Here is a 57,671-nt window from a genome sequence, read left to right on the forward strand (position 1 = left end):
TTTAAAAGAAGAAATAAAAAGAAGAATTCATATATAGTAAGCATTTTTGTCTTGCATTATTAGTTTAATTAAAAAAAGTAGATGTTGCGCAATTATTTATTTTGCTTTTGCAACGTCTACTTTTTTTTTATATGCTATTTTAAATCATAGTTTTGCTTGATAATAATAGTGGTATATACTTATAATTTGGTTTTTACTATATTCACAATTTGATTAACAATTTTATCCAAATCCATATTACCATTAATAACATAATCTGAATTTGGTAAAATAGTATTAAGCATTTCTTCATATGCAATTCTTGCATATTTTAAATAAACACTCATTTCTTCTCTGATTTCGTGTCCAGTAGCATTGCTCATATCACGTAACACACGTCTCGCCATTGCTATATCTAAAGGAGTATCAATAAAAATAGCACAGTCTATAAGTGGTTTAATCAAATCATTCTTATATGCAAATGGGTAATCCAATAAAATATATTGAACTTCATTATCTTCCTTAAGTTTCAAAATGTCCTTTTTTAGTGGTTCTAATTTCCACACATTATAATTTGCTCCATCTATTACCCATTGATGAAAATTATCAACTTCACCTTCAAAATCATAATCGTCAAAATGAAGTGATTTAGCATTTTTGAATTTTAGTTTAAGCTCATTTATTGTGGTTGTTTTACCACCTGCAGTAACGCCTGACACAGCGATTACCACTGCTTTCTTCATCACAATCACCTTCTCAAATATAAATAATTCTTAGTTCAATATTTCATAAGATAGTGAAGCAACTTAGTTATTTTATCTAACAGAGCCTAAATCATCTATAACTTTTTTAATTATTGCAGGTGCTTTTCTACATTTTTCTGATGAAACTGCACATATTGCAAATCTAATACCTTTTTTAAGTGATACTAAGAATAAATTGTACTTAGTTAACTCATTCATAACTTTTTTTGGTTCTGGATGAGCTATTGTTATAAAGAAACCATCCCTATATGGTAAAGTTTTAAGCCCAATTTTTTTGGCTTCTTCAACAAATATTTTAGCTCTTTCTTGAAGCATTTTTTTATTTGTTACTACTTCATTTTGGTAAGCAGTTAATTTTTCTGGATCTGCATAAATAGTTGACATAGTTTCCATAGCACCTCTAGTACCATTTGACCAGTTAGCACGTCCAGAGTGCATACAAGAATATTGGAATTCAATAACTAAATCTTCATTAGAAGAAATTCCTATAGCAGCTCCTGAACGCATTCCGTACATTGTATATCCTTTTGACATACTGTAACCTATAATTACAAACAAGTTTTCAGGTAAATTAGAGAATTTTTTAAAGAATTTTCTTCTTTCTTGTCCTTGACCTGCATAATCTATATATGCTGTATCTACTAATAATATTACTCTGTTATCAGTATTCTTAGCTGCATTTTTTAAAATATTTAATATTTCATCCCATTCTTCATCAGAAACACTATATCCTGTTGGGTTGTGAGCGGGAGTGTTTAATATTGTTACAACTCTTCCTTGTTTTGCCATTAAAGCTTCAAAGTGTTCTTTGAATGAAACAATGTTAAAGTTTCCTTCTTCATTGAACATAGTGAAACATTCAACTTTTCTACCTATTTCTTCAGAAATAGTGTTGTATGGTGACCAAAACCAATCTGCTATCAATATTGTGTCACCTTCGTTTGTGTAATTGCAAATACCATGTTTAATACTGCCTGTACCACCTGGAGTTGCAATTGCTCTTATGTATGCATTAGGCTTGTAATCTCCAAAACAAGCTTTTTCAACGGATTTTAAATAGTCAGGTGTTCCGGCTAAAGGAGCATAAGCTGCTATTTTTTCATTTGGAAGTCCTTTTAATGTAGAGTATACAGAATTCATACAAAGTAGATTTCCGTTATCATCATACAAAGCTCCAAGTGTTGCGTCTATAACATTTTCTTTTCCATGTTCAGCAATAGCTTTTTTAGCTTTTCCTGATATTTCAAATATAGGGTCATTAGCTATTGGCCATCTAGCATGGTCAGCTACCATATTAATACTCATATTATCACCTCATAGTGTTATTTTTTAAATATCAATTAGATATTAACATACAGGTATTGAAATGTCAATCAATGTAAGATCTAAACAAAATATACAAAAATCAAAATTGATAGAACAGAATTGTTGGAATTCTAACTATATATAAGCGTATACAATAAATCAGCTTATTATTAAAGGTAGAAGTATGCAAAGTTATAATAAATTAAATAAAAATAGGTAATTACCTAAAAATATAAGCAAACAAATATTTAGCTGTGGTAAAAAAATAATAGTATATATAAAAAACAAAAGACATTATATTAATATTATAAATTGTACTTATAATATTAAAAAAATTGTTGACAACTATAATAGTTTGTAGTATTATATAAAAGTCGTAAAAATGACCCACCAAAATAAACATGGTCCATTAGCTCAGCCGGCAGAGCACCTGACTTTTAATCAGGGTGTCCCGCGTTCGAATCGCGGATGGATCACCAAGCAAACAACATTTGACGCTCTATGTGACGTTGATTGTTGTTTTTTTTTATGACACTAACCCCGTTTTTGAAAAAAACGGCTGGTAGGTCAGATGCAGCGTTACCAAAGGAGAATAATTTTTCATATTAAAAACAAGCTAAACCTTTCGACAATTGTAGTTTCACTCAGAAAAGTAAAAGTGCAAACTCGCTAACGCTCAGACAAGCACTTAAAACACTTTTCTAAGTTCAACCAATTGAAGCGAATGGAACGTTAATGGTTTTTAATATTAGAAAAATCATTCTTTTGTATAAAAATGAAGCGAACAAGTAAATTTGTGTAAAAGTCGCATAATCAAACTTTGGAGGTAAAAATGTACAAGCTAATAGCAGTTGATTTAGATGATACTTTATTAAAAGATGATTTGACAATAAGTGATAATAATAAGAAGGCAATAAAAAAAGCAATAGATAAGGGTGTGATTTTTACTTTAGCAACTGGTAGAGTAACAAAATCAGCAGTAAATATTGCTAAAGAACTGAATTTACAGGTACCGATAATTACTTTTCAAGGAGCAACAATACATAATCATATGACTTCTAAAAATATTATTGAAGAGTATTTAATGGTAGAAGATGTATATAAAATTATTGATTTTGCACAATTAAATAATATTCATTGTAATTTATATGACAATAGCTGTATATATGTTGCAAAAGAAAATAAATGGTCGGATTATTACAGAACACTATCAAAAGGTTCTAATTTGAAGGCTGTTGGTAATCTTTTGGATTCAGGCTTGAAGTCAACACCTAAAATGATATTGATAGATGAAGTTGAAAACATAGAAAAAATAAGACATGAGGTTGAAAAGTTAAATATAGAAAATATAAACATATTTACATCTAAACCAAATTTTTTGGAAATAACATTAGCAAATGCTTCTAAGGGACATGCTTTAGAAAGATATGCAAAAATGTTTAACATAAAAAAAGAAGAAGTCATTGCAATAGGTGATAGCTTTAATGATTTAACAATGATTGGGTATGCAGGTCTTGGGGTATGTATGGAAAACGGTAAAGAAGATATAAAGGACATTTCTGATTATATAACTTTAAGCAATGAAAATGATGGAGTTGCAAATGTTATAGAAAAATTTATATTTTAAAAATATATTGAAGAAAATGTATAGTGCTGCTTTATATCGTAACTAACAATTATTATTATAAAAAACAAATATGAGATGATTTGACCGTATATTTATATTAATTTAAATAATTTAAATAATTTGTTGTTTTTTGTATTGTAAAATGTTAAATTATTGTGTAGAATTATTGTGTAAAATTATTGTGGTAAATTTATGAATATTAATTATAAATTTAGTTAAAATGAATTTGTTACTATAATGAAAAAATCTATTTAAAAAATAGTAAAAATAAATAAAATATGGAGGAGTATATGTTAAAAGAATATACTAATAAATATACACCTATAGCTGATTTGTCAATTATAGGAATGAACGGAGTTGAGGAAATAACTGATGCGATAGATCGTTATTTATTAAATTGGCGTTCAGAAGAGGCTAAATCAAGAAATATAGACACATTTAAAATTAAAACTAAGTGTCCTAGATTTGGAACTGGCGAAGGAAAAGGTATTATATTTGAATCTGTAAGAGGAAATGACATCTTTATTATATCAGATGTTTTCAACTATGGTGTTACATACAAAATGTATGGTAAAGAAACTATGATGAGTCCGGACGATCATTTCCAAGATCTTAAAAGAATTATTGCTGCTATTGGTGGTAAAGCTAGGAGAATTACAGTTATAATGCCAATGCTTTATGAAGGAAGACAGCATGGTAGACAAATGAGAGAATCGCTTGATTGTTCTTTAGCATTACAAGAATTAGTTCATATGGGAGTAGAAAATATTATTTCTTTTGACGTACATGATCCTAAAATACAAAATGCAATACCATTAAGTGGATTTGAAAATTTCCATCCAACATATCAAATGATTAAGTCTTTTGTTAGTACAGAAAAAGATTTTGAAAGTATCAAAGATAACTTAATTATAGTATCTCCTGATGCTGGCGGGATGGGTAGATGTATATATTATTCTTCTGTTATGGGTGTTGATTTAGGTATGTTTTATAAAAGAAGAGATTATACAAGAGTAGTAAAAGGTAAAAATCCTGTTTTGAGCCACGAATTTTTAGGAACAGACTTAAAAGATAAAAATGTTATAATTATAGATGATATGATTTCTTCAGGTGATTCAATGATTGATGCTGCTACAAAGCTTAAAGAAAGAGGCGCAAAGAAAGTATTTGTGTTTGCAGCATTTGGCTTATTCAATGAGGGACTTGATAGATTTGATAAAGCTCAAAAGGACGGTATAATAGAAAGAGTTTATACTACAAATTTAATTTATAGAACACCGGAATTAAAAACACGTTCTTGGTATCATGAAGTTGATATGTCTAAATATGTTGCAAGTATCATAGATGTATTAAATTCGGATAAATCATTAAGTGAGTTATTAGATCCAGTACAAAAAATAAAAGCTATTTTATCAAACAGTGTAGACGAAGATTAATATTAATTAAAAATAAAATAATACATTTTAATGTGCTCTTTTTATAGTTTATAGTTTTAAAATCAGGCTATTATTATAAAAAGAGCTTTTTAAAATTTCAAAATTCGAATGGATGAATTATGAATATAAATATAATAAATTTAAAATACATAATTTAATTGAAATAATTATGATTTAAATAAATTTAGTATTATTAAAATTATTTTTTGATAAAATATAAATTATATATATAATTTAGCCTTATAAAGATAATTGAATCAGCCATATCACCGTTTTTTATTATATAAAAACACAAATGGAAAAAATTACACAAAGTTATTGAAGTGGTCTTATTTATTGAAAATACATCTTGAAAAAATACAATAAAGATGTATAATAAATAAGGATTCAATTTATAATAAAAATAGAATAATAATGTATTATAATATTAATTTAAGGAAGGTATTAAAAAATGAAATACTCAAACAGAATTAATGAAATGCAATTATCCCCAATAAGAAAGTTAGTTCCGATTGCAGAGTCAGCAAAAAAACAAGGCAAGAAGGTATATCATCTAAATATAGGTCAACCTGATATAGAAACTCCAAAAGAGTTTTTTGAAGCAATAAAAAATTATGACCAAAAAGTTTTGGCATATGCTTTTTCACAAGGTTTACCAGTCTTGATAGATAGCTTCATAAAATATTATAAATCATTTGGTGTTGAGTATGATAAGGATGAAATACTAATTACAAATGGTGGTAGTGAAGCAATTCAATTTACATTAGTAGCTACATGTGATAACGGGGATGAAATATTGGTACCAGAGCCATTCTATACTAATTATAATAGTTTCGGCAAATACGCAGGAGTTAAAGTTGTTCCAATAACAACAAAAGCTGAGAACGGATTTAAACTTCCATCTAAGGAAGAAATCGTTTCAAAAATAACAAATAAAACAAAAGCTATAATGTTGTCTAATCCTGGAAATCCAACAGGTGCAATTTATTCCAAAGAACAAGTTGAAATGGTTAAGCAGATAGCTATTGAAAATAACTTGTATATTATAGCGGATGAAGTATATAGAGAGTTCGTTTATGATGGCATGGATTATGTAAGTTTTTCTCAGTTAGAAGGAATTGATGATAGATTAATTCTAACAGATAGTATATCAAAAAGATATAGTGCATGTGGTGCGAGAATTGGTTGTATAGTGTGCAAAAACAAAGAGTTAATGGGACAAATAATGAAGCTTTGTCAAGCAAGACTATGTGTTCCAACAATTGAACAGGTTGGAGCTGCAGCTTTAGTAGATGTATCACCTGAATATATGAAAAATGCAATTGCAGAATACCAACTAAGACGTGACGTCGTATATAGTGCACTTGAAAAAATGGATGGTGTAATATGTGAACAGCCTAAAGGAGCATTTTATATTATAGCTAAATTGCCTATTAAGAATGCTGAAAACTTTGTAAAATGGATGCTAACAGATTTTGATGTTGATGGTAAAACAGTTATGATGGCACCGGCGGAAGGCTTCTATGCTACTAAAGGATTAGGTGTAGATGAAGTTAGATTGTCATATGTACTTAAGAAGGAAGATTTAGAAGATGCAATGATGATATTGGCTAAAGGTCTTGAAACATATAGAAAGATAGAAAAATAATAAGTTTAAATTATTAATTAAAATAGATATTAGAGATGTTAAATACTAATTGGTAGTATTTGCATCTCTTTTTTTATATATTAGGAAATGTAGATTGCAAAGTATGGAACATCTCTGCTTTCAAAGTATAGAATATTTATTTAGTAAGCTCATTAACTGCGTTTTCTGCAAACTTGTCAATTACATATAAATACTTTTCAATATCCTCAGAAGATATTGATTTTGTAATTAGTCGAAAATAGTCATTTTGTGCTTTGTGAAGAATTTCAATTGTCGAATTTGCTTTATCTGTTATACTTAAATACTGAAATCTTCTATCTTTCTTGTTAGTTTTTATACATAATAGACCTTTGTTAATAAGTGGTTCAATAGCTTTTGATACACATGATTTTGATAAACCACGATGAATAACTATGTCCCTAGCAGTTTTGTATTGCGGATTATTGGCAATAAAAATTAATACATCAGCTTCTGGTTTCGATAAACCAGCATTTGCAGCAGCTTTTGTAAATACATTATTATAGAGGCTATTTAATTTACTAGTTGTAAAAGCGTGTTTTTTCATAAAATTTATGTTATCCATTATTTTCTCCTAAAATAAAAGTAGTTTACTATTCAACTGTTTCATTGTATACTATTATATAATTGAGAATTAAATATGTCAATTCTTATAAACAACATATAAAATTATAACATAAAGGAGAGCATAAATGTATCAAAATAAGACAGAATCATTGGGGAAAGAAAAAGTTGGAAAATTGTTATTTAACTTGGCACTTCCAGCAATAGTTGCACAGCTTATAAACTTACTTTACAATTTAGTTGACCGTATGTATATTGGTCATATAGCAGAGGTAGGAAAATTGGCATTAACTGGAACGGGCGTTTGCTTACCGTTAATTATGATTATTACAGCTTTTGCTTCGTTGGTTAGCATAGGTGGAGCATCAAGAGCATCTATTTTTCTTGGTAAAAATGATAAAGATAATGCTGAAAAAACATTGGGAAATTGTAGTTCCCTTCTTGTAATTATATCATTAATTTTAACATTTCTATTTATAATGTTTGCAGAGAAAATATTATTAGTATTTGGTGCAAGTGAAAATACAATAGAATATGCATTATCATATATGCGTATTTATAGTATTGGAACAATATTTGTTCAATTAACTCTTGGATTAAATGCGTTTATAACAGCACAGGGTTTTGCTAAAATGAGCATGTATACAGTTTTAATTGGAGCAATATGCAATATTATTTTAGATCCAATTCTAATATATGGTCTTAATATGGGAGTTTCGGGTGCTGCGTTAGCAACAATTACTTCCCAAGCTATATCAGCTATCTGGGTTATTAAGTTTTTAACAGGCAAAAAAACTAACTTAAGAATAAAAAAAGAGTATTTAAAGATATCGTCAAAAATAATATTGCCGTGTTTAACTCTTGGACTATCTCCATTTATTATGCAATCAACAGAAAGTTTAATTGCAGTATGCTTCAATCAGTCTCTTTTAAGGTATGGAGGGGATATTGCAGTAGGTGCTATGACAATATTAACAAGTGTAACGCAATTTTCAATGTTGCCGCTTATGGGCTTAACCCAAGGAGCACAGCCGATAACAAGTTACAATTTTGGTGCTAAAAATACTGATAGGGTTAAGAAAGCATTCAAACTGCTGTTAGTATCATCTATTGTTTATTCAACTACACTTTGGATTGGAATTATGCTAGCACCGCAAGTATTCGTAAAAATATTTAACAATGATCCAGTGTTAGTAGAATTTACAGTACATGCACTACGAGTATATATGGCTGTTTCATGTATATTTGGAATTCAAATTGCTTGCCAGCAAACATTTATTGCTATTGGTAATGCTAAAAGTTCAATTTTCCTAGCTTTGTTTAGAAAAATAATAGTATTGATACCACTAATTTATATTATGCCATTAATTATGGAGAATAAAACGACTGCAGTATTTATGGCAGAGCCATTTGCTGATTTTATTGCTGTTACAGTGACATCAATTTTGTTTATAATTCAGTTTAGAAAATCCTTGAAAAATATAAGTAGAAGCTAACGAGTTAACAAAATCTAATTAAAAAATACCAGCCTAAGTAACAATGAATTGTTACTAGTCTGGTATTTTTAATTATTAGTTCCTTTTTCTAGTTGTTATGTAAATTTACTGTTTCAAATATTTTTACGAGCATATCAACAGTGCCAACATTATAATTTGCAAATGAATATAGTGCTACATTGTCTTTAACTGCTGTTATAAATGGTAATCTTAAATCCCCAATACACATGTTATATCTAAATTCTTCCCATTCCTTATTGAAAATACTTTGGTTGTAACTTGCTAAGCCATTTTCTAAAACTTTTAGTATAGTTTCATTTTTATCATTACAGTTACTAAACAAAATTACTTTAATATCAAATTGTTTTAAACGTTGCTCATTTTCTAAAAGCTCATTCAAAAAATGTTCAGTAGGTTCAGATTCGTTTTCTATATAGGCAAGTATTGTTCTACTATTTGTTATGTCAAGATTTTTAGGAATAGGGACACTTTTAAGCTTCTGCTTTGTATTATTTATAGGTGAATTTAGACTTACATGATTGGTATCATTATGAGTCAGATTGATAAATTTGATACTACCAATATTTGAGCCATCTATTTGTCTAGCAGATTGCGAAACAGCATATAATCCGCTAGACAGTGAATAATTAGTTTCATAATTTGAAATTGTATCAAATTTAAGTTGACTAAAATACCCATCTTCTAGTTTGCAAATGGTAAAATTAACTCCATTTGTTAGCTGTTCAGCAGAAGTATTAGTGATAACTAAAGATGATTTACTTAAATTTTCTTGTATTATTTTTTTAAAATAATCACCATCAAAATATTCCATACTGCCATCACTTGAATTTAGCCTTGCTGGTATTCCCAAAGCCCTGCATATTTGTACAACATGAATAGGTAAACTATTCTTAGTGACAATATTATACTTTAATACAGCTTTTATATCCCCTATAAGTCCTACATAATTATAGCTATCCATAAATGTACATTTACTTATTAAGTAATTATATACTTGTATAGGTGAATTTATTTTCTTATCTTTAAAAAATGCTCTTATAAATGCTCTTTGAACATACAGTGGTTCGTTTCCTACTCTAAGAGGTAAAATATATTTTAAAAATATGTTGCTACTAAATTTGTCTTTATAGACATATGATAACGACATATCCATTAATACTTCATATGTAATATCTGTAAAGTCTTTTTGTGTTAATGTGTCTAAGATATTGTTTTTAATCTGTGTAGTTAAACTAGTACAGTTTAAAAATTTTTCTAGTTCTTCACTGTTTAATTGTGCTAGATTTATGTATTTATTAGTGCTATGATTTGACGAATTATGCAAAGATTCTCTTTTTAAAAGCAAATTTTTGAGCCTTTTTATGTGATTATCTGATACTATATCATTTACGCTAGAGAATGTTCCTTCAAATGGAATCAGGTTAAATTCAAGTGAATTAGGACATTTTGATAAATCCAATATTAATTCTATATCATTTTCATTTAATGCTTTTATATCATATTTGTTTTTAACTGATGAAAAGAATAAATACTCTCCCATGCCTACTTCAAATTCGACAATTCCTTTATCATTTGCTGTCTTTTCTAGTATCAATGATGGTATGCAATAGTTTATGGTATACATACCAACTTTAGCGTATGAAGCAACATTAGTGCCGTCAAGAACTTTAATTGTTACCTTTTTTGTATGTATATATATATCAGTTGACGTTTTAGTAGTGAAAATATGATTTTCATCTGAGTTTAAACTACAATTATTAAAGCCAAAAACCCTATGTCTTATTATTCCAGCACGAGAAGCTGCATTGTTGAACCATCCTATGTTTAGTTTTTCCTCTGGCTCGCATGCTCCTAAAAATTCCCACTTGTTGCCTGTAAAAATTTCAACCCATGCGTGATTATCATCGCAATGAGCCCAAAATGGACTATAACATTGTCTTGACGGAATGCCAATACTTCTAAGAGCACTAACTAACAATACACTTTCTTCACCACAACGACCAAATCCGGATTTAATAGTTGTCAATGCATTTTGAGTTCTATCATCTGCTTGATGATATGTAGCCTTTGAGTAACACCAATAATTAGTATTTATAGCTGTATTAACTATGCTCTTTTCATCAATTTCATTTTCAAGTTCTTTATAAAGTAAGGGACTATATAATTTGAAATCTTCATCATTTATACGATAAGGTAGTATATAATCAAAAATTATGTTTAGTGGCAAACTTTTACAATATTCTATACTATTTACAACATTATAGATATGATTTACATGAGATACTAAATCTTTCAGATTGATAGATATTATAGCAGTAGCCGACATTTGAGTTATTGCCTTTTTATAATAAAATTGCAATTCTGGCACAAGATTATCGACAATTTCTAATATATCATTTTTTCTTTTTTCAAACATTGAAATATAATTTATAAAATTTTGATCTGTTACATCAATTATTTTATCTTGTATCATATAGTTCTCCTTAATATTTTAATACTTATTATACACCTTTGGATAAATATGTCAACTAAAAATATTTTATACTATTTATTGTTGCATTTGGATGTTATAATATTTACGTTACAATTAAATAAAAAGATTATACATATAAGTTATACTGGGAGGAAAAAATGAAAATTGAGGTTTGCTGTGGCTCGTATATTGATGCTCTGGAGGCTTATAAAGGTGGAGCAGATAGAGTTGAGCTATGTTCTGACTTGTTCTTTGGTGGATTAACACCATCATTAGGAGCTTTTTTGATGACAAGAGAAAACACTAAACTGGAAATAGCTGTTATGATTAGACCACGTGAAGGTGGGTTTTGCTACAACGATGATGAGTTTGAGTTAATGCTACGAGATGCAGAAATATTTATACAAAATGGTGCTGATGCAATAGTTTTTGGATTTTTGAAAGAGGATAAAACTATAGACTATGATAAGTGTGAAAAGTTTTGTAGTGTAGTAAATGGTAGATGTAAAACAGTATTTCATAAAGCATTTGATGTTTCAAAATCACCACTTATAGAATCAGCAATAAAACTTAAACAAATAGGTATAACAAGAATTTTGACAGCAGGCAAAGAGAAAACTGCTTTAGAGGGCTCAAATAATATAAAAAAAATAATCGAGATAGGTGGAATAGAAATTTTACCCGCTGGAAATATTAGAATACATAATATAAAAGAACTACATGATAAAATTAATTGTACTTGGGTTCACACCTCAGCTTTTGAAAAATCTATAGATTATTCAGCAAATCATGATAGTATACATTTTACAAGTACAACCCTACCATTGCAAGGAGAATATAAAAAGGCAAATTCAAAGATTATTAAAGAGATTGTTGAATATGGGGGAAATTTGTAGATGAAAGTATTAACATTCGATATAGGTGGAACTTTAATTAAGTTTGCAGTATATGATAAAGAAAAAGGTTTGATAGATTTCAAGGAATTTGAATATCCTAAAAAGGGTAGAGATGGCATTTTAGAGATTATTTCAAGTCAAGCAGATATATATGAGTTTGATTGCATTGGAATTTGTACAGCAGGTTTAGTTGATGAAAAAAAGGGTAGTATTATATTTAGTAGCAGTGCTATATGCGATTATACAGGTACTAAATTAAAAGAAATATTTGAAGAAAAGTATAAAAAACCTGTATGGGTTACAAATGATGTAAATGCTGCAGCACTTTGCGAAGCGCACTTTGGAGCTGGTAGAGGATACAATGATTTCATATGTCTGACTTATGGAACAGGAGTTGGAGGAGCAATAGTTATAAACAAACAAGTTTATACTGGTAGCAATGGCCTAGCAGGAGAAATAGGGCACATAGTAACTCATCCAAATGGGAAAAAATGTGCATGTGGTGCATATGGTTGTTACAATGAGCATGCTTGTACAAGGACTTTGGTTGAAAGTTGTATGAAGATAAATATAAATTATGACAATGGTAAAAAAGTTTTTGAAGCTTTCAACAATGGTAATTCACAAGTCAAGAAAGAAATTGACGAGTGGATAGATGAGGTAGTTTATGGTTTGATAACCGTAACACACATTTTTAATCCTCCAGCAATAATTCTTGGCGGTGGGATAATGAAGGAAGAATATATAATAAATGAAATTAATACTAGGCTGAAAGAAAAAGTAATGCTTGGATATAGAAATGTTAAGGTAATTAGTGCCTCGTTTGCTAATAAGGCAGGCTTGATGGGAGCAGTACAATTTGCTTTGGAGAGAGTAGAAAATGATATTTAAGAATGGAATAGTTTTTTCAAGAGAAGGATTTAACGCAATTGATTTTGAGATTAAAAATGGTGTAATATCAAAGTTAGAACACGATATAGATGTTAAGGACTATATAGATTTAGAGGATAAACTTGTAATACCAGGTCTTGTTGATATACATACACATGGATGTATCGGGTATGATTTTGGTGATGCTACTAAAGAGCAAATGCAACAAATGGCAAGTTGGTATATAAAAAATGGAACAACGAGTCTTTTACCAACCATTGTTACATTAGATAAGACATTATATAAACAACAAATAGTTAATATTGTTGACAATTACAGTGAAAAATCACCTTTTATGGGGATAAACTTAGAAGGACCATTCATAAGTAAAATAAAAAAGGGATCTCACAATGAAAAAAATATAATTGAAATCGATATGCAATTAGTGGAGAATTTGTGGCAAGATTCTCAAGATTCCATAAAGTTAATGACAGTAGCACCTGAAAAAAGCAATTTTGATAAGCTAATGGAGTATTCAAAAGATAAATTCAAGCTATCATTGGGACATACAGCTTGTGATTTGCAAACTGCTAAAAATGCCATAGAAATTGGAGCAACTCATATTACACATATATTTAATGCTATGAACCAAATGCATCATAGAGAGCCATCATTGGTTGGAGCAGCTCTGAAATATCCAATTACAAAAGAACTAATATGTGATGGGCTCCACATTGATGATGTAATTCTTGAAATGATGTTTAAAAACTATAGTGAAGAATTAGTTATAATATCAGATTCATTAGCATCATGTGGGCTTGGTGATGGTAACTATAGTCTAGGAAAGTTGGATGTAGTGGTTAAAGAAAATAAAGCTACTCTTAGAGATGGTACTATTGCTGGATCGAATAATACTATGTTTGATAATATAAAGCATTTAGTTGACATAGGAATAAATATAAGAGATGCAATCAATAGTGCTACCATTTTACCAGCAAAAGCTGTTGGTATTGATGATAAAGTAGGAATTTTAGATATAGGCTATAGAGCTGATTTTTTAATATGTAACAAAAACTTTAAATTGTTAGAAGTATATAAAAATGGAGAAAAACAATAAAAATATAAGCAAGTTGCTACACAACTCCGATAGGAGTAGAACTTTCTTAGTATATAAAAAAATAACTACATCTTTTCAAATAGAATCGCTAAATGAAAAGACGTAGTTTAATGTATTTTAATCTTCTTTATTTTTTTTAACTTTTTTATCTACGTTCTCATCATTCTCGTTATTTTCATCTTCTATAATTTTATTAACGAGTGCTTGAACTTTTGTGATTCTATGTTCTTCAACACTTAAAACTTTAAAATCTACATTTTCAACTGATATAACTGGATGTTCATTATCATTAGGTATTCTACCTAATACGCCTGTTATGTATCCGCTTATAGTGTCATAATCATATTCCTCTTCATCAGGGAATGTGATATTAAATAATCTTTCTATTTTGTCTAGAGCAAACATACCATCAATTTTATATAAATTATCAGAAATTAATGTAATCTCTTCTTCTTCATCGTCATATTCATCTTGAATATTGCCAACTATAGATTCAAGTAAATCTTCCATAGTTACTATACCAGATGTTCCACCATATTCATCAACGATGATAGCCATTTGTATTTTAGTTTTTTGAAACTCTTGAAATAAATCTTTGCAACGGTTAGTTTCAGGAATATATAGTGCGGAACGCATGTAATCAGAAACTTTAAAATTTTCAACCGAGCTTTCTAATACAAGATTTAGTAAATCCTTAACATACAAAATACCAACGATGTTGTCTAAGTCATCATCAAAAACTGGTATTCTAGAATATCCTTCGCTTTGTGCTACATTGATTATTTCGCTTAGCGGTGTATTAATTTCTAAAGCAGTTATTTCTGTTCTATGTGTCATAATTTCGTCTACAATTCTATCATCAAAATCGAAGACATTATGTATCATATCTTTTTCACTTTGTTCGATAGCACCATTCTCATTACCCGCATCAATCATCATACGGATTTCTTCTTCAGTTACATCCCCATTCTTTTCGTTAGGGTCCATTCCCAATAATCGTAAAACACCATTAGTTGATGCTGATAACAAAGCTACCATTGGTCTTTCAAATTTGTATATGATAGAAAGTGCTTTAGCAGATTTGAAAGAAATGCGTTCATAGTTTTTAAGTGCAAGTCTCTTTGGTACAAGTTCTCCTAAAACCAATGTGAAATACGATAGTATAATAGTAATTACGATAAGTGAAATCGTTTTTAGTAAAGTTGCATTAATATTATAATCTCTAAAGAAATATATAATATGTTCTACAAAAGTATCTGCAGCTATAGCTGATGCTAGAAATCCTGAAATTGTAACTCCAACCTGTATAGTTGCTAAAAATTTTGATGGTTCAATTACCATGTTCAATAAAAGCTTAGCTCTTTTATCTCCAGAGGTTGCCATCTTTTTAATTTTGCTATCATTTAATGAAATTACTGCTATTTCGCACATTGCGAAAAATGCATTTGTAAAAATAAGAAAGAGTAGTAGGATAATATAGACCCATATCCCGTCCGGTTCCATAGTTTTAAATCTCCTTTGTTTTAAAGATTATACGAAAAAAAAACATTGTACAAAAAATAGTATATTATGTAAAATTATCTTTGTCAAGCAAATATAATTTTAGCAGCTAATTGTAGGTATATTTAAATAGTTTTTATAGTTTTATTATAAAGCATGAAAAATAACCAAATACTAACTACCAATGCTACTATCTCCGAAATAGGGAAAGCATACCATACATAGTTAATACCTAACTTTGACAAAAAAAATGCGGATGGTAAAATTATAACTAGCTGTCTTAGTATTGAAATGTATAAGCTTTTTCTTCCATGTCCAACAGCCTGAAAAAATGTAGAAAATACAATTCCACCTGCGGCACAAATAAAACATATAGAGATAATTCTCAAAGCTGGTATACCTATTTCTAGTATTTCATTTGTCGCATTAAACAACATCAATAGTTTATTTGGTATGCTCATAAACAAAATAGTTCCAAAAAGCATAATAATAGAAGCAATTGCAATTCCAATTTTTAAAGCTGAAATAAGCCTATTTTTGTTTTTTGCACCGAAATTGTATCCCATAATAGGCATAACACCTTGTGTTAATCCAAATACTGGCATAAATATAAACGATTGTAATTTATAGTAAACACCTAAAACATCTACTGCTGCATCTGAAAATGCAATTAATATAGAATTAAGTCCTATAACAAGTAGTGAAGCTATTGCTTGCATAATCATTGATGGAAAACCAACGGCATATATATCTTTTATAGTTTTAATGTTAAATTTAAAATTTCTAAAAGATATTTTAACTTCATGTTTCTTTTTCAAAACGATATATAGAGAAAAAATCATAGCTATAATTTGTCCTGTAATAGTAGCAATTGCAGCGCCTTTGATTCCTAATTTGGGGAATCCAAATAAGCCAAAAATCATAATAGGGTCTAAAATTATATTTGTGATAGCTCCTGTTAACTGAAATAGCATCGGATAAATCATATTGCCAGTAGCTTGTAAAGTTTTTTCAAGATTTATTTGCACAAATGAACCAATTGAAAAAGTTGTTATTATAATTATATAGTTATATCCCATATCTACAATGGTTTTATCATCTGTGAATGAAGTGAAAAATAATTTAGTAAATAGTATTCCAAGTATAGCAAATATTAAACCATTAAATATACCTAATATAATTCCATGTGTAGCGGCACTATTAGCTTCATCTTGTTTCTTTTCCCCTAATCTTCTGGAAACCAAAGAATTTATACCTATACCTGTACCAACTGCAACCGCAATGATAAGTATTTGAATAGGAAAAGCTAGGGAAACTGCTGTAAGTGCATTTTCCCCAAGCTTAGCAACAAACATACTATCAACAATATTGTATAAAGATTGAATTAGCATAGAAAACATTGCGGGTAATGACATTGATATAATTAGTTTTAACATAGGTGTAGTACCCATTTTATTCTGCGAGTTGTTTTGCATTATTTTCTCCTTAGTTCGTAAAAAAACATTTGTATAATATATGTATTATAGCAAGAATATTAAAAAAATCAAGCAAATGTTAATATTTAATATCATAGACTCTATGGTATTCTTTAGTTTCTAGATTTTTAACAGTTTTAGATTTATTTCTATTAAGTAATCTAACTATATTATATACATTAATCCAAATTTCATTGTTGCTTTCTTTTTGGGATTCATCAAATATTAATTCTATACCAAAATGCAAGTGAGATTTAGTTATGTTATTGGTGTTTTCAGTATTGCTGTAACCAGTTCTACCCATGTAGCCGATAACATCACCAGCCTTAACGGTATCTCCCACTTTTAGTGCTTTTTTAAAAGGAAAGTTCTTTCTAAGATGTGCGTAGTAATAATATCTTTTGTTATCAAAGCTTCTTATTCCTATTCGCCACCCTCCATATCTGTTCCATCCCAAAGCTTCGATGATTCCTCCTTCAACTGCAATTATAGGTGTTCCAACCTGACCCATCAAATCATTACCAAGATGAACTCTCTTGTAGCCATATGTTCTAGAAACACCAAAATCATCATAATGCCAATACTCGTAACCTTTTGCAATTGGAGAAAAAGCAATAAGTCCATATTTCTTAACCCACTCGGTTTCTTCTTCAGTGTCTTTTTTTTGTTGCTCAATTTCATATTCTCCAACAAATCCATCAAGTACCGCAGTATAAGCTTCTAAATAATAATCGTAGTATTTCATGCCTTCAGTTAATTTTTCCATGGATTCTCCATCGGTCAATTTTTTTACAAGTTTATCTAAATGAGAACGTTTATATCTTTTATATTCACCGCCATACTTTGCGCCCAAATACGCAATTAATTCTATCCAATTAATTGGTTTTTCTGTATTATGAAATTTTATATCATATTTTAATGCACAATCTAAAAGAGAATATGGAACATTAAATTCGACATATTTTATGAATTTTTTTTCTGTTGTTGAAACTGAATAAATTTTATTGTTTTGATATATTAATATAGAAGAAATAGCTAAAGCTATAATTAATATTAATATTATTAAATTTCTTATTTTTATTTTTAATATCATAATACCACATACCACCCATAAGTTATAATAATATATGTTATGATTTCAGCTAGTAAAATATGTTGACAAAAAACAATTTGATATTTTTTTGTTTTTTTTGTATAATTAGTTAGTATGACTTTTAATAAAACGAAATTTAAAATTTTTATAAATACATTTAGATAAATTGGAGGAATAAATATGGGTATACGAGCAGATGTAGGCATAGATCTTGGCACAGCTAGTGTGTTAGTTTATATAAGAGGCAAAGGAATTGTTATGCAAGAACCTTCTGTTGTCGCAATAGACAAAAACACAAATAGAATTTTGGAAGTAGGAGAAGAAGCTAGAAAAATGCTTGGTAGAACTCCTGGCAATATAGTAGCTATAAGACCATTGAGAGATGGTGTTATTTCTGATTTTGACATAACAGAAAAAATGTTAAAGTATTTTATTAAAAAGGCTATAGGATCATCTTTTATTAGACCCAGAGTAATTATATGTGTTCCTAGTGGAGTTACAGAAGTTGAAAAAAGAGCGGTATTAGATGCAAGCAACAATGCAGGAGCAAAGAGAACTTTTTTGATAGAAGAGCCTGTTGCCGCAGCTATAGGAGCCGGACTTGATATTTCCAAACCTGCTGGACACATGATTATTGATATTGGTGGTGGAACTACAGATATTGCTGTAATTTCATTAGGGGGAATAGTTGTTAGCAAATCAATTAAAATAGCTGGAGATAAGTGCGATGAAGCTATAGTTAGATATATAAGAAAGAAATATAATGTTATGGTTGGAACTAGAAGTGCTGAAGATTTAAAAATTAGTATAGGTACAGCTTTTCCTGTAGAAGAAGAAAAGACTATGGAAGTTAGAGGTAGGAACTTAGTTACTGGTTTACCTAAAAACATAACAATTTCTTCATCTGATATGTTGGAAGCTATGGAAGAAACAGTTACGAGCATAGCTGATGCTGTTCATTCTGTATTTGAAAAAACTCCTCCTGAGTTAGCTTCAGATATAAGTGAAAGGGGTATAGTTATGACTGGTGGAGGATGTCTAATTGATGGATTAGATAAATTAATTGCAAAAAGAACTGGTGTTATCACACACATAGCTGATGATGCTGTTTCTTGTGTAGCAAAGGGAACCGGAAAATCTTTAGAAAATTTAGATTCATTAAGTGATTCATTATTAACAGATGATATAAGAAAAGATTATAGGCGAGTATAATAAAAGGATGTGTTTGTATGAATATAAAAAAAGCGGTAATACCTGCTGCTGGATTTGGCACTAGATTTTTGCCTGCAACAAAATCTGTTCCTAAGGAAATGATGCCAATAGTAGATAAACCGGCTATTCAGTATGTTATTGAGGAAGCTGTAGAGGCTGGAATAGAAGATATATTGATAATTACAAGTAGACATAAAAAATCCATAGAAGATTATTTTGATAACGAGGTAGAATTAGACATACTACTTGATTCAAAAAACAAACATGAAGTAGTAGAAAAACTAAAAGAGATAACGAATTTAGCTAATATACATTTTATTAGACAAAAAGAAGCTAAGGGCTTAGGTCATGCTATTTGGTTAGCCAAGACTTTTATTGGCAACGAACCATTCGCAGTAATCTTACCTGATGATTTGATTTACTCGGATACTCCTTGCTTAAAACAAATGATTGATCAATTTAATAAATATCAAAGTACAATACTTGGTGTTCAAAGAGTTGATGAAGATAAAGTTAATAAGTACGGAATTATTTCAGGAAAACAATTATCTGAAAAAATATTTGAGGTTGATAATCTTGTAGAAAAACCAAATGTAGAAAATGCTCCATCTAATGTTGCAATAGTTGGCAGATATATAATCACACCAGAAATTTTTGATATTCTAGAAAACTTACAGGTTGGTGTTGGTGGAGAAATACAACTAACAGATGGTTTGTTAAAGTTGTTGAAAAATCAAAGCTTATATGCATATTTGTTTGATGGTAAAAGATATGATACAGGCAATACAAAAGGATATCTTGAAGCTGTTGTCGATTATGCTTTAAAAAGAGAAGATATAAGAGAAGATTTTTTGATGAATTTAAAATCAGTTATAAAATAGAGGAAATATTATGAATTTTTTAGAACAGTTTAGATTATGGTTAGAAGGAAGCTTTGCTGACGATAAAATCAAAGAAGAATTACGACAAATTGAAGATAATACAAATGAAATAGAGGATAGGTTTTATAAAAACTTAGAGTTTGGTACTGCAGGGTTAAGAGGAGTTATAGGAGCAGGTACCAATAGAATGAATATACTTACGGTTGGAAGAGCAACACAGGGATTGGCAAATTATTTAATAAAAGAGTATATTAACGATATAAGCGTTGTAATTGCATATGACTCTAGATTAATGTCTAAAGAATTTGCTAAGACAGCAGCAGATGTACTAATTTCTAATGGTATAAAGGCTTATCTATTTGATGAAATTAAAAGCACACCACAATTATCTTATGCTGTTAGGTATTTAAAGTGTCAAGCTGGTATTGTAATTACAGCTAGTCATAATCCATGCCAGTATAATGGCTACAAAGTTTATAACAGTAACGGTGGACAAATAATTGAAAGTGAAGCTAATAAAATAACTGAAGAAATTGCAAATCTAAATTACGAGCAAATTAAATTTACACAAAATATTGATAATTCAAATATAATAACAGTAGACAAGGAAATTGATGATAGTTATATAAAACTTGTAAAAGAATTAAGTTTATGTAAAGATGTTGATAATAATATAAAAATAATATACACTCCATTGCATGGAACAGGAAATATTCCAGTAAGAAGAGTATTAGATGAAATAGGATATAAAAATGTTTTTGTTGTAAAAGAACAAGAAAAACCAGACTCAAAATTTAGCACAGTCAAATATCCTAATCCAGAAGATATTGATGCATTCAAACTTGGTATCAAATTAGCAAAAGAGAATGATGCTGATATTATACTTGCTACAGACCCTGATTGTGATAGAGTAGGCGTTGTCGTAAAAGATAATAATACACATGAATATTCTGCATTAACTGGTAATCAAGTTGGGGCACTTTTAGTTGATTATATATTAAAAATAAAAAGCTTAAACAATGAATTGCTTGATAATTCTATCATTATAAATTCAATTGTAACTAGTGATTTAGGATGTAAAATTGCAAAGAGTTATGATGTTCAAACGTGTAAAACTCTAACGGGGTTTAAGTATATAGCAGATAAAATAAATGAATTAGAATTAAGCAATCCAAATACCTTTATATTTGGATATGAAGAAAGCTATGGTTATTTATATGGTGATTTTGTTAGAGATAAGGATGCGGTTATTGCATCAATGCTAATTGCTGAAATGAGTGCCTACTATAAGAAGAGGGGTAAAACATTAATAGATGTTTTAAACAGTTTATACGAAAGACATGGAATCTTTATAGATGAAGTTGTATCATTTACTGTTGAAGGTGTATCTGGACATAATAAAATTTCTAAAATTATTGAATATTTTAGAGATAATAAGCCAAATATAATAAATGGTAATAGTATAACGAATCTATTTGATTATAAATTAGGTATACATTATGATTTGATAACAGGAGATTTTGATAAGTTACAATTGCCTAAATCAAATGTTTTGAAATTCTGTTTTGAGGATGAATCATGGTTTGTTATAAGGCCATCTGGTACTGAACCAAAAATAAAAGTATACTTTTCGTTGAATGGAAAATCTGAACAGGAAACAAGAGAAAGACTTAATAATGTAAAAACTGAAGTTTTCGCAATTATGAATTGCATAGTTTAGAGTTTGCAACCAGCGTCAAATAAAAGAAAGGTAGGTTATAAGTATGAATATATTTACAACCCATGCCAAAAAGGTAGTTACATTAACATTAATTTTTATGATGTTGTTTACAACATTAGGGTATGGCAATGACTATGAATATAATGAGGAAGAAATAGAGGCTTTAATAGACAAGGTTTGTTTAGAAAGAGGTGTACCATCTGTATTTGTTAAAGCAATTGCCACTTTAGAATCAGGAATGCAACAGTTTAACAAGGATGGAACACCAAAAATATCTTCAAGAAACAACATTGGACTCATGCAAGTAGGCAATTACAAGAATATGTTTGATGCAGAAAAATTAAAATACGATATTGAATATAACATAAATGCTGGTATCGATGTTCTTCTTATTAAGTGGAACGCAAGTGTTTTAAATAAAAGTGTATCAAGTATAGGCAATATGGATCCAAACGTGTTGGAAAATTGGTATTTTGCTTTGTGGGCTTACAATGGATGGATTTCAAGAAATAATCCAAATTATAATTCAAAAGCGTATCAAAATAGAATATACAAAATATGTGATGAAGAGTATGAACAACCTATAAATAATATTGAACTTTCATGTTTACCTTCATATGGGAATCCAAGTAGAGGGTTAAATATTGAAACTCCATCTCAAGTTAGTTATGCCAACACTTTTCAGTTTGAAAAAGATGATATCATTGTTATAAATAGTATAATAGACGATAAATATTTGTGTGATGAGCCAGACGGACAATATCTTTTAAGCGTTAGTAGTGGACAGATAGCAAAAGTAACAGAAGGTCCGATACTTCAAGACGGAAACTATTGGTACAAAATTCTCATTAATGATAATACAAGTGGTTGGATAGAAAGAAATTGGATTAAAAAAATAGGTGATGCCGATTACGGGATTTATCCGTTTGAAGATATTATATATCATTGGTCAGCAGAACCAGTGATGAAACTTTTTAACAAAGGGATAATAAATGGAAAACTTGATAATAAGTTTCATCCTGATGAGAATTTGTCTAGAGAAGAATTTTGCGTTTTATTAACAAAAGTTTTACAATTAGAAAGTTCGAATTTTGTACAAGATGATTTGAGATTTGAAGATAAAGATAGTATTTGTGCTTGGGCAGCTCCAAGCATAGTTGCTTTAGATAAGGAAAAAATATTAAATCTTTATGCTGACAAAATGAATGCTGAACTAGACATAACTCGTGGAGAAATAACTTATATCATAGCAAAACATCTAATCAATTTAGAAAAAATAAAATTTGACTTAGATTATGATGATATGGATGAAGAAAGAGAGTTTAATATTAGCGAAGCCTTTAATTTGGAAGAAATAGAATTGTCTTTTAAGGATATAGAAAATCTAGAGCAGTGGCAAGTAGATAATATTAAAATTTTGTATAGCAATGGTTTAATTAGCGGGGCTACAGAAAATGAATTTGAATATTCCGGAAAAGTAAGTAGAGGTGCAACTGCATCAGTAATGTCAAAATTATTTGATTTATTAAATAATTAAAAAAAGGCTCTTTGTCAGTCGAATGTGCGAGATAATAAAATCTTGTTTTGGCGTGGCAAAGGGCTATTTTTATTGCGATTTTTGTTTAGATTTAAATAAATACATTTTTCTATCTGCTCTATTAAATGTATTATACAAATTTTTATCTAGGTAACTGTCATAAAATGCGCATCCGTATGCTACACTAGGACGTATAGTCATGAATCTTTCTTTATCAAAGTTATCATATAATTTATTAATTAAAGTATCTGCTTCTTGGAGACTTGTCTCTATTAAAATAACAACAAATTCGTCGCCACCTATTCTAAATATATGTTCTGGTTTTTCAAAAGTAGTCATAATACAATTAGCACATAGTTGAATGTATTTATCACCGAAACTGTGCCCATAATGGTCATTTATTGATTTTAATCTATTCAAATCAAATACAAAAACAGCTGTTTTACTAGGTCCTAGTTGTATTTTAGATAAATTATTTAGAGCTTTTTCAAACGCATAACGATTTTTAAAGTTTGTAAGATTATCCGTAAATGCTATGGATTTTAATGTATTGTTATGTTGTATTATTGTATTTACATTCGTAAATTTTGATAAAAATGTAGTAAAATAGGAGAAAAAACAATACAATATGACATAAAGTATAAAGTATTTATATAATAAGGATACCTTAACATTTATATTGCAATTAATAATGCTTGTAAAATACAAAATTAATAAAGAAATAAATAAAAATAACGGTATAATAATAAATTTATTACCATTTTTATATTCTTTGTAAAATATAGATAAAGATATTAAAAAATCAATTATTAATATAATTCTGTAAAAACTCAAAAAAGAAGGTAGAGGTAAAATTCTAGTAATCATACTAAGCAATGCTACAACATTAAAAATTGCGTTACCTACAATTGAATATAAAATAAACTTTTTTTGAATTTTAACAAGATCATAAAATATAAGTAAAATTAAAAGTGGCATAAGATATAAAGCCATATGTTTTATGTTAGAGACTGTTTGTGGATTGAAAAATACACTCATTATTATTTGATTGAAGCATAAATAAATACCTAGTATTATGGTGAAAAAACTAAAAAACTTTATAAAACGACTTGAATTTTGCTTATTCATAGTATATATAAAAAGATAAATTTCAATAAGGCCAATAACAATAAAAACGATTCCCATAATTAGATTGCTTATAGATAAACATAATAATTTTGGTACAACAGTATTAGTATTACATAAATAAATATTTTCTATGTTATTTGCATATGTTGAAAAAGGTGAAGACAAGGATATTTTTAAGTAGCTACCTTTATATTTTTTATTTAAAGGCACAATGTGTAGTGATATACCTGGATTTTTTGAAAAAGTATCTGATTTATAAATTACGCTATCATTTATAGATACTGTTAAATACTGATGATTACTTTTTATGATAAGGACCGGATTTGCAATACTTTCATCATATTTTCTTTTTAAGTTAATTGTAGTGTTAGCCTTTATTTTTTTTATATCAGATAAATTTTTAGCATAGGCATAGCTTTTATTATCATTAAGACTATATGACCAATTTGAGTTTAAAATCACTGAATTATCATTCATATATGGATGAGAAAATACATGAATTATATAAGTAATAAAAATTATTGTTAAAATAAGTCCGACAATAAAGTATTTAAGCAATTTATTTGATTCTTTGCTTTTACTCATTTGATTTCCTCACTAAATTTAATTTATAAATTAATAATATCATAAAAAAGTGTATAATACAACATTATAATACATAAATGTATAAATAATACATAAAAACCCCTTGAATTAATCAAGGGGTAAGAAATAAGTTTTTGCTAATTTTTATAGTATGTTTCATCACTTGTAAGATATAATTCAAAAGTATCATCATACTGAATATATCTAATACCACTGTTTATAATTGAGTGTTCATTAGAGTCTTTCCATACAATAAAAACTTTATTATTAATTGATGTTTCTTCAATTATATTGTTGATAGCAGTACGCTCTCTAATATCGACAATACTATTAATGTTTTTATTTAATGATAAAACAATATTTTTACCATTGTAGTTTGAAAGTGATTTCAAACTATCCCATAATGAAACATTTTTATAACCAATAGTTCCATTTGTTATATCGACATTAAGGTAAATAGGATTTTCTATTGTTAGATTATCCACATTTTCAAGGGTAATAGCACCGTTTTTAATCGTAAGTTTTTGTTCATATGATTTCATGCTATCAACATTAAATTTATCAGTAAATACCGATTCTTTTCTAAGCTTTAAGTTTTTATCATTAGGTTTATATAATGCTCTTAAACTATCTATATAAATTTCGCCGCAATCTTTTCTAGTTTCATTTATTTCAGCTATATATACATTCTTAACTGTTACAGGATAGGATATATCTGCTGGAAGCTTTGCAGTTACATATTTCCAACCTTCCCAATCGATTTCTTCCGCGAAATCAATTTTATGAGTATTGCCCTTTGAATCCTGTACTCTTGTTCTTAACCAGTGTTTGCTATTGTCACCATATACCCACATGCCAAGTGCTAATGGTTTATCTTTTATAACTAATCCATCTGAGTTATTGTCAAAGTTTACAAATGCAATACTTTGGTCTGTCATATTGGTAAAGTCATAAGAAAGCTTTACAGAACCATACATTTCTTTATAAAAATGGCTAGATGCTTCTATTCCACCATTAGATTTAATAGGATATGTTGAAAATGTTAAGTCATTTGTATTTTCAAAGCTAAATATTGTGTTAGCTTTGTAGCCAACTTTTACAATTATATTACTAATAGCATCACCACAAATTGCTGTTATTGCACCTGTATTAGTCGTATCATTTGCAGTAAATACTCCATTTTCAATTTTACCAACTGCATTCCGTATATAGAAATCAATACTATTAGGAGATATATAGGCTGAGTTCCCATCTTTATCAACACCTAAAATATTATTTAGCAGGTATGTTTCACCACTATTAAGCATGATAGAATTATCTTCGAAGCTTAAGGTAACAGGCTTATCTAAAACATTAATTTCAGCAGTAGACACTAAATCGCCAACACGTGCTGTTATTGTAGCTACTCCAGGATTAGATGGTATAAATTTATTATCAACTATTTTACCTTGAGAACTGTCAACACTGTACTCTACTTTTTGATTTTCTAAACTAACTTCAGAGTAGTATTTATTAAAAGCTTTTAGGTCTAGTGAAACTTCTGTATTGTTAAATATTTTATCATGTTCTAAAACAAGCTCTATACTAGCAGTAATATTATCATTTGGCGCAATGCTGAAAATACCCAAACCTGATGCAATTGATCGTTCTCTGCCATCAGAAGGGAAATTGACAACCTCTATATTTCCATTTTTTAAAAAATCGATACCCATAGTTGTAGAACCGCCACCATCTAGATTTATAACATTATAAGCACCTAAACTTACCATTATTGATGCTAATTCAGTTTGAGTAATACCTATATAATTTTTATTTCTACCATCAATTGTTACAAACATTATTTCTGTATTATCCTTGTTAAATCCTACTGCTGTTCTTGGATGACTTCCTAATACGCCATTATGTATATCGTTTAGTTTACCGTCTTTTACAAGGTAGTTAACACCACCAACTGCCCAGTTCATTTTATTCAAGTCAAAATCAAAGCTAAATGTTAATTCAACCTGTTCACCAACTTTAAAGGTGTTTTTTATAAGGTCTTTTTGATTGGATGCGCAAGATATAACATAACCGCCTTTGGGTATTGTAGTTGGGGGAAGATTTTCCCTAATGTCTATTACTTTATTATCTTTTATTACTACTTCAACAATATTTTTAATAGTATTTCCAGGAGTTTTAGCACCATAATATTCATTAAGCAAAACAGCATTATATTTGATAGATGCACCTTTATTAATAAGTGGTGTGTAAATTGCTTTGCCTTCAGAATTCTTTACGTAAACTGTTGGATTCCAAACTGAAACATCTATTGTCCCATCCTTAAAAAAAGAAAGTGTAGGATATTTTTCAGATGATGGATATGGTGAACTGATAATTTCTCCATTATTGATAATTGGCCCATATGATTGGGTAATATTATCCATTATAAAAAAATCACCATTAATGCCTGCGATGGCATTTAAATTTGACATTATTGATGAAAGTGGAGCTTTAATAGAAGTTCCATTTGTATTGTACAAGGGACCAGTTTTAGTATTTTCATCAGTTAAATCAGCTCTAACTACGTTTATATTCATCCATCCATTAGTCGTAAGTTTTTTTATGCTTTCATGAGTTACACCACTTGATAATTTAGTAACCTCCGTTAAATCATATAGTGAAGTCAAGCTTGATGCAAAAACATTTTGGCTAAGTGCGAATGTACATAATAATGCAGTAGCTATAATTTTTTTTATTATTAATTTATATTTAATTCTAATCACTCCTTCTAATTTACCACCATAGGCAGAAATTATCTTTATTTTTTATTGCTTTTAACAATCTATCTCTGCCCATTGGAACAGTTTTGTATATTTCGTTAAGTAGCTGTTTAACCTCTTCACGTTTAGTGTTCTTATCCATGGGACATGGACTTTTTATAACAGGAATATTATGTTTTTCGATAGCATTTGTTATCTGCTGTTCTTTAACATAAATAAGAGGTCTAATACTATAAATATTTTTTCTAGTCAAATGAGTTACTGGTTTAAACGTGTTAACTCTACCTTCATACAACATACTTAAAAACATTGTTTCTATTGCATCATCAGCATGATGACCCAGTGCGATTTTATTATATCCAAGGTTATTTACTTCATCGTGCAATGCACCACGTCTCATTTTAGCACATAAGGCACAAGGATTTGATTCCTTTCTAATATCAAAAACAATTTTAGCTATTTCAGTTTCAATTACTTTATAAGGAACATCAATTTCTTCACAAAATCCTCTAACAGGTGTAACATCAAAATTTTCAAATCCCATTGATAATGTAACAGCAGTTAGTTCATACTTAACTGGACTAAATCTCCTATATAGGCTAAGTGCATAAAGTAATGCCATGCTATCCTTGCCACCAGAAATACCTACAACTATTTTATCTCCTTCTTGTATCATATCAAAATCTTTTATTGCCTTTCTCATTGCGCCTAGTATTTGTTTCATAAATTCTCCTAAATAATTAATATATATAATGATACACCATTTTGAGAAAATAAACATTACATTTACATAACATTTTAATATTTTAATATTTTAATATTTTACAATTTCTAAAATAAAAAACATTTATAGTTAATTAGACGAAAAATACATAAATTTGTTCAAAATATACTAATGTTTTTTTATGTTTAATAGTTTTGATTAGTGAACATATTATTAGTATAGTTTAATAAATTATACTAATTATTTTATAAAAAATGAATATTGACATTAAGTGAAAATCATGATACCATTACGTTGTAAACCTTATCAAGAGTGGTGGAGGGAATAGGCCCTTAGAAACCCGGCAGCCTGTTAAATCAAGGTGCTAAATCCTACGTAATTACGAAAGATGAGGAGAAATTATAACAAGACTACGTTATCTTTCTCATCATGAGGAAGATTTTTTTTGCTTTTAAAAAAATCGACTAATAATTAAGGTTATTATAAAAATACTAATGAAAATGGAGGAAAAAATGAAAAAATGGTTATTTACTTCTGAGTCAGTAACAGAAGGACATCCTGATAAGATGTGCGACCAAATCTCAGATGGTATTTTAGATGAAATATTGAGAAATGATCCAAATGGAAGAGTTGCTTGTGAAACAACAACAACAACAGGGTTGGTGCTAGTGACAGGCGAAATTTCAACAAATTGTTATATAGATATACCTAAAACAGTTAGAAAAATTGTTGAAGAAATAGGCTATACTAACGCAGAGTATGGATTTGACTGTAAAACTTGTGCTGTAATATCTGCTATAGATGAACAATCGACAGATATTGCTATGGGAGTTGATGCAGCAGTAGAATTCAAAGAAAATATGAATGATGAAAATGACTTGATTGGTGCTGGAGATCAAGGATTGATGTTTGGCTTTGCATGTAATGAAACTGATGAATATATGCCTATGCCAATATATTTAGCACATAAGTTATCAAGAAGATTAACAGAGGTAAGAAAAAATGGTGCATTAGATTACCTTAGACCTGATGGTAAAACACAAGTAACAATTGAGTACCTTGGAAATAAACCTGTTAGAGTGGATACGATAGTTATATCAACTCAACATAGTGCGGATGTAGAAACGTCTAAAATAAGAGAAGACTTAATTAAATATGTTATTAATGAAATAGTACCACAAGAATTACTAGATGAAAATACTAAATACTATATTAATCCAACAGGAAGATTTGTAATAGGTGGGCCACAAGGAGATTCAGGATTAACAGGAAGAAAAATTATAGTTGATACTTATGGTGGGTATGCAAGACATGGTGGTGGAGCATTCTCTGGAAAAGATTCAACAAAGGTTGACCGTTCAGCAGCATATGCAGCAAGACATATAGCTAAAAATATTGTCGCAGCAGGACTTGCTGATAAATGTGAAGTTCAATTAGCATATGCTATTGGTGTAGCTAAACCTGTTTCGATTATGGTTGATACATTTAATACTAATAAAATAGCAGAAGAAATAATTGAAGAGGCTGTTAGTAAAAACTTTGATTTAAGACCATCTGCAATAATTAATAGTTTAGATTTAAGAAGACCAATTTACAAACAAGTTGCTGCATATGGACACTTTGGTAGAAATGATTTAGACTTACCATGGGAAAAATTGGACAAAGTAGAAGCTTTGAAAAAATATTTATAATAATAATAAATGCTCTAATTAATAATTAGGGCATTTTTTTTACTAAGAAGTTTTACTATTAGTATTAAAAACTCTAATTTGTGTAAAAACTTTTTAACACCATAAAAGTATAAGTGTAGAGTGCATTATTGGTGTTTTAACATTCTATCAAAAAAGTATATATAGTATTTGAAAGAATAAAAAAATCAAAATAGGCAAGCATATATATATTCTAGTTTAAATAAAATATACAAAAAATAAGGAAGTGAAAATATGTATCTTGTCACATATGAAAATGATACTAAAATCGATAAAGTAAGAGATATTCAGAGTTTATACGAAATATGCAGAAATATGAATGTTGAAGCATTAGACGAATTAGAAGAAAATTATACTGAAGATATTGAAGATATGCAAACAAATAGAATAAAAGAATTATTAAACGTGTTTACTGAAGGTATTTGTGTTTATAAAATTAAAAACGTAATAAAAAGTGTAGAAGAATGTAAAATTGACGAAGAAGAAAAAGCTGCTATTTTAGAGGTTCTAAGGGATAATGACATAGTTCGATTTAATATTGATGTTTTTTATAATTTATCTGACATTTTAATTGATACTGAAGAAGAAATATTTTAAAAAAGTTGCTACGCAACTCCTAGTATAAAAAAAATTCAAAAAGTTATTATTCAATAACTTTTTGAATTCCTATACCTATAAGACCAGGTCCTGTATGAACACCAAGTGCAGGACTTACTGTTCCTTTTAAAAGCGTTCCAAAACTTTTTAACGTGTTTTTTACAGATATTTCAAGAGTGTTTATTTCCTCTAAAGCATTTCCATGTACTAATGCAATGTTATATTTAGAAAATTTATCTGCAAATTTACGTGCAAATGATAAAGTCTTATTTATTGATTGTTTTCTTCCGATACATTTATTTAGACTGTAGTATACCCCGTCTTCATTACATGATATTATAGGTTTTACATCTAGCAGTGAACCTATCACACCACTTACAAGACCAATTCTTCCACCTTTTTTTAAATATTCCAAAGTTTTTAAGCAGAAGAATACTTTTGTGTTTTTTATATTATTTAATAATTTGTTTTTTATTTCTTCAAAGCTATTTTCTTTTTCAACAAGTTCAGCTGCACTAATAGCTGAAAAACCCGCACCTATACCAATATTCTTTGTATCTAAAACAAAAGTATTTAAAGTAGTAAATCGACTTGCGATAAGTCTTATAGCATTACCTGTTCCACTAAGTCTACTTGACATTGTAACAACAATAACTTTTTTGTAACCTTCATTTTCGATTTTTTGAAAAGTTTTTTCTATTAAGTCTAAGCAAGGTAGTGAAGTTTTTGGAATTTCTTCATTTAATCGTTTGTATACCTCTTCATTTGATATGTCTATGCCATCTCTATAAGAGTTATTTTTAAAATTAATTAAAATTGGTAGTACAAACATGTTGTATCTTTCAATATATTTTCTTGGTACATCAGTACAAGAATCAATAACTATAGCTATACTATTATTATTCATAATGCCTCCTAAAACATAAAACTACTATAGGTAGTTAATGTAACTATGTTAAAGCATATTTGTTGTTTTGTCAAGCAATTGTATATTATTATTATAGAAATTTTATCTCTATATAAAAAAAATGTAAAAATAAGACTAACATATAGCAATGCTATACATTAGTCTTATTTTTATTTTCGCCAATTATTTAATTTTTATATAAATTAATTTGTAAAATTGTCAAAGTATCCTTGAACAAGTACAACTGGTGTTCCTTTATCGCCAGAACCACTAGTTAAGTCACATAATGAACCGATTAAATCAGTTAAACGTCTTGGAGTAGTTCCTTGTGAAGCCATGTTACCAACTAAGTTTTCTTTTTTAGCTTTTATACTGTTAGAAATAGCTTGCTTTAATTCTTCGCCCTTTAAATCTTTAAAATCATTATCTGCTAAATATTTAAGCTTTAGCTCGTTAGGAGTGCCTTCTAAGCCTTCAGTATATGCAGGAGATACGCATGGATCAGCAAGTTCCCATATTTTTCCTTGTGGGTCTTTGAATGCACCATCTCCATAAACCATTACTTCTATGTGTTTATCAGTTTTATTTAATATTTGTCTTTGAATATCTTCTACAAAATCTTGACATTCACGTGGAAATAGCTTTATTGTATTTTCAGTCGACTTGTTAGAGCCAAGTAAACCGTAGGCTTTATTGAAACCACTTCCATCGACACTTTCATTCAATATATCATCAAGTCCTAAAACTATTTTTGCTCCGTTAGCTTTTAATATTCGTTTTGTACGTGCACGAGTATGAATATCACAAGTTACAATTTTATCTGCATAGTTAACAATTGTCTTAGCTTGATTTGCAAAAATTATTTCAACATCAGCACCAGCATCTCTAATTATATCGCCGTAGTACTGAACGTAATCAACTCCTGTAAATTGATGTTTATTCTCACCAAATAATTCTCTGTATCTTTCAAGTGTTAAAACATCACTGTATGGATTGATACCAGCTTTGTCCAAATTATCTAAGGTAACTAGCTCATTTCCAACTTCGTCACTTGGATAGCTCAACATCAAAACAACTTTTTTAGCTCCCATCGCAATTCCTTTTAAACATATTGCAAAACGATTACGAGAAAGAATTGGGAAAATTACTCCTATAGTTTCTCCGCCTAGTTTGTTTTTAATATCCTTAGCTATTGCTTCAACTGTTGCGTAATTACCTTGTGAACGTGCAACTATTGATTCTGTAACTGCAACAACGTCTCTATTCCTTAACTCAAATCCTTCTGAAATTTTTGCATCAAGAACACTGTTGACAACTATATCAGCTAAATTATCTCCTTGTCTAATTATTGGACAACGAACGCCTCTTGAAATTGTTCCGACTTTTCTTTCCATATTTATCACCCTTCTAGATTAATTATTTGACATAACTTATATATTTATTATAATATGAATATAATTATAAGTAAAATTAAATAAAATGTAAAATGGTATAAGGAGAGCTTATATGAATATTAAATTAGGTCAGTATAGAATTTTTAATGAAGCGGCGAGCACACTTTCATTTTCAAAGGCAGCATCCAACCTATATATATCACAGTCAGCTGTTTCACAATCAATAAGTGCAATTGAAAAAGAGCTTGAAACAACACTTTTTATAAGGCAGTCAAAAAGTGTAAGCTTAACAAGAGAAGGCGAGATGCTCTATAAACATATTAATCAGGCATTAAATTTGATAACGAATGCAGAAAATGAAATAATAAACTATTGTGATTTGAAAAAAGGAGAGCTTGTGATAGGAGCATCGGATACTCTATGCCAATATTTTTTGCCTCCGTTTTTAGTGAAATATCATCAAAGATATCCTAATATAAAAATGAAGGTGCTAAATAGAACGAGCTTTCAGACGATCGAACTTTTGAAATCGGGACAGATAGATATAGGTTTTTTAAATCTTCCAATAATGGATGAGTCACTTCATATAGCTCAGTGCATGAAGGTGCATGATATTTTTGTTTCCTCTAAGAGAGATGATAGAGTATATAAAACTAAAGAAATTGCTGAGATGCCACTTATTTTATTAGAAAAAAACTCAAATTCAAGAACGTTTGTAGATAATCATTTTGCAAAAAGTGGTTTGCTTCTTGATGCCAATGTTGAACTTGGTGCACATGAATTGTTAATAAAGATGGCTCAGCTCGATTTTGGAGTGTCATGTGTCATTAAAGAATTTTCTAAAGATTATCTTGAAAAAGGTTTAGTATACGAGTTAAAGATTGAAGACCCTATACCAGAAAGAAGTATTGGGTATTCATACTTAAAAAGGAGAACACTACCTGCACCAACATTGAAATTTTTGGAATTATTAAAGGAATAAAATGGGAATATATTAATTTACAATTTATATATTTTAGGTTTTCTGTGTTTAAGTAAAGGTAACTCATTTCTAACTTTGTCAATAAAACCTAAATCAATTTCAACAACTGCAGATTGTTCTTTTTCATCTAATCTATGCACGATATTTCCCCATGGAGAGGCAATAATAGAGTTGCCATAAGAAATATAGCTTGAGTTTATGTCTCTCGCAGGGGCTACTCCTACTGTAAAAACTTGATTATCTGCAGCACGTTGCCTGAATAAAAGTTCCCAGTGTGCAGGGCCTGTTGTCATGTTAAAAGCAGCAGGAACAATAATTATACGCGCACCGTCTAATACCATATTTCTTGAAAGCTCCGGAAATCTTATGTCATAGCAAATACAAACACCAATTTTACAAAACTCTGTTTCAAATACGGTGCTTGAATCTCCTGCTGTTAGTGTGTCAGATTCTTTAAAATGCTGACCACCCTCCACATCAATGTCAAATAGATGTGCTTTTCTGTGTTTACTAATAAGATGTCCTTGTCTGTCAAATATAAATGATGTGTTATATATTTTTTCTCCTTCTTTTTCAGGTATAGATCCTGCAACTAAATAAACATTATTATTTTTAGCAGAATTAGACATTGCATTATATGTAAATCCATTTATAGATTCAGCATATTTTTTAAAATAATAGTTTTTATAAGGACAGTTGAACATTTCAGGAAGTATAATTATATCTGCACCCTGCAATGCTAAAGAGTTGATGCTTTTTATAGCATTATTGACGTTCAGTTTTTTATCTTCGTATATATTGGATTGAATTATTCCTAATTTTATTTTAAGTACCTCTTTCTAAAATATTTTATATAATTATTATACACATACAATTAATGTGTATGTCAATAGAAAACTAAATAAAATAAAAAAAATCGCGATTTCTCGCGATTTTTTTACTTTAACATTTCTTTTCTCATAAATGTTTGTTGTCTTTGTGGTCCAACTGATACTATGTCACAGTTAACACCAGTTAATTCCTCTATTTTTTTAACGTATTTTTTTGCATTCTCAGGTAATTCTTCATAAGTAGAAGCTTTTTCAATTTCTTTTAAACTCCAACCGTCCATTTCGATAAATACTGGTTTGCACTCTTTTAATTCTTCTAGGCTTGATGGGAATAATTTAACTTCATTTCCATCTACTTCGTAAGCAGTACATATTTTAATTTTTTCTATATCTGACAGAGTGTCTAGTTTAGTTAATGCAATTGAACTAATTCCGTTTACATCAATTGAGTAATTTAACATGACAATGTCTAGCCATCCACATCTTCTAGGTCTTCCTGTAGTGGTTCCATATTCAAATCCTTGTTCCCTAATAAAATCTCCAGTTTTATCAAACAACTCAGTAGGGAAAGGACCCATACCAACTCTAGTTGTATATGCTTTTACAACTCCCATAGCAGCATCTAAATCATAAGGACTAAGACCTGTACCTATGCAAATTCCAGCAGCACCTGGATGAGATGAGGTTACAAATGGATAAGTTCCAAAATCTATATCAAGCAATGTAGCTTGAGCACCTTCAAATACAATTTTTTTATTTGCCTTAATAGCATCCTTTAGTACTCTGATAACTGAGCTTGTGCTTACAATATATTTTTCTAATTTTTCTAATGCTTCAATACTATCTTTAAGAGTTTTTTCAACATCTAATGGAGTAGCATTGTAATATGATTCAATTAATTTATTCTTTTTCTTTATATTTTTTGTTAATTTTTCTATGAAACTTTCTATATATTTGAAATCACATAATCTTAAGCCGCTTCTTTCAGCTTTGTCAACATAACATGGTCCTATACCCTTAATAGTAGTACCAATTTTTTTATCTCCTCTTTCTTCTTCCTTAAGTTTATCAATTTCTATATGATAGGGAAAAATTATATGTGCTCTATCACTGATTTGAAGATTTTTTACTTCAACGCCTAATCCATTTAAATACTCAATTTCTTTTAATAAAGACATAGGATTTAAAGCTACGCCGTTGCCAATAATACATTTCTTGTCAGAAAATAATATACCTGATGGAACTAAATGAAGCTTGTATTTTACATCATCAACTTCAACTGTATGACCAGCATTATCTCCTCCAGAATATCTAACAACATAATCAGCTTTTTGAGCTAAATAGTCAGTGATTTTACCTTTCCCTTCATCGCCCCATTGAGCTCCTACTATAACTAAGTTTGACATAATCATATTTCCCTTCTTATCTGAATTTAAAGTACATAAAATTAGTATTTCAACTACTGATTTTATATCCTAAAAATTTTTGTATTTTGAATATATTTTATAATTAAGTATATAAACTATTCTTTTCAAAATTTCTATAAATATTACCATCTATAAAATAATTTCTATTAAAAAAGCATTTATCGTAAATGCACGACATATTATTACAAAAGCTAAATAAAAAAAATGATAAAATATAAAAAATGGAGGTGGTATTATGAAAAATAGTAAAGAGTTAAATAGTATGCTTTATGACAATCTATTAAGACAAATAAACAAAGAAGGAATCAATGTAAAGAATACATTTTTTTACTTAGCAAAAGAGGAAATTCAAATTATATATAATACTTGTTTAGATTTATTTTTGAAGCAAATTATTAACGTTTCAGTACATGATGAAAAATGCATAAGACTTATCAAAAGGAATGAATTATTAGAAATTGTTAAAGAAGAGGATAAAGTATTATATGATAAACACGTAATGTCAGTTTATACGTAACATTTACAGCAATAAAAAAGTATGTTTGATAGATTCTAAATCATATTAATCATACTTTTTTTAATGTTATCTACATTGTTAACCTATTTCCTACTTATTACTTTTATCAAATATATCATTAAGAGCTCTTGTCTAGTCTAATTTGATGAGATATCAAGAAATAATTATTCGACATTATGTATTATGAAATTGTATTATATGTATTATAATACATGACTGCTTATATAAAAATAATATATTAGTATTGGAAACTACTTGATATACAAGTTCACATAGTAATATTATTAAAAAAGCAAATATACAATAAAAATCTATAATCAAGTGCTAAATGAATAAATATAGATAGCTATTTATATCTACACATTTAAAAATAATGGTATAATATTGAATATAAAAGAGAACATAATTTATTGCTCAATAAATGCCTACAAGATAAAAGTAGTACTAAATATTGTAAGATAATAATAGGAGGTAATGTGATGGAAAATAATAAATTTAAAGCTGTTAAAAAGGTATTAGATGAAAATAATGTTAATGCAATGAATGACGAACAATTTGTAAAGTTATTGGAAGAAGAAAATGTAAACAGTGATGGTTCTAAAAATGCTTTAGAGCAGACAGGTGTGGTTCCATTAAATGATGGTTGTGGAATAATGGGTTGCTAAAAAGCGTTAAAAAGTAGCATAATAATTATTAAAGCAGTTTAGTAATTAAATACATACTTTATCTTGTAGGTAATTTTAAAAAATTAGTATAAGGTTTGGAGATAAAATGAGTATTATTAAAAAAGAAACTTCTTTAGGACTATTATACTATAGTGATATTACATATAGGTATTTGCTATATTATAATGGAAAAATTATTAACGATGAGGCACAAGTAGAGAGGTTATTTGAAGACAATAGAATACCTTTTAGAGTTCAATTCGAGATAACAGAAAAATGTAATTTTTCTTGTTACTACTTATGATTTTACAGATATTTTAAAATATATAAATACTAAAAACTTCATTATTCTTCTGATTCGTTTTAAATTATATATGATTCCAAACTGACCTTCTAACGTCATTTTAATCTGTTCAGCACCTTTTTTTGATTTTTAAAATTATATGCTTCTAAGATATTTCTTTGATTTCCTCATCATTAATATCTTGTTTTTCCCTTGAAATTTGTGATTTTAATGAGAAGTAGTTTTAATATCCAGAACGGGATACACCTACTAATTTACATAAATAGCTTATCATATTCTTAAGTTTATATTTTTTAATCACTAAATTTATCAGTATAAATTTTTGCTTAATTGACAATCCTACTTCTTTATCATCCCCCTTTCTAAAAGTTCGATTTTTTTTAGCAATTTATTTTCAGCTTTCAATAAACTATTTTTAACTTTTAGTAGCGTATATTTCTCTTCTATTGATAATTCTTTTTTGCTCGGGCTTCTTAAATTCTTTTTCCTTGTATTTTGTAATCCATCTACCCCATCTTTTTTATAAGCTCTACGCCACCGCTTTCCAGATGAGTAAATTTGATTTGGTCCGAGAATTTCTATATCAAATCCACACTCTTCAAACATATACGTTGTAGGCTTGCGACTTTCATTTTCAGTTATAAAAATGCGTTTGGGTTCATCTCTCTTTTTCTATTATACATAAAAATACCCTATTGGGTAGATTTTTTAAAAATTGTCTATACTATAGGGTACATTTTACTTAGCAAAAGAAGAAATTCAAGTTATATATAATACTTGTTTAGATTTATTTTTAAAACAAATTATTAACATTTCAGTACATGATGAAAAATGCATAAGACTTATCAAAAGGGATGAATTATTAAAAATTGTTAAAGCAGAAGATAAAGTATTATATGATAAACACGTAATGGCAGTTCATACGTAGCATTTTACAGCAATAAAAAAGTATGTTTGATAGATTCTAAATTATATTAATCATACTTTTTTATTAATGTTATCTACATTATTAACCTATTTCCTATTTATTACTTTTATTAAGTACATCATAAGGTACTTTTGTTCAGTTTAATTTAATGAGACACCAAGAAATAAAAATTCGACATTATATAACAAATAATTGTATTATACGCATTAAAATACATGACTGTTCATATAAAAATAATATATTATCATTGGAAACTATTTGATATACATAACTTATATTAATATCAGTAAGAAAGTAAATATACAATAAAAATCTATAATCAAGTAATAAATGAATAAATATAAATGGCTATTTATATTTACACAATTACAAAATAATGGTATAATATTGAGTATAAAAGAGAACATAATTTATTGCTTAATAAATGCCTACAAGATAAAAGTAATAATAAATATTATAAGATAATAATAGGAGGTTACATGATGGAAGATAATAAATATAAAGTAATTAAAAAGGTATTAGATGAAAATAATGTTAGCACAATGAATGACGAACAATTTGTAAAATTATTAGAAGAAGAAAATGTAAACAGTGATGGTGCTAAAAATGCATTAGAAGATATAAGTGCAGGTTTCTTATGTGGTGGTTGTGGAATAACTGGTTGCTAAATAGCATTAAAAAATAGCATTGTAATTATTAAAGCAGTTTAGTAATTAAATACATACTTTATCTTGTAGGTTATTTAGAAAAATTAGTATAAGGTTTGGGGATAAAATGAGTATTATTAAAAAAGAAACTTCTTTAGGACTATTATATTATAGTGATATAACATATAGGTATTTGCTATATTATAATGGAGAAATTATCAACGATGAGGCACAAGTAGAGAGGTTATTTGAAGACAATAGAATACCTTTTAGAGTTCAGTTCGAGATAACAGAAAAGTGTAATTTTTCTTGTTACTACTGTTATGCCGAGTCACTAAAATGCCAGAAAGATTTAGAAACAGATGATATTATGAAGATTATTGACAAGCTTGACGATATGGGAGTTGTATTTTTGGAAATTACAGGTGGAGAAGTATTATCAAGGTATGATTTCTTAGATATTATTAAATATATAAATACTAAAAACTTAATCGTTTCTATTTTTACTAATTCCAGTCAGTTAAATGACGAAATAATTTATCAACTAAAAAAAGGAAATGTAATGCATGTAAGTACATCATTATTAGCTCCAAATGAAGAAATATGTGATAAATTAACTGGTGTTCAGGGAAGCTTTAAAAAAATAATTAACGGAATAAATTTATTAAAAAACAGCGGCTTAAAATTCAGCATAAATAGTCCATTGACAAAACCAAACATAAATATGCTGAAGGAGTATAGAAAATTAGAAGAAAAATTGGGTGTAAAAATTGATACAACAATTAATCTTTGTGCATCGTTTGATGGATATGATAAAGTAAAAAAATATTCATTAGATAATAAAGATGTCAATCTTTTGAAGGAATTTTTTCCATACTTAGTTGGTAATGAAAATTTACATATTGTAAATAATTGTTCTGCACTAAAATCTAAATTTGCGTTAGATAGTTGCGGAAATATTATGCCATGTATGAAGTACAGAGTAAAATTAGGCAACATTTTGGATGATGATTTAATTGATGTCTGGGACAGTGACTTAGCTATATCCACATATAATAAGATTTATGATATACCTGATGATTGTACAAGTTGTAATATGAAAAAATATTGTAAATACTGTCCAGGTTTAATTTTGTACTATGAGAATAAAAGTGATTTTTGTCTCAATGCAAATATACTTAAAAATATATGTGAAAGTGTGGTTAGTTATGTATGATACACTACAATGCAAATTAAATCCTAATATACAAATTAAAAAATTAAGGAACGGAAAAAGCTATTTACTAGTAAACAACTATGGTGAAGATATTTATCCTATATTTTTAAAGGATAATGTCATTAAATTTATATCATCTATAACAACAAATGAGTATGTGAACAATAAAGAAAATAGATATACCGATTTAATAAATATTTTGTATAATCAAAATATTTTAGTAGATGAGTTTAATAATCAAAATAAAGTAAAATATAAATCTGAAAAAGATATAACAAAGTTGAGAGTTTTAGCGCTAGAGACGAGAACACCATTATATGCAAAATTTGAAATAACCTATACCTGCAATTACAAATGCAAATACTGTTTTATAAGTGGTTCTAAGAATAAAGTTCTTAGATATAAGGAAATAGAAAAGGTTTTGTATGAACTCAGCTTATCTGGTATAAATGAGTTGTATTTAACTGGTGGAGAACCGTTTACTCACCCTGATATACTAAAAATAATTGACTACTGCTCGAAACTTAATTTCAAGGTTATTATTCAGACTAATGGGTTTTATATAACAGAAGAAATTGCTAAAATTTTATCTTCATATAAAAACATTAGTATAAGTATCTCCTTTCATTCAGTTGATGAAAATCAATTTGATAATTTTACGGACACAGTTGGTTCTTATAGAAAGACATTAGAATCAATCAAAATATTAAAAAAATATAATGTTGATTTATTGTGTAAATGTTGTGTAACATGTGAAAATGAAAATAATATTAAAGATACTATACATTATTTTGAAGAAAATGACATTAAGTTTAGTTTGTTTACACAAATTTTGCCTAACGTAAATAATGAGCTAAGCACAAGGGAGTATTGCATGAATAACGAGACTATTTCTTGGCTGTATGAAAATAACTATTTAAAATTTATCAAATCTGTTTGTTCAGCATTTAAAGATAAATTTTGGGTATCTCCATTGGGGGAAATATATCCATGTGAACTGTTCCGGCATTCAGTCGGCAATCTATTAAATAGTAGTTTTAAAGAGATATGGGAAAATGAAGAGTCGCTAAAATTTGTAATTGACAAATTATATTCAAATGAAGAAAAGTGCATAGATTGTCAATATTCTAAATGGTGCAATAAATGTTTGGCATACAAATACTTTGATAACTGGACAGGCTATTTGGAACAATTTTGCCAAAAAGCAATGACAGTAAAAAAACTATATAGTTAGTATTTATATGATAACAAGCTTATATTGAGTTGAGCATAGTATAAGGATTACATAATTATTTTTATTGAGAGGGTGAAAACAATGAAATTCAGGACACTAACGCTGCTAATAACATATAAATGCAATGCAGAATGTGATATATGTGTATTTTGCTGTAATAAACAAAAAAATGACAAAATGAACCTAGATGATGCATATAGATATATAGATGAGGCATTTGAAATTGAAAGTTTTGAAAATTTAGCCATATCAGGTGGAGAACCATTCTTGTTTTTTGAAGATCTTATAAAAATATGTAAAAAAGCACATAAAAAAAACATTCCAATAACAATTAGTACAAATGGATTTTGGGCTAGCAGTATTGAAAAGACAAGTGAAATTATTGAACAATTAATACTATTAGGTGTAACAAGCTTATATATTAGCGTAGATCAATTTCATGCTGAATATGTTCCTTATGATTGTATTAAAAACATATTAGTGGTATCTAAAAAATTAAAAATAAGAATAGATTTACATTCAATTATTACTAAAAATAGCTTAAAGCTTAAACATATTGTTGGAAAATTAGAAGATGAAATTATGAATTATAAAATTGTTCAGTTGCCTTGCGTGGCTTGTGGAAGAGCAAAAGAGAAGATTGATGAAAATGATTTTATATACCAAGATTCTATTCCAGTGTATAAATGTACTTATTTAAATACTTTAGTGATAGATTCTTATGGTAAAGCATATCCATGCTGTGGTGTTACAAATCGTAGTAAATATTTTTTGTTTGATAATGCAAATAAGCATTCTATTGAAGAAATAATTAGTTTTTATAATAATAATATCTATTTAAAATTGTTAGAAACATATGGAACAGGATGGTTTTTAGAAAATATAAAAAAATATAAATTAGATGTAAAATTAAAAAATAAATATACAAATGTATGCGAGCTTTGTGGAGATTTATTTAGTGACGATAATGACATTGAAATATATAGGGCTGCAATTAACAATGAAAAGCAAAAGATGATAAATAAACATGAATTAGTCTGTAAATAAACATGTAAACATTCATATATTATTTAATAGAAACCATATGATATTTAATTGTATTAATTATAAGCATGTTTTAAAACAAAATTAATGTATAAGGAGGTGTTGTATGAACAAAGATAAACCAGGAAATTCGAATAAAAGTCAAAAGAAAATATATTCACATGATTGCATAAAACATAATAAAGAAATAGATAATAAAATAATAACTTTACTAGATGAAGAAAAGGAAGTAAACAGCGATGGTAATAAGAACAGTGTGACTCATATGGGTTGTTCAAATGCATGCTAGAATACATAAAAAGATGAAGTTAATTTAAAAAGGGCTTTTGAATTGTAAAATATCATATGGTTTCTAAGAATCAAACAATTAGGAGGAAAAATGAGGGAATATTTATTTAAGCATAAGTTGTTGTTTTTTACCTGTATTGTATTAATTAGTTTGCTATGCGTATTAAATGTCTATGTAGCTTTTGTTTTACAAATGATAATTGATTGTGCAGATAGCTCAAGTATTTCAAAGTTATTAAACGTTTGTTGTTTTGTTGTTATTTTTTTATTTTTAAAGAGAGTATTAGCTTTTGTTTATGAAGTATCTCAAAATAGGTATTTATATAAGACACAGTTTGTTTTAAAACAGGATATTTTTAAAAATATAATGAAAAGAAATATTAAATTATTTAAAGATGATAATAGTGCAAACTATATATCTGCATTGACCAATGATATAAAGTTAATAGAAAATGATTATTTTTCAAATGTATTACTAATGATTTTATATGTAGTATTGTTTATATTAGGAGTAATCTCAATGATAAGCATTAATCCTATTTTATGTTTATATGTAACTGTGACATCTATATTGCCTATTATACCTTCGCTTTTATTTGGTGAAAAGGTTGGAACTAAAAATAAAAAATATTCAGATAGCTTAAGTAAATTTACTGTAAAAATAAAGGATTTATTTACAGGCTTTGAAGTAATAAAAGGGTTTAACATAGAAACAAAAGCAAACAAAGATTATCAATTAGTTAATGAAGAATGCGAAAATACAAAATATAAGTATGCTGTACTAAAATCTTTTGTAAATATTTTAACTGAATACTTAGGCGATATAGTTTTTTTTGGAACAACCGCTATTGGAGTATATTTTACAATAAAAGGTGATATGACAGTTGGTAGTGTTATTGCAGCTACGCAATTAATGAATTGTATAGTTAATCCGGTAATGAATTTAAGTGGTTGTATAACAAAATTCAAAGCAATAAAACCAATAAATGAAAAGATAATGAATTTAATTATAAACGAGAATATAAAAGATACTGGGATTAGTAAAAAGTTGTTCACAAATAGTATTAGATTTGACAACGTTGAATTTGGATATACTGAAGATAAAAAAATACTTAATGGCTTATCATTTGAAATAAAAAAAGGCGAAAAATATGCTATTGTTGGAGGAAGTGGAAGCGGAAAATCAACACTTATAAAATTATTACTAAGATTCTATGATGATTTTAACGGACAAATTACAATAGATGAACAAAAAGTAACAGATATTAATTACAATAGCTTATATAATTTAATATCAACTATTCAACAAAACGTTTTTATGTTTGATGATACTATTGAGAATAATATTTTACTATACAATAACTATGATTTGCAAACTATGTATGATGTTATTGAGAAGTCAGGCCTTAAAAACATGGTAGAAGCATTGCCACAAAAAGAAAAAAGTATAGTGGGCGAAAATGGAAGCAATTTATCTGGTGGAGAAAAGCAAAGAATTGCAATTGCAAGAGCATTAATTAAAGAAACTCCTATTCTTGTATTAGATGAGGCAACTTCGAGCCTTGATAATGAAAATGCATATAACATTGAAAATTCAATATTATCACTAAAAGAATTAACTTGTTTAGTAGTTACACATAAGTTAAATAAAGAAATATTAATGAAGTACGATAAAATATTAGTTTTGAAAAATGGAAAAGTTGAGGAAATAGGAACATTTGAAAAATTAATTAATGATAAAAGCTATTTTTACAATTTATACAATGTTGCAGGAACAGACGTGAAAAATTTGATGGTAGTATAAACTTTTATATAGTATTTTTTCCTTACTATATAAGGCATTTAAGGAGGATAATATGTTTAATGTATTAACATCCTATCTTGATAATGGTTTGAAGATTTTATTAAAAAGAATACCAGAACAAAAAACTATTTCATGCGGTGTTTGGTTTAATCAAGGTTCAAAAAATGAAGATAGCACTAACAATGGTATTTCACATTTAGCTGAGCATTTAATGTTTAAAACAAAAAGTAAAAACAGTTCATTAACTATGCAAGAGCACATAGAAGAACTGTTATCATACGGAGCACAATATAACGGTGCTACAACAAAGGATTATACTTGTTTTTACATAGATGGGCTTAGTAAATATTTTGATAAAATTATAGAAACATTATCATATATGGTAATTAATAAAGAAGAAATAACAGATGATATTTTAGAAAATGAAAAACTTATAGTTTTAAGAGAAGCAGAATCATATTTAAATTCATCTAGCCAAATAGGAGAAAGAGTAGGACAGGCGTTGTGGGGAGACTATAGTTATGGACAACTAACAATTGGTAAAATAGAAATTATAAAAAAAATTACAGCAAATATGTTAAATAATTTAATAAGAACTGCTTATGTTCCAGAAAATGCAACAATTGTTATCGTGGGTAATCTCGATTATGATAATGCATTAGACAGAATTGTTGAGTATTTTAATAAATGGAGTGATAATCAGAGTATAAGTACTTTTAAAGGGGTTTTAGAGAACAACCCTGGAATATATGTAAACAATAAATTTTCAGGAGATCGTTCAACAATTGGAATAGGCTTTTCTTCATACTCTGCAAAAGACAGTAGATGTAGATATGTAGATATACTAAAGAATATATTAGTTAAGCCAGGAAGTAATTTGTTTAGGGAGATAAGAGAAAAGAGAGGATTGGTATATTCACTAAACGGATTTACTACATCATTATCAGTTATAGGGTATACTGGTTTAGCATTCTCTGCTAATAATGATTTGATGTGTGAAATTATTAAATATATTATTGATGAGATAAGTAGTTTAAAAAATGGTAACATTGCAGAGGAAATGCTGAAAAAAATGAAAAGAATAAAGGAAACTAGTTTATTATATAGCTTAGAATCGACATCTGCTCAACTTATGACTATTGGCAAGAGTGCAATATGTGGAAGCATATTTTTACTAGAAGAAGAAGTAAGAGAACTAAATAAGATTACTGTTGATGATATTAGGGCTGTTGCTAGTGATATATTTTCAACAGAAAAGTTGTGTATGGCCGTTTTGGGTAACTGTGATATTGATAAAATAATACCTTTATTAGAATTTTAATCAAAGTATGGAGGTTATAACTTATGAGTGAATGTAATAATACAGCCGATAAATTAAAAATAGACGATGATAATATTATACGTGAAATTTTTAGTGGGAAATTGTTAGATATAGTTATAGAATTGATGGACAACCAATTATCTGAACAGCAGTTACTAAAAAAACTTGATATTTACCCTATGAGACTGAAATATTATATTAATAAATTACTAGAATACAATATTATTGAGTGTGTAAAAAATGATATTGTAAATCAAAGAGTTAATAATGTTTTCAAGTTGAGAAAGGATGATATTGATTTAATATTAAATTCGTGTAGTGAACACAATTTAGAATTAAATTTATTATCAGGCATTGAAAAGTACCGAAATATGGTTAAAAAATCTTTTCAATCTGTTTGTGCAAATCCAGATACAGCTAATAAACAGGCATTTTTAATTATTAGAGTAAGTGATGAAAAAGTGAAAGAATTTAAATGTGAATTAAATGAGGTTATAAAAAAATATTCAGAGCTAGAAGATAAAAGTGAAAAAAATAAATATCTTTATATGACATTATTATCAAGATATGATGAAGAGTAAATATAAGTAATGAAATAAATATAATAATATAATACTAAAAAATTTATGAGGTAAGTATGAAAAATCTTTTAAATAATAGAAATGCCATTTTTTTGTGGATATCAAGAACAATATCAAGATTTGGAGATGCATTAGAGAGTTTAGCATTAATGTATTTAGTATATGATATTACTGGTTCGGCATTAGCAATGAGTACCGTAATGATATTCAGTATGATACCAAATTTAATTGTAAGTCCAATTGCTGGCGCATTAGTGGACAGGTACAATAAAAAAACGATTCTTTTTATTGCAGAGTTAGTCAGAACAATTGCTATTTTTGCAATTCCAGTATTGTGTTGGTTAAATATTATAAAACTGTGGCACATAAATTTAGTTGCTGTGATAGTTTCAATTGCAGAAAGCTTTTATGAACCTTGTTATGGAGTTACTGTAGCTTTAACTGTTAAAAAAGAGGATTTACCTGTACTAAATTCTGTTGTAACGTTGTCCAATAATATTGCAAGATGTGTTGGATATTCTCTGGCAGGAATTATCATGTTTAGTATAGGAAAAAATATATTATTTATATTTGACTCTTTTACATTCTTATTGTCAGCTATATTTGCATTGTTTTTAAAAATCAATGAAGTAGTTGAAAATAAAAATATTGGTGTTAAGCAAATCGGTACAGATATTGTGAGCGGATTTAAATATTTAAAAAATGAAAGAATATTAATCGGATTTATAAGCGTATTTCTATTTATGAGTTTACTTATGTCACCACTTATAGAATTTTTACCCATATCACTTAAAAATGTTTTTTCTTTAAATGAAGCATGGGCGGGAATTCTAATGACGTTGTTCTCAATTGGAACAGTAGTGGGGAGCATATTATATCCTTTTGCATATAAATTAGGTATAAAATTTAATGTAGTAGTATTTATTTCATTTATTTCGATAGGTGGCTTAGTTTTAATAAGCACACTAATACCAAATAAAGTAGTAGTGTTATTTATGTATACAGTATTAGGTATTTTTGTTTCAGTTTTAAATATGTGGACATCTACAGGAATACAACAGGATTGCAACGTTGCATACTTAGGTAGAGTTTCTTCAATAATTTCAATAGTTGCTACTGCTACAACTCCACTAGCATGCGCAGTTTATGGATTTATTATTGATAGTTTTGGAATTATAACAATTTTCTTTGCTACATCAGTATGTTTTGTTTTAGCATCTATTGTTTTAAGTACATATACTAGAGCTTCAAAAATAAAAAGTTAAAAATAAAAAAAGAGTGTAAAAATATAAATTCTATCATATTTTTACACTCTTTGCTTTTATTTTGCCATAAACATATTAGCATTTGTTTTATTATTCTATATTCTTAACTATTTCCTCTATGCTTTTATAAGTAAATGTTTTTACTAAACCACAATCATCAAATGTATACTCATATAATTCGAATGTGTCTGCTCTATCAAAATACAAACAAACTAAAAATTCTATAAAATCATAATCTCCAGGTTCTTCAAATGTATATGTTCTATTTGCGTTCTTGCTTTTTGATTTTATATTGTCGCCTAAAAAATCATAGAAGTTTTTGTAGTTTTCTAATAGGTTATTATATATTCTTTCAAAACTTTCTTCTGATATTATTTGTTTTGGCTCATATATAGGGTAGCATATAGTTGCTTTATAATCTTTATTTACAAAAGAAATATTACTAAAATCAGTTCCATAATTTTTCTCTAATTCATCTTTTATATATGGAATTTTTACTTCACCAATACTACTACCATAGTATGAATTATATAATTTTATTTTGTATATTTCATTGTATCCATTTGCATAAAACCATTTTTCCACATTAGAAAATTCATTGAATCCATCAACCTCATCATACATTTTATTAAGCATTTCTATATATGCTTTTTCTTTAATAGCTATCTCTTCTTCTGTGTATTGTACCCATTCAACCTTATTATCTTGATCATCTTGATTTATTTTACTCATTTCTGATATTGTTAATCCACATGAATACTTATCAAGTCTATTCATAAAAGTAATAAATTTGAAATCAAAATAATTAAATCCTTTATTCATAAATATGGAACTAAATTCTAGAATTTCATTTGTACTGCTATTTACCAAAGGACGTTTGAAATATAAATAATTATAATACTTATATGTACCGCTTATCAAATAATTAAATATCTGCTTTTGTTCCAAATTAAATTGGTTAAATTGTGAAACCAAATTTTGTTGTTCATCGTTTAATTCAGTTGTTTGACTATCTTTATAATTACATGATGTCTGTAGAATTATTAAGCATATAAAAATAGATAATAATACTTTTTTAGCATGTTTCCTCCTAATAATTACATTCTTAATTTAATATAGCGCTTGTCCACTCTATATAGCTATATTCATGAATTTTTTTATAGTCTGATGGTAAAGAATCACCACAAGCACATTTATATGGTGTTTCAAGGTATGTTGTTACAATATGAATAATTACAAATTCAATATTGCCATCTGAATTTAGCATTGTACTAGATTTAGTACTTTCATAAGTTTTTTCTTTTGTTGTCATAGTAAAATATTTATGTATCCCATCTTCATAACAAGGACATGGTGTAACTGCATACGCAACCGCTGATAATAACATTGATAAAACTAACATCATTAAAATAATTTTTTTTATATTTTTCATTTTTACCTCCTAGAAAATTTTATTGTTTGTTACTATAAAAATATATATAATTGTTATATCTTTGATAATTTAAAATAATAGCAATTTATATAAAAATTTATAATATTTACAATATTTGTTATAAATTATATTTTAACATAATATGTTTTTTTTGTAAATAGTCATAAAATATTATACTACGACATTCTATTTTCTTTGAGAGTTTTGGGTGCTATTAGGTAGGGGGTAATCTGTTATACTAGTCATAGCCTTTGATTGTAAATTTTCCATAGGGAAGACCTCCTTAAAATAAAAAAAATAGATGGCTATGATTGCCGATTTTCTCAGCAAAACATAACCACCTATCATATTTATAATAATTCATTTGTCTAAAAATGTTTAAATATTAACAAAAAGTTACTCCCACTCAATAGTTGAAGGTGGCTTAGAAGTTATATCATAAACAATTCTGTTTACGTTGTCTACTTCGTTTACTATTCTGTTCGAAACTTTTTCTAATACATCATATGGTATTCTTGCCCAGTCTGATGTCATTCCGTCTGATGAGTTTACAGCTCTTAGTGCTATTGTATGAGAGTATGTTCTGTAATCTCCCATAACTCCAACACTTCTTACGTTAGGTAAGCAAGCAAAATATTGCCAAATACTATTTTGTAATCCTGCTTTTTTGATTTCATCCCTAAAGACAAAGTCTGCTTCTCTTATAATATGAAGTTTTTCTTCTGTTATTTCACCTAAGCATCTAATTGCAAGACCAGGGCCTGGGAAAGGCTGTCTAGAAACTAAATCTTCAGGTATTCCAACTTCTCTTCCAACCTGTCTAACTTCATCTTTGAACAATTGTCTTAATGGTTCTAATAATTCAAAATCAACATCTTCAGGTAGTCCGCCTACATTGTGGTGAGATTTAATTGTTGCTGCAGTAGCTGTACCACTTTCAACAACATCTGGATATATTGTTCCTTGAACTAGGAAATGAATATCTCCTTCTTTTTCTCTTAGTTTTTGTTTTTCTTCTTCAAAAACTCTAATAAATTCTTCACCTATAATTTTTCTTTTAGCTTCTGGCTCTGTAATACCGTTAAGTTTTCCTAAGAATTTTTCTCCAGCATTAACTCTTATAAGATTCATATCAAATTGTTCTCTGAAAATTTCCTCAACTTGATCGCCTTCATCTTTTCTAAGTAAACCATGGTCTACAAAAACACAAGTTAAATTCTTGCCTATAGCTTTATGAACTAAAACAGCAGCAACTGATGAATCAACACCACCAGATAAAGCACATATAGCTTTTCTATCTCCAACTATGTTTTTTATTTTTTCAATAGTTTCTAATGCAAAGTCGCCCATATTCCAGTCTGCTTTTAACTTACAAACATTAGTTAAAAAATTGTTTAATATTTCTCTACCCTTTTCAGAATGTTCAACCTCTGGGTGGAATTGTACAGCATATACTTGTTTTTCATCATTTTGCATAGCGCATACTGGACAAGTATCAGAAGAAGCTGTAATTTTAAAACCTTCTGGACATTCTTGTATGTAGTCTGTGTGACTCATCCAAATTAGAGAATCTTGTGGGATATCTTTAAATAATCCATCATTTGTTAATGTTTTTAATTCTACACGTCCATATTCTCTAGAGTCAGCTTTTGTTACTTTGCCACCAAAATTGTGGGCAATTAATTGTCCTCCATAGCATATACCAAGTACAGGAACGCCTAGATTAAATATTTCTTTATCAATAGCAGGTGCATTATCTTCATAAACACTTGCAGGACCTCCTGATAATATTATACCAGTAGGTTTTTTTGCTTTTATTTTATCTATTGTATAAGTGTATGGAACTATTTCACAGTAGATATTTGTCTCTCTTACTCTACGAGCAATTAGTTGACTGTATTGTGCACCAAAGTCGACTATAATTACCATTTTATGTTTCTCCTTTGTAGTTGTATTTATTTTTATATTATTATTATACCTAAAATATTATACTTTCATTAAATTTTAATTCATCTTTCAACTAAAGTCAATTAAAAAAACTATAATAATTACTTATAAATATTAGAAGTATAAAATTTTATTGTTTATTTTGGTTAATATATATTGTATACTTTATTTAACAAAGAGTATTGATATATTAATTAATAAATTAGTTTTGCATTGGAGGAATAATGAGCGAAAGAAAAATAGTGAATTTAAATTTAGAGAAAGATTTTGATAGCTTTGATGAGCTTTGTATATTATCGTTTGGGGAAAGGACAAATCAAGATTTAAGAATGCATAAATGGATGTTTGACGAAAATCCATATAATCCTAATGGTCATAATCTAATGTATGTATTAAAAGATGGAGATAAGATTATAGGTGCTGATGGATTGATCCCATTTAAGCTTTATGTTGACGGCAAAACTGTTGTTGGAGCCCATTCGGTTAAATCTATGACTCATCCTGATTTTAAAAGACAGGGTATATTTAGAATGATGACTGAAAATTCAGTTAATAGCGGTAGGGAAAATGGAGTAGATGTTATTATAGGCTTAGCTAACAAAAATTCTTATCCTGCATATGAAAGATTTGGATGGCCAACATTATTTGAAAAAGATGTTTTTGTAAGGCCTATAAACATTAAGCATAAGCTAAAAAATAAGGTAAAAGCTGATTTTATTGCAAGCTTTGGCAATGCAACATATAAATTATTAGATAAAATGAGATTAGCTCCAAAAAATGCTTTAAAAAAATTAAATGCACATGTATCGGAGTATGATAAGGTTCCTAAATTTATATCTGAGTATTTTGAAAAATATAAAGATAAATACGGAGTTTTAATAGTTAGAGATTATAAATATTTGAATTATAGATACAATAAAAGACCTGATGTAACTTATAAAACTTTGATAATTGAATCAAATGATGAGAAAATAGGGTTTGTTATTTTAAGAGAAACTAGTGCTAATGGCTCTAAAATGGTATCAGTAGCAGAAAATTTCACAGATCCTACAAATGAGTTGTTTATTGGTGCTATAGCACAAGCTATCATTGAGTATTGTTACAAGATTGATGCAGAATATGTTGTAGTCGGAACAGGTTTGTATGGAAAATTTAAAGATGTTTTACCAAAGTACGGATTTAATAAAAACAAAAAAAGGCTTATTAACAATATGATGATAGCCAATGCATTGACTGATAAAATTACAATTGATGAATTGATGGGGCATGAAAGATGGCATATAACTCAAGGAGATGGCGAAACAGAACTTGATTTATAGAAAGGAAATATTATGGAAAGTTATATAAGGTTTGAAAATGTAACTAAGTGCTTTAAACAAGAAACAGTAATCAATGATGTAAGTTTTGAGATTGAAAAAGGTAAAATTTATGGATTTGTAGGTAGAAATGGTTCTGGAAAAACAGTTATATTTAAGCTTATTGCAGGACTTTTGTTACCCACAAAGGGCAATATATATTACAATGGTAAGAATATAACTACCTCTAAGAATTTTATTGAATCATTGGGTGCTTTAATTGAAATACCGGGATTCATACCACATTACTCCGGTATGAAAAATCTTAGCATTTTAAACGGATTGAGTAAAAAAAGGGTTAGCAAAACCGAAATAGAAGATTATATGGAACTTATGGGACTTAATCCGAAAAATAAGAAACCGGTTAGGACATATTCACTTGGTATGAAACAAAAGTTAGGTATAGTACAAGCCATTATGAATAATCCTGATTTGCTTATTTTGGATGAACCTATGAATGGATTAGATGAAAGCAGTGTAGAAAGAATGAGAAATTTCTTTGTAGAATTAAGAGACAAGAAAAATACTACAATTATTTTAGCTTCGCATAATAAGGAAGATATAGAAATCTTATGTGATAAATTATTTCATGTAGTGGATGGAAGTTTGAGAGAGGAATGTGCTAGTCTATGAGATTTTTAATTGTTGATTTTAAAAGAGGATTGACAGAGAAAAATTTTCATATGTCTTTGATTTTAGGAATCATTTGTGTATTAGGTTCAATATTTTTTATAACTGCAAATAAAAATGATATACCATTAAATATATTTATATCTGCTCATGGATTAGTATTGCCTTTTGTTGCACCATTTTTAGCTGCAATTGCATATAGCAATATGAATATGATTGAAAAAGACTTTAAATATGATTTATTGATGTCTATTAGACAAAAAAATGCCTCGTTTGAGATAAGGAGATTTTTAGTTAATGGAATAATATCAGGGTTGGCAATAGTTATACCAATAATTTTTTTGTTTATAATATATTTATGTATTGGTGTAGATAATTTGGTAAATCAAATTATAGGTGTTATTATATTAGATTTTATATTTGGATTTGCATTCGGCTCATTATCATATGCATTGACGTTTGTAAATACAAAAAAGTACATACCAGTTGTAGCACCGGAAGTTATATATCTCCTTTTAATATACTCATTCCCACATTTAGGATTGGAGGTTTTTTATCCACCTTTATGTTTTTCACCTTGGATTTTACCAATGTATGCAAATGGGCATAATATAATAATTTTATTATCAGCGTGTATTTTATTTTCGCTAATGATTGTTATAATAGCTAAAGTATATAATTTCGTTGAATTCAGAAGGGCGGGAGGAAAATAAAATGAGAAATTTGAGATATAATATATCCGAAAGCTTTAATATATTTAGATGGTCTTTGGTTATCATAATATTTTCCTTTGTTGCAGTTGTTAGTGTTTATAAATATATTAATTTGTCTAATTCGGTTGCAATAACATATACTTCATTAGAGACAACATATTTAATATTAAATGATACGATAAGTATAGTGTATATTTATTTGCCATTATATTTGTTCACGATATGTGGTCTTATGTTAAATGATAATTTTGGTTCAATAGAAGTATTGAAATGTGGAAGTAGGGGAAAGTGGATTTTTAATAAATCTATGACGTTATTATTTTACACTTTGATATTTTTTCTAATATTGTTTTGTATAAACTTTGCTATAAGTCATAGAGTTTTCCCATATAGTTCTGTATGGAGTACGGATTTCGTAAAAACACAGGTGTCATTAGGTCAAGAAGTTATAAATTTTACTAGTTCACCAATTAAGACAATAGGGGCATCTTTAGTAACACTATTTTTTGTTTATTTATTGTCGGGTAATGTGAGTGTATTGGTTTCTTTGATTACCAATAAAGAGTCGGTTTCTTTGATAGCGTCCTTGATAGTGGGAGTGATAATAAGTATTTTACTTACTAAAATAGTACTTTTTCAAAAAAGCATAGATATTTTCAAACAATATAATTTTATATTAATAGCATGTATTATCATAATATTTTTAGTTAATTACTTAATTGCTAGGAAAAAAGATTTTAATATGGGTAAAGGAATTAGGTGATAGAATGAAGAAGAATATTTTAAAATTATTAATACTATGTTTTGTTACTGTATGTAGTTTAAAAGTGTCATCATATTTTGTCAATGACCATGTTTTAGAAGTTGAAGTTAAGGAGAAATCAATTGCAGATGCATTAATAAAGAAGCAAATGCAGGAAACTTTAAAGGAAGCAGAAGAAGAAATCGAACAGGCTAAAAAAGAAGATAATTTAGTTGTAGAGACAGAAAAAGTGGAAATGAAACCACCTGTTGTAGAAGAAAAGCCGAAAGAAGAAATTGAGATTAGTGACAATGCAAATAGCAATAATACAAATAGTGTTGATAATACAAATGTTGATAATGCAGATGAAAATGTAGAAAACACTATAGATGGAGAAGATAGTGAAGTATCAGACGTTACTGAGAATGGTGATACAGAAATTACAGAAGATACAGAAGATAAAATTATAGTACCTGGAGTAGGCGAATTTGATGAATTAGATGAAGAAGCTATAACTCAAATAGAGACGTATTTGGTAGATAATTATTTTCTGGATGGCTATGTATATGCTGAGATTGAAACTGATGAGAAATTGAAGGAAAGAAAGATATTAGTTAGAGATATGGAAGATTATGTAGTAAATAGCATGATAGAAATGGCTAAGTTACTAGATATATTAGAAACACTTGACTTTGATAGTGTAATAGATGTTAAGACTAATGTAGAGACATATAAAACTAATTTCGAAGAAAATTATGGTGCTGTAGAAAAAAACGGATTGCAATTTGAAGAAATATATGATTTAACCATTAATTATTTTGATAAATGTACATTTACACTTGATAAAATAGTTGAAATGTCTGATACTATCAATAATTCATCAAATGCATTTTTAGCAATGACTGTAGCTCTTTCAATGTTAGATACTGATATCATGCCAGCTATAAAGGATATAATTAATAGTGGAATTGATTTAAAAGAAAAGACCAATATTATATACTTAGAAGGAGTAGAAGGTAAAAAACTTTTATCTAGAGAAGAAGTTATAGAAATAATCAATATATTGCAAGAAGTTGCTTTAAATTAAGATTTATAGAGAGGTAATTATGGAAAAAAACTATAAGAAAGAACGAAAGTCAACAATTATATATATAGTATTGTATGTTGCAATTGTTTTTGTTTTTTATTATATAGGTTATTTAGATTTTAAAATAATAAGAACAAAATATATGCTTTTTTTAGGCATAATTATATTGTCTTTAATTTTTAAGTATAAAGCATTGGGAATCGCAGTATATGGTGCTTCTTTAGTAGCTTTGGTTGGTGAATATGTTCTTTCTTTACAAAGTAGTATAGACAGCTCGAATATAGCAAACAGTTTTGGCGAACTAGTAAGAACAATTGGGTTTATACTTGGTTTTGTATTTCAAATGTATTCAATTCAAAAGAATATTCAAAATAGAAAATAGAAATTTAAAACTCAATAACATATAGGATGTTATTGAGTTTATTTATTTAAACTAAGAAGTTTATGTTTTTTAATGTACCTAAATTAATACTGCTAATATCAAAATTATTAAAGTTAAAATAAATAGCAATAATACAAACTTCCACACATACTTAATCCATTTATCATATGGAACTCTACCAATCGCAAGTCCTCCCATAACAACTGCACTGGTTGGAGTAATTAAATTTACTAGACCGGATGCACTTTGAAAAGCTGTTATAACTAAATCACGTCCAACATTTGCAAAATCAGCAAGCGGAGACATTATTGGCATTGATAATGTTGCAAGTCCTGAAGTAGAAGGTATTAAAAACGATAGTGGTATATAGAATATATATGTTAGTGCAATAAATATTATTGAACCTGCTCCACTAAGTGTTTGTTCACCCCAATAAAGTATAGTATCAGTGATTAATCCATTGTTCATTATAACTGTAATACCTCTTGAGATACCTATGATAAATGCAACACCCAATAAATCAGCTGAACCTGCTACAAAGCTACTAATTAAATCTTCTTCACTAAGTCTAGCAAATATTCCAATAACAACTGCACCTACTAAAAATAATGCTGCTAACTCTTGAAACCACCAAGCTAGAGTTGGTATAGCTGTAATTCCAAGGTCGGAAAATGGTATAACAGAGTATATCATTACCACGAATACTAAAGAGAAAATTATTAATGTTATTTTTCTTTTGCCTGTTAATTTTAAATCATCAACATTAGTTGCCTTAATTGAAAAATGCGATTTATTATTTTCATACATATCTGCTACATATGATTTCGAAGGATCTTTTCTTACTTTTTCTGCATATCTAGTTACAAAAAATATTGCTATTGCTTCTAGAACTACA

General features: G+C 28.2%; 52 protein-coding genes, 1 tRNA gene and 1 riboswitch (2 of these 54 only partly in view). Of the genes, 34 read left to right on the forward strand and 19 right to left on the reverse strand.

Annotation, left to right across the window (positions count from 1 at the left end):
- Positions 1-37, forward strand: the final stretch of a protein-coding gene (locus JYG23_RS11860) for a DUF6320 domain-containing protein (RefSeq protein WP_207235881.1). It extends 623 nt beyond the left edge of the window; the window shows 37 of its 660 coding nt (coding positions 624-660); the start codon falls outside the window, past its left edge; it ends in the stop codon at positions 35-37.
- A gap of 142 nt (positions 38-179) precedes the next feature.
- On the opposite strand, the gene JYG23_RS11865 is transcribed toward JYG23_RS11860, so the two are convergent.
- Together JYG23_RS11865 and JYG23_RS11870 are read right to left on the reverse strand one after the other, a co-directional pair.
- A complete protein-coding gene (locus JYG23_RS11865) occupies positions 180-722 on the reverse strand; it encodes a hypothetical protein (protein WP_242631568.1) in 543 nt (180 codons plus the stop codon).
- A gap of 72 nt (positions 723-794) precedes the next feature.
- Positions 795-2,048 (reverse strand): pyridoxal phosphate-dependent aminotransferase, encoded by a 1,254-nt coding sequence (locus tag JYG23_RS11870; RefSeq protein ID WP_207235883.1) that lies wholly within the window; start codon positions 2,046-2,048, stop codon positions 795-797.
- A gap of 403 nt (positions 2,049-2,451) precedes the next feature.
- Here JYG23_RS11870 and JYG23_RS11875 point away from each other — a divergent pair.
- The 4 genes from JYG23_RS11875 to JYG23_RS11890 all read left to right on the forward strand — a co-directional run bounded on the left by JYG23_RS11875 (position 2,452) and on the right by JYG23_RS11890 (position 6,759).
- Positions 2,452-2,527: transfer RNA gene (locus JYG23_RS11875), tRNA-Lys, on the forward strand.
- A 353-nt stretch (positions 2,528-2,880) separates the two neighbouring features.
- Entirely contained in the window at positions 2,881-3,675 is a 795-nt protein-coding gene (locus tag JYG23_RS11880) for a Cof-type HAD-IIB family hydrolase (protein ID WP_207235884.1), read from the forward strand.
- Positions 3,676-3,965: 290 nt separating this feature from the next.
- Positions 3,966-5,111 carry a ribose-phosphate pyrophosphokinase gene (locus JYG23_RS11885; RefSeq protein ID WP_207235885.1) on the forward strand — a complete coding sequence of 382 codons (1,146 nt, stop codon included), beginning with the start codon at positions 3,966-3,968 and terminating at the stop codon, positions 5,109-5,111.
- 451 nt (positions 5,112-5,562) lie between these two features.
- A complete protein-coding gene (locus JYG23_RS11890; protein WP_207235886.1) occupies positions 5,563-6,759 on the forward strand; it encodes a pyridoxal phosphate-dependent aminotransferase in 1,197 nt (398 codons plus the stop codon).
- 136 nt (positions 6,760-6,895) lie between these two features.
- Here JYG23_RS11890 and JYG23_RS11895 read toward each other — a convergent pair whose 3' ends face one another.
- Entirely contained in the window at positions 6,896-7,342 is a 447-nt protein-coding gene (locus tag JYG23_RS11895; RefSeq protein WP_207235887.1) for a MarR family winged helix-turn-helix transcriptional regulator, read from the reverse strand.
- Positions 7,343-7,469: 127 nt separating this feature from the next.
- Here JYG23_RS11895 and JYG23_RS11900 point away from each other — a divergent pair, with 127 nt between their 5' ends.
- A complete protein-coding gene (locus JYG23_RS11900; protein WP_207235888.1) occupies positions 7,470-8,837 on the forward strand; it encodes an MATE family efflux transporter in 1,368 nt (455 codons plus the stop codon).
- A gap of 88 nt (positions 8,838-8,925) precedes the next feature.
- Here the strand turns inward: JYG23_RS11900 and JYG23_RS11905 are convergent, their stop codons facing one another.
- Positions 8,926-11,331, reverse strand: a complete 2,406-nt coding sequence (locus JYG23_RS11905; RefSeq protein WP_207235889.1) for a transglutaminase-like domain-containing protein — start codon at positions 11,329-11,331, stop codon at positions 8,926-8,928.
- 158 nt (positions 11,332-11,489) lie between these two features.
- On the opposite strand from JYG23_RS11905, the gene JYG23_RS11910 reads away from it, so the two are divergent.
- The 3 genes from JYG23_RS11910 to nagA are packed head-to-tail and all read left to right on the forward strand — an operon-like array spanning position 11,490 to position 14,214.
- Positions 11,490-12,227, forward strand: a complete 738-nt coding sequence (locus JYG23_RS11910) for a copper homeostasis protein CutC (protein WP_207235890.1) — start codon at positions 11,490-11,492, stop codon at positions 12,225-12,227.
- Positions 12,228-13,118 carry an ROK family protein gene (locus tag JYG23_RS11915; RefSeq protein WP_207235891.1) on the forward strand — a complete coding sequence of 297 codons (891 nt, stop codon included), beginning with the start codon at positions 12,228-12,230 and terminating at the stop codon, positions 13,116-13,118.
- On the forward strand, positions 13,108-14,214 hold the full coding sequence (gene nagA / locus JYG23_RS11920; RefSeq protein ID WP_207235892.1) for an N-acetylglucosamine-6-phosphate deacetylase: 1,107 nt from the start codon (positions 13,108-13,110) through the stop codon (positions 14,212-14,214). The genes JYG23_RS11915 and nagA overlap by 11 nt, the downstream gene beginning before the upstream one ends.
- A gap of 117 nt (positions 14,215-14,331) precedes the next feature.
- On the opposite strand, the gene JYG23_RS11925 is transcribed toward nagA, so the two are convergent.
- The 3 genes from JYG23_RS11925 to JYG23_RS11935 all read right to left on the reverse strand — a co-directional run bounded on the left by JYG23_RS11925 (position 14,332) and on the right by JYG23_RS11935 (position 18,282).
- Entirely contained in the window at positions 14,332-15,645 is a 1,314-nt protein-coding gene (locus JYG23_RS11925; protein ID WP_242631569.1) for a hemolysin family protein, read from the reverse strand.
- A 194-nt stretch (positions 15,646-15,839) separates the two neighbouring features.
- Positions 15,840-17,189, reverse strand: coding sequence for an MATE family efflux transporter (locus JYG23_RS11930; RefSeq protein WP_207235894.1), 1,350 nt, complete (start codon positions 17,187-17,189; stop codon positions 15,840-15,842).
- Between the two features lie 79 nt (positions 17,190-17,268).
- A complete protein-coding gene (locus JYG23_RS11935; RefSeq protein ID WP_207235895.1) occupies positions 17,269-18,282 on the reverse strand; it encodes a M23 family metallopeptidase in 1,014 nt (337 codons plus the stop codon).
- 180 nt (positions 18,283-18,462) lie between these two features.
- On the opposite strand from JYG23_RS11935, the gene JYG23_RS11940 reads away from it, so the two are divergent.
- The 4 genes from JYG23_RS11940 to JYG23_RS11955 are packed head-to-tail and all read left to right on the forward strand — an operon-like array spanning position 18,463 to position 23,632.
- Entirely contained in the window at positions 18,463-19,494 is a 1,032-nt protein-coding gene (locus JYG23_RS11940) for a rod shape-determining protein (RefSeq protein WP_207235896.1), read from the forward strand.
- A gap of 17 nt (positions 19,495-19,511) precedes the next feature.
- On the forward strand, positions 19,512-20,375 hold the full coding sequence (gene galU / locus JYG23_RS11945; RefSeq protein WP_207235897.1) for a UTP--glucose-1-phosphate uridylyltransferase GalU: 864 nt from the start codon (positions 19,512-19,514) through the stop codon (positions 20,373-20,375).
- 10 nt (positions 20,376-20,385) lie between these two features.
- Positions 20,386-22,095, forward strand: a complete 1,710-nt coding sequence (locus JYG23_RS11950; protein ID WP_207235898.1) for a phospho-sugar mutase — start codon at positions 20,386-20,388, stop codon at positions 22,093-22,095.
- A gap of 43 nt (positions 22,096-22,138) precedes the next feature.
- Positions 22,139-23,632, forward strand: coding sequence for an S-layer homology domain-containing protein (locus tag JYG23_RS11955; protein WP_207235899.1), 1,494 nt, complete (start codon positions 22,139-22,141; stop codon positions 23,630-23,632).
- 69 nt (positions 23,633-23,701) lie between these two features.
- Here the strand turns inward: JYG23_RS11955 and JYG23_RS11960 are convergent, their stop codons facing one another.
- The 3 genes from JYG23_RS11960 to JYG23_RS11970 form a co-directional block, all read right to left on the reverse strand.
- The gene (locus JYG23_RS11960) at positions 23,702-25,345 is read right to left on the reverse strand and encodes a GGDEF domain-containing protein (protein WP_207235900.1); all 1,644 of its coding nucleotides are present in this window, start codon (positions 25,343-25,345) and stop codon (positions 23,702-23,704) included.
- Between the two features lie 137 nt (positions 25,346-25,482).
- Positions 25,483-28,107, reverse strand: coding sequence for a phosphodiester glycosidase family protein (locus JYG23_RS11965; protein WP_207235901.1), 2,625 nt, complete (start codon positions 28,105-28,107; stop codon positions 25,483-25,485).
- Positions 28,108-28,117: 10 nt separating this feature from the next.
- The gene (locus tag JYG23_RS11970) at positions 28,118-28,828 is read right to left on the reverse strand and encodes an ATP-binding protein (RefSeq protein WP_207235902.1); all 711 of its coding nucleotides are present in this window, start codon (positions 28,826-28,828) and stop codon (positions 28,118-28,120) included.
- A gap of 300 nt (positions 28,829-29,128) precedes the next feature.
- A riboswitch (SAM riboswitch) is annotated at positions 29,129-29,223 on the forward strand.
- 117 nt (positions 29,224-29,340) lie between these two features.
- Here JYG23_RS11970 and metK point away from each other — a divergent pair.
- A complete protein-coding gene (metK, locus tag JYG23_RS11975; RefSeq protein WP_207235903.1) occupies positions 29,341-30,519 on the forward strand; it encodes a methionine adenosyltransferase in 1,179 nt (392 codons plus the stop codon).
- A gap of 252 nt (positions 30,520-30,771) precedes the next feature.
- Positions 30,772-31,134: a hypothetical protein gene (locus tag JYG23_RS11980; RefSeq protein WP_207235904.1), complete on the forward strand. Its 363-nt coding sequence runs from the start codon at positions 30,772-30,774 to the stop codon at positions 31,132-31,134.
- 46 nt (positions 31,135-31,180) lie between these two features.
- Here the strand turns inward: JYG23_RS11980 and JYG23_RS11985 are convergent, their stop codons facing one another.
- Positions 31,181-32,041 carry a DegV family protein gene (locus JYG23_RS11985; RefSeq protein ID WP_207235905.1) on the reverse strand — a complete coding sequence of 287 codons (861 nt, stop codon included), beginning with the start codon at positions 32,039-32,041 and terminating at the stop codon, positions 31,181-31,183.
- Between the two features lie 203 nt (positions 32,042-32,244).
- Positions 32,245-33,435, reverse strand: coding sequence for a coenzyme F420-0:L-glutamate ligase (locus tag JYG23_RS11990; RefSeq protein ID WP_207235906.1), 1,191 nt, complete (start codon positions 33,433-33,435; stop codon positions 32,245-32,247).
- 112 nt (positions 33,436-33,547) lie between these two features.
- Between JYG23_RS11990 and JYG23_RS11995 the strand changes: the two genes are divergently transcribed.
- Positions 33,548-34,417 (forward strand): LysR family transcriptional regulator, encoded by an 870-nt coding sequence (locus JYG23_RS11995; RefSeq protein ID WP_207235907.1) that lies wholly within the window; start codon positions 33,548-33,550, stop codon positions 34,415-34,417.
- Positions 34,418-34,434: 17 nt separating this feature from the next.
- Here the strand turns inward: JYG23_RS11995 and JYG23_RS12000 are convergent, their stop codons facing one another.
- Complete coding sequence (locus tag JYG23_RS12000) at positions 34,435-35,241, reverse strand: carbon-nitrogen hydrolase family protein (RefSeq protein WP_207238021.1); 807 nt, start codon at positions 35,239-35,241, stop codon at positions 34,435-34,437.
- 113 nt (positions 35,242-35,354) lie between these two features.
- Positions 35,355-36,653 carry an adenylosuccinate synthase gene (locus JYG23_RS12005; protein WP_207238022.1) on the reverse strand — a complete coding sequence of 433 codons (1,299 nt, stop codon included), beginning with the start codon at positions 36,651-36,653 and terminating at the stop codon, positions 35,355-35,357.
- A gap of 256 nt (positions 36,654-36,909) precedes the next feature.
- On the opposite strand from JYG23_RS12005, the gene JYG23_RS12010 reads away from it, so the two are divergent.
- The 3 genes from JYG23_RS12010 (at position 36,910) to JYG23_RS12020 (ending at position 38,160) form a co-directional block, all read left to right on the forward strand.
- On the forward strand, positions 36,910-37,191 hold the full coding sequence (locus JYG23_RS12010; RefSeq protein WP_207235908.1) for a hypothetical protein: 282 nt from the start codon (positions 36,910-36,912) through the stop codon (positions 37,189-37,191).
- 479 nt (positions 37,192-37,670) lie between these two features.
- Positions 37,671-37,856 carry a hypothetical protein gene (locus JYG23_RS12015; protein WP_207235909.1) on the forward strand — a complete coding sequence of 62 codons (186 nt, stop codon included), beginning with the start codon at positions 37,671-37,673 and terminating at the stop codon, positions 37,854-37,856.
- Positions 37,857-37,962: 106 nt separating this feature from the next.
- Complete coding sequence (locus tag JYG23_RS12020; RefSeq protein ID WP_207235910.1) at positions 37,963-38,160, forward strand: hypothetical protein; 198 nt, start codon at positions 37,963-37,965, stop codon at positions 38,158-38,160.
- A 339-nt stretch (positions 38,161-38,499) separates the two neighbouring features.
- Here JYG23_RS12020 and JYG23_RS15170 read toward each other — a convergent pair whose 3' ends face one another.
- On the reverse strand, positions 38,500-38,766 hold the full coding sequence (locus JYG23_RS15170; protein ID WP_207235911.1) for a hypothetical protein: 267 nt from the start codon (positions 38,764-38,766) through the stop codon (positions 38,500-38,502).
- An 804-nt stretch (positions 38,767-39,570) separates the two neighbouring features.
- On the opposite strand from JYG23_RS15170, the gene JYG23_RS12030 reads away from it, so the two are divergent.
- The 9 genes from JYG23_RS12030 to JYG23_RS12070 all read left to right on the forward strand — a co-directional run bounded on the left by JYG23_RS12030 (position 39,571) and on the right by JYG23_RS12070 (position 48,488).
- Entirely contained in the window at positions 39,571-39,756 is a 186-nt protein-coding gene (locus JYG23_RS12030) for a hypothetical protein (protein ID WP_207235912.1), read from the forward strand.
- A gap of 106 nt (positions 39,757-39,862) precedes the next feature.
- Positions 39,863-40,951 (forward strand): radical SAM/SPASM domain-containing protein, encoded by a 1,089-nt coding sequence (locus tag JYG23_RS12035; RefSeq protein ID WP_207235913.1) that lies wholly within the window; start codon positions 39,863-39,865, stop codon positions 40,949-40,951.
- A complete protein-coding gene (locus tag JYG23_RS12040) occupies positions 40,944-42,185 on the forward strand; it encodes a radical SAM/SPASM domain-containing protein (protein WP_207235914.1) in 1,242 nt (413 codons plus the stop codon). The genes JYG23_RS12035 and JYG23_RS12040 overlap by 8 nt, the downstream gene beginning before the upstream one ends.
- Positions 42,186-42,266: 81 nt before the next feature.
- On the forward strand, positions 42,267-43,232 hold the full coding sequence (locus JYG23_RS12045) for a radical SAM/SPASM domain-containing protein (RefSeq protein WP_207235915.1): 966 nt from the start codon (positions 42,267-42,269) through the stop codon (positions 43,230-43,232).
- Between the two features lie 103 nt (positions 43,233-43,335).
- Positions 43,336-43,518 carry a hypothetical protein gene (locus JYG23_RS12050; protein WP_207235916.1) on the forward strand — a complete coding sequence of 61 codons (183 nt, stop codon included), beginning with the start codon at positions 43,336-43,338 and terminating at the stop codon, positions 43,516-43,518.
- Positions 43,519-43,608: 90 nt separating this feature from the next.
- Positions 43,609-45,321: an ABC transporter ATP-binding protein gene (locus tag JYG23_RS12055; RefSeq protein ID WP_207235917.1), complete on the forward strand. Its 1,713-nt coding sequence runs from the start codon at positions 43,609-43,611 to the stop codon at positions 45,319-45,321.
- A gap of 52 nt (positions 45,322-45,373) precedes the next feature.
- The gene (locus JYG23_RS12060) at positions 45,374-46,642 is read left to right on the forward strand and encodes a pitrilysin family protein (protein WP_207235918.1); all 1,269 of its coding nucleotides are present in this window, start codon (positions 45,374-45,376) and stop codon (positions 46,640-46,642) included.
- A gap of 23 nt (positions 46,643-46,665) precedes the next feature.
- Positions 46,666-47,223, forward strand: a complete 558-nt coding sequence (locus JYG23_RS12065) for a hypothetical protein (protein WP_207235919.1) — start codon at positions 46,666-46,668, stop codon at positions 47,221-47,223.
- Positions 47,224-47,279: 56 nt separating this feature from the next.
- Positions 47,280-48,488 carry an MFS transporter gene (locus JYG23_RS12070; protein WP_207235920.1) on the forward strand — a complete coding sequence of 403 codons (1,209 nt, stop codon included), beginning with the start codon at positions 47,280-47,282 and terminating at the stop codon, positions 48,486-48,488.
- A gap of 90 nt (positions 48,489-48,578) precedes the next feature.
- Here the strand turns inward: JYG23_RS12070 and JYG23_RS12075 are convergent, their stop codons facing one another.
- The 3 genes from JYG23_RS12075 to guaA form a co-directional block, all read right to left on the reverse strand.
- The gene (locus JYG23_RS12075) at positions 48,579-49,310 is read right to left on the reverse strand and encodes a hypothetical protein (protein ID WP_207235921.1); all 732 of its coding nucleotides are present in this window, start codon (positions 49,308-49,310) and stop codon (positions 48,579-48,581) included.
- 283 nt (positions 49,311-49,593) lie between these two features.
- Positions 49,594-49,920, reverse strand: coding sequence for a hypothetical protein (locus JYG23_RS12080; RefSeq protein WP_207235922.1), 327 nt, complete (start codon positions 49,918-49,920; stop codon positions 49,594-49,596).
- A 396-nt stretch (positions 49,921-50,316) separates the two neighbouring features.
- Positions 50,317-51,849, reverse strand: coding sequence for a glutamine-hydrolyzing GMP synthase (guaA, locus tag JYG23_RS12085; protein ID WP_207235923.1), 1,533 nt, complete (start codon positions 51,847-51,849; stop codon positions 50,317-50,319).
- Between the two features lie 242 nt (positions 51,850-52,091).
- Between guaA and JYG23_RS12090 the strand changes: the two genes are divergently transcribed.
- From JYG23_RS12090 to JYG23_RS12115, 6 genes are read left to right on the forward strand one after another with little or no spacing between them, the layout of a single operon-like run.
- Positions 52,092-53,186, forward strand: coding sequence for a GNAT family N-acetyltransferase (locus JYG23_RS12090; protein ID WP_207235924.1), 1,095 nt, complete (start codon positions 52,092-52,094; stop codon positions 53,184-53,186).
- A 12-nt stretch (positions 53,187-53,198) separates the two neighbouring features.
- On the forward strand, positions 53,199-53,855 hold the full coding sequence (locus tag JYG23_RS12095) for an ABC transporter ATP-binding protein (RefSeq protein ID WP_207235925.1): 657 nt from the start codon (positions 53,199-53,201) through the stop codon (positions 53,853-53,855).
- On the forward strand, positions 53,852-54,565 hold the full coding sequence (locus JYG23_RS12100; protein ID WP_207235926.1) for a hypothetical protein: 714 nt from the start codon (positions 53,852-53,854) through the stop codon (positions 54,563-54,565). Before JYG23_RS12095 ends, JYG23_RS12100 begins: the two co-directional genes overlap by 4 nt.
- A gap of 1 nt (position 54,566) precedes the next feature.
- Positions 54,567-55,328: a hypothetical protein gene (locus JYG23_RS12105; RefSeq protein WP_207235927.1), complete on the forward strand. Its 762-nt coding sequence runs from the start codon at positions 54,567-54,569 to the stop codon at positions 55,326-55,328.
- 4 nt (positions 55,329-55,332) lie between these two features.
- Positions 55,333-56,394, forward strand: a complete 1,062-nt coding sequence (locus JYG23_RS12110) for a hypothetical protein (protein ID WP_207235928.1) — start codon at positions 55,333-55,335, stop codon at positions 56,392-56,394.
- 19 nt (positions 56,395-56,413) lie between these two features.
- The gene (locus tag JYG23_RS12115; protein ID WP_207235929.1) at positions 56,414-56,776 is read left to right on the forward strand and encodes a hypothetical protein; all 363 of its coding nucleotides are present in this window, start codon (positions 56,414-56,416) and stop codon (positions 56,774-56,776) included.
- A gap of 78 nt (positions 56,777-56,854) precedes the next feature.
- On the opposite strand, the gene JYG23_RS12120 is transcribed toward JYG23_RS12115, so the two are convergent.
- Positions 56,855-57,671, reverse strand: partial view of a YfcC family protein gene (locus JYG23_RS12120; protein WP_207235930.1) — the 3' portion only. Its footprint extends 602 nt past the window's final position; 817 of the gene's 1,419 nt are visible here — the last part of the coding sequence; its start codon lies off the right edge, out of view; its stop codon occupies positions 56,855-56,857.

The organism is Sedimentibacter sp. zth1, assembly GCF_017352195.1.
Classification (GTDB): domain Bacteria; phylum Bacillota; class Clostridia; order Tissierellales; family Sedimentibacteraceae; genus UBA1535.

Bases quoted from the DNA above. Each gene is read 5' to 3' on its own strand.
- JYG23_RS11865 (WP_242631568.1), bottom strand. From the start codon at position 722: ATGAAGAAAGCAGTGGTAATCGCTGTGTCAGGCGTTACTGCAGGTGGT.
- JYG23_RS11870 (WP_207235883.1), bottom strand. From the start codon at position 2,048: ATGAGTATTAATATGGTAGCTGACCATGCTAGATGGCCAATAGCTAAT.
- JYG23_RS11880 (WP_207235884.1), top strand. From the start codon at position 2,881: ATGTACAAGCTAATAGCAGTTGATTTAGATGATACTTTATTAAAAGAT.
- JYG23_RS11885 (WP_207235885.1), top strand. From the start codon at position 3,966: ATGTTAAAAGAATATACTAATAAATATACACCTATAGCTGATTTGTCA.
- JYG23_RS11890 (WP_207235886.1), top strand. From the start codon at position 5,563: ATGAAATACTCAAACAGAATTAATGAAATGCAATTATCCCCAATAAGA.
- JYG23_RS11895 (WP_207235887.1), bottom strand. From the start codon at position 7,342: ATGGATAACATAAATTTTATGAAAAAACACGCTTTTACAACTAGTAAA.
- JYG23_RS11900 (WP_207235888.1), top strand. From the start codon at position 7,470: ATGTATCAAAATAAGACAGAATCATTGGGGAAAGAAAAAGTTGGAAAA.
- JYG23_RS11905 (WP_207235889.1), bottom strand. From the start codon at position 11,331: ATGATACAAGATAAAATAATTGATGTAACAGATCAAAATTTTATAAAT.
- JYG23_RS11910 (WP_207235890.1), top strand. From the start codon at position 11,490: ATGAAAATTGAGGTTTGCTGTGGCTCGTATATTGATGCTCTGGAGGCT.
- JYG23_RS11915 (WP_207235891.1), top strand. From the start codon at position 12,228: ATGAAAGTATTAACATTCGATATAGGTGGAACTTTAATTAAGTTTGCA.
- nagA (WP_207235892.1), top strand. From the start codon at position 13,108: ATGATATTTAAGAATGGAATAGTTTTTTCAAGAGAAGGATTTAACGCA.
- JYG23_RS11925 (WP_242631569.1), bottom strand. From the start codon at position 15,645: ATGTGCGAAATAGCAGTAATTTCATTAAATGATAGCAAAATTAAAAAG.
- JYG23_RS11930 (WP_207235894.1), bottom strand. From the start codon at position 17,189: ATGCAAAACAACTCGCAGAATAAAATGGGTACTACACCTATGTTAAAA.
- JYG23_RS11935 (WP_207235895.1), bottom strand. From the start codon at position 18,282: ATGATATTAAAAATAAAAATAAGAAATTTAATAATATTAATATTAATT.
- JYG23_RS11940 (WP_207235896.1), top strand. From the start codon at position 18,463: ATGGGTATACGAGCAGATGTAGGCATAGATCTTGGCACAGCTAGTGTG.
- galU (WP_207235897.1), top strand. From the start codon at position 19,512: ATGAATATAAAAAAAGCGGTAATACCTGCTGCTGGATTTGGCACTAGA.
- JYG23_RS11950 (WP_207235898.1), top strand. From the start codon at position 20,386: ATGAATTTTTTAGAACAGTTTAGATTATGGTTAGAAGGAAGCTTTGCT.
- JYG23_RS11955 (WP_207235899.1), top strand. From the start codon at position 22,139: ATGAATATATTTACAACCCATGCCAAAAAGGTAGTTACATTAACATTA.
- JYG23_RS11960 (WP_207235900.1), bottom strand. From the start codon at position 25,345: ATGAGTAAAAGCAAAGAATCAAATAAATTGCTTAAATACTTTATTGTC.
- JYG23_RS11970 (WP_207235902.1), bottom strand. From the start codon at position 28,828: ATGAAACAAATACTAGGCGCAATGAGAAAGGCAATAAAAGATTTTGAT.
- metK (WP_207235903.1), top strand. From the start codon at position 29,341: ATGAAAAAATGGTTATTTACTTCTGAGTCAGTAACAGAAGGACATCCT.
- JYG23_RS11980 (WP_207235904.1), top strand. From the start codon at position 30,772: ATGTATCTTGTCACATATGAAAATGATACTAAAATCGATAAAGTAAGA.
- JYG23_RS11985 (WP_207235905.1), bottom strand. From the start codon at position 32,041: ATGAATAATAATAGTATAGCTATAGTTATTGATTCTTGTACTGATGTA.
- JYG23_RS11990 (WP_207235906.1), bottom strand. From the start codon at position 33,435: ATGGAAAGAAAAGTCGGAACAATTTCAAGAGGCGTTCGTTGTCCAATA.
- JYG23_RS11995 (WP_207235907.1), top strand. From the start codon at position 33,548: ATGAATATTAAATTAGGTCAGTATAGAATTTTTAATGAAGCGGCGAGC.
- JYG23_RS12005 (WP_207238022.1), bottom strand. From the start codon at position 36,653: ATGTCAAACTTAGTTATAGTAGGAGCTCAATGGGGCGATGAAGGGAAA.
- JYG23_RS12010 (WP_207235908.1), top strand. From the start codon at position 36,910: ATGAAAAATAGTAAAGAGTTAAATAGTATGCTTTATGACAATCTATTA.
- JYG23_RS12015 (WP_207235909.1), top strand. From the start codon at position 37,671: ATGGAAAATAATAAATTTAAAGCTGTTAAAAAGGTATTAGATGAAAAT.
- JYG23_RS12020 (WP_207235910.1), top strand. From the start codon at position 37,963: ATGAGTATTATTAAAAAAGAAACTTCTTTAGGACTATTATACTATAGT.
- JYG23_RS15170 (WP_207235911.1), bottom strand. From the start codon at position 38,766: ATGTTTGAAGAGTGTGGATTTGATATAGAAATTCTCGGACCAAATCAA.
- JYG23_RS12030 (WP_207235912.1), top strand. From the start codon at position 39,571: ATGGAAGATAATAAATATAAAGTAATTAAAAAGGTATTAGATGAAAAT.
- JYG23_RS12035 (WP_207235913.1), top strand. From the start codon at position 39,863: ATGAGTATTATTAAAAAAGAAACTTCTTTAGGACTATTATATTATAGT.
- JYG23_RS12040 (WP_207235914.1), top strand. From the start codon at position 40,944: ATGTATGATACACTACAATGCAAATTAAATCCTAATATACAAATTAAA.
- JYG23_RS12045 (WP_207235915.1), top strand. From the start codon at position 42,267: ATGAAATTCAGGACACTAACGCTGCTAATAACATATAAATGCAATGCA.
- JYG23_RS12050 (WP_207235916.1), top strand. From the start codon at position 43,336: ATGAACAAAGATAAACCAGGAAATTCGAATAAAAGTCAAAAGAAAATA.
- JYG23_RS12055 (WP_207235917.1), top strand. From the start codon at position 43,609: ATGAGGGAATATTTATTTAAGCATAAGTTGTTGTTTTTTACCTGTATT.
- JYG23_RS12060 (WP_207235918.1), top strand. From the start codon at position 45,374: ATGTTTAATGTATTAACATCCTATCTTGATAATGGTTTGAAGATTTTA.
- JYG23_RS12065 (WP_207235919.1), top strand. From the start codon at position 46,666: ATGAGTGAATGTAATAATACAGCCGATAAATTAAAAATAGACGATGAT.
- JYG23_RS12070 (WP_207235920.1), top strand. From the start codon at position 47,280: ATGAAAAATCTTTTAAATAATAGAAATGCCATTTTTTTGTGGATATCA.
- JYG23_RS12075 (WP_207235921.1), bottom strand. From the start codon at position 49,310: ATGAATAAAGGATTTAATTATTTTGATTTCAAATTTATTACTTTTATG.
- JYG23_RS12080 (WP_207235922.1), bottom strand. From the start codon at position 49,920: ATGAAAAATATAAAAAAAATTATTTTAATGATGTTAGTTTTATCAATG.
- guaA (WP_207235923.1), bottom strand. From the start codon at position 51,849: ATGGTAATTATAGTCGACTTTGGTGCACAATACAGTCAACTAATTGCT.
- JYG23_RS12090 (WP_207235924.1), top strand. From the start codon at position 52,092: ATGAGCGAAAGAAAAATAGTGAATTTAAATTTAGAGAAAGATTTTGAT.
- JYG23_RS12095 (WP_207235925.1), top strand. From the start codon at position 53,199: ATGGAAAGTTATATAAGGTTTGAAAATGTAACTAAGTGCTTTAAACAA.
- JYG23_RS12100 (WP_207235926.1), top strand. From the start codon at position 53,852: ATGAGATTTTTAATTGTTGATTTTAAAAGAGGATTGACAGAGAAAAAT.
- JYG23_RS12105 (WP_207235927.1), top strand. From the start codon at position 54,567: ATGAGAAATTTGAGATATAATATATCCGAAAGCTTTAATATATTTAGA.
- JYG23_RS12110 (WP_207235928.1), top strand. From the start codon at position 55,333: ATGAAGAAGAATATTTTAAAATTATTAATACTATGTTTTGTTACTGTA.
- JYG23_RS12115 (WP_207235929.1), top strand. From the start codon at position 56,414: ATGGAAAAAAACTATAAGAAAGAACGAAAGTCAACAATTATATATATA.